The organism is Arthrobacter ginkgonis, assembly GCF_039540195.1.
Classification (GTDB): domain Bacteria; phylum Actinomycetota; class Actinomycetes; order Actinomycetales; family Micrococcaceae; genus Zafaria; species Zafaria ginkgonis.
This window is the reverse complement of sequence record NZ_BAABEO010000023.1, coordinates 1-57,671: the sequence shown is the minus strand read 5'-3', so window position 1 is coordinate 57,671 and position 57,671 is coordinate 1. Positions and strand designations below refer to the sequence as shown.

The 57,671-nt window shown below is 70.8% G+C and carries 35 protein-coding genes, 1 tRNA gene and 2 pseudogenes (1 of these 38 running past the window's edge); 11 read left to right on the top strand and 27 right to left on the bottom strand.

Annotated elements, in window-relative coordinates; all coding sequences use genetic code 11:
- The 4 genes from ABD912_RS16490 to ABD912_RS16475 form a co-directional block, all read right to left on the bottom strand.
- Positions 1–826, bottom strand: the 5' portion of a protein-coding gene (locus tag ABD912_RS16490) for a SufS family cysteine desulfurase (protein ID WP_345152484.1). Its footprint begins 497 nt before the window's first position; only the first 826 of its 1,323 coding nucleotides appear in the window; its start codon is at positions 824–826; its stop codon lies beyond the left edge, outside the window.
- Positions 827–965: 139 nt separating this feature from the next.
- Entirely contained in the window at positions 966–2,402 is a 1,437-nt protein-coding gene (locus tag ABD912_RS16485) for a glycerophosphodiester phosphodiesterase (RefSeq protein WP_345152483.1), read from the bottom strand.
- An 83-nt stretch (positions 2,403–2,485) separates the two neighbouring features.
- Positions 2,486–3,817, bottom strand: a complete 1,332-nt coding sequence (locus tag ABD912_RS16480; protein ID WP_345152480.1) for a hypothetical protein — start codon at positions 3,815–3,817, stop codon at positions 2,486–2,488.
- Positions 3,818–5,248 carry a tyrosine-protein kinase domain-containing protein gene (locus ABD912_RS16475; RefSeq protein WP_345152479.1) on the bottom strand — a complete coding sequence of 477 codons (1,431 nt, stop codon included), beginning with the start codon at positions 5,246–5,248 and terminating at the stop codon, positions 3,818–3,820.
- 205 nt (positions 5,249–5,453) lie between these two features.
- On the opposite strand from ABD912_RS16475, the gene ABD912_RS16470 reads away from it, so the two are divergent.
- From ABD912_RS16470 to ABD912_RS16455, 4 genes are all read left to right on the top strand, one after another.
- Entirely contained in the window at positions 5,454–6,677 is a 1,224-nt protein-coding gene (locus ABD912_RS16470) for a glycosyltransferase (RefSeq protein WP_345152478.1), read from the top strand.
- Positions 6,674–8,257 (top strand): lipopolysaccharide biosynthesis protein, encoded by a 1,584-nt coding sequence (locus tag ABD912_RS16465; RefSeq protein WP_345152475.1) that lies wholly within the window; start codon positions 6,674–6,676, stop codon positions 8,255–8,257. Before ABD912_RS16470 ends, ABD912_RS16465 begins: the two co-directional genes overlap by 4 nt.
- Positions 8,254–9,204: a glycosyltransferase family 2 protein gene (locus tag ABD912_RS16460; protein ID WP_345152472.1), complete on the top strand. Its 951-nt coding sequence runs from the start codon at positions 8,254–8,256 to the stop codon at positions 9,202–9,204. Before ABD912_RS16465 ends, ABD912_RS16460 begins: the two co-directional genes overlap by 4 nt.
- 125 nt (positions 9,205–9,329) lie before the next feature.
- A complete protein-coding gene (locus ABD912_RS16455) occupies positions 9,330–11,207 on the top strand; it encodes a right-handed parallel beta-helix repeat-containing protein (RefSeq protein WP_345152469.1) in 1,878 nt (625 codons plus the stop codon).
- 132 nt (positions 11,208–11,339) lie between these two features.
- Here ABD912_RS16455 and ABD912_RS16450 read toward each other — a convergent pair whose 3' ends face one another.
- From ABD912_RS16450 to ABD912_RS16420, 7 genes and pseudogenes are all read right to left on the bottom strand, one after another.
- On the bottom strand, positions 11,340–14,075 hold the full coding sequence (locus tag ABD912_RS16450) for a PKD domain-containing protein (protein WP_345152467.1): 2,736 nt from the start codon (positions 14,073–14,075) through the stop codon (positions 11,340–11,342).
- An 11-nt stretch (positions 14,076–14,086) separates the two neighbouring features.
- The gene (locus ABD912_RS16445) at positions 14,087–15,010 is read right to left on the bottom strand and encodes a hypothetical protein (RefSeq protein ID WP_345152465.1); all 924 of its coding nucleotides are present in this window, start codon (positions 15,008–15,010) and stop codon (positions 14,087–14,089) included.
- A complete protein-coding gene (locus ABD912_RS16440) occupies positions 15,007–18,528 on the bottom strand; it encodes a PKD domain-containing protein (protein WP_345152463.1) in 3,522 nt (1,173 codons plus the stop codon). The genes ABD912_RS16445 and ABD912_RS16440 overlap by 4 nt, the downstream gene beginning before the upstream one ends.
- 3 nt (positions 18,529–18,531) lie before the next feature.
- Entirely contained in the window at positions 18,532–19,296 is a 765-nt protein-coding gene (locus tag ABD912_RS16435; protein WP_345152461.1) for a DUF4352 domain-containing protein, read from the bottom strand.
- Between the two features lie 70 nt (positions 19,297–19,366).
- Complete coding sequence (locus ABD912_RS16430; protein WP_345152460.1) at positions 19,367–20,185, bottom strand: CDP-alcohol phosphatidyltransferase family protein; 819 nt, start codon at positions 20,183–20,185, stop codon at positions 19,367–19,369.
- 624 nt (positions 20,186–20,809) lie between these two features.
- Entirely contained in the window at positions 20,810–21,403 is a 594-nt protein-coding gene (gene pth / locus ABD912_RS16425) for an aminoacyl-tRNA hydrolase (RefSeq protein WP_345152457.1), read from the bottom strand.
- Positions 21,404–21,433: 30 nt separating this feature from the next.
- A pseudogene (locus tag ABD912_RS16420) lies at positions 21,434–21,706 on the bottom strand (50S ribosomal protein L25); the annotation flags it as partial.
- A 301-nt stretch (positions 21,707–22,007) separates the two neighbouring features.
- Here ABD912_RS16420 and ABD912_RS16415 point away from each other — a divergent pair.
- Positions 22,008–23,852, top strand: a complete 1,845-nt coding sequence (locus ABD912_RS16415; RefSeq protein ID WP_345152455.1) for a tyrosine-protein kinase domain-containing protein — start codon at positions 22,008–22,010, stop codon at positions 23,850–23,852.
- 89 nt (positions 23,853–23,941) lie between these two features.
- Here ABD912_RS16415 and ABD912_RS16410 read toward each other — a convergent pair whose 3' ends face one another.
- The 15 genes and pseudogenes from ABD912_RS16410 to ABD912_RS16340 form a co-directional block, all read right to left on the bottom strand.
- A complete protein-coding gene (locus ABD912_RS16410) occupies positions 23,942–24,532 on the bottom strand; it encodes an arsenate-mycothiol transferase ArsC (protein ID WP_345152453.1) in 591 nt (196 codons plus the stop codon).
- Between the two features lie 243 nt (positions 24,533–24,775).
- A complete protein-coding gene (locus tag ABD912_RS16405; protein WP_345152450.1) occupies positions 24,776–25,756 on the bottom strand; it encodes a ribose-phosphate diphosphokinase in 981 nt (326 codons plus the stop codon).
- 48 nt (positions 25,757–25,804) lie between these two features.
- Positions 25,805–27,259 (bottom strand): bifunctional UDP-N-acetylglucosamine diphosphorylase/glucosamine-1-phosphate N-acetyltransferase GlmU, encoded by a 1,455-nt coding sequence (gene glmU, locus ABD912_RS16400; protein WP_425548088.1) that lies wholly within the window; start codon positions 27,257–27,259, stop codon positions 25,805–25,807.
- Between the two features lie 105 nt (positions 27,260–27,364).
- Positions 27,365–27,436: transfer RNA gene (locus ABD912_RS16395), tRNA-Gln, on the bottom strand.
- A gap of 463 nt (positions 27,437–27,899) precedes the next feature.
- A pseudogene (locus ABD912_RS16390) lies at positions 27,900–29,015 on the bottom strand (DUF1972 domain-containing protein); the annotation flags it as partial.
- A gap of 39 nt (positions 29,016–29,054) precedes the next feature.
- Positions 29,055–30,554, bottom strand: coding sequence for a sugar transferase (locus tag ABD912_RS16385; protein WP_345152447.1), 1,500 nt, complete (start codon positions 30,552–30,554; stop codon positions 29,055–29,057).
- Positions 30,555–31,555: 1,001 nt separating this feature from the next.
- Positions 31,556–32,005: an adenylyltransferase/cytidyltransferase family protein gene (locus tag ABD912_RS16380; protein WP_345152445.1), complete on the bottom strand. Its 450-nt coding sequence runs from the start codon at positions 32,003–32,005 to the stop codon at positions 31,556–31,558.
- A 26-nt stretch (positions 32,006–32,031) separates the two neighbouring features.
- Complete coding sequence (locus ABD912_RS16375) at positions 32,032–34,692, bottom strand: helix-turn-helix transcriptional regulator (RefSeq protein ID WP_345152443.1); 2,661 nt, start codon at positions 34,690–34,692, stop codon at positions 32,032–32,034.
- On the bottom strand, positions 34,689–37,244 hold the full coding sequence (locus tag ABD912_RS16370; RefSeq protein ID WP_345152441.1) for a helix-turn-helix transcriptional regulator: 2,556 nt from the start codon (positions 37,242–37,244) through the stop codon (positions 34,689–34,691). The genes ABD912_RS16375 and ABD912_RS16370 overlap by 4 nt, the downstream gene beginning before the upstream one ends.
- 288 nt (positions 37,245–37,532) lie before the next feature.
- Complete coding sequence (locus tag ABD912_RS16365; RefSeq protein ID WP_345152439.1) at positions 37,533–40,349, bottom strand: helix-turn-helix transcriptional regulator; 2,817 nt, start codon at positions 40,347–40,349, stop codon at positions 37,533–37,535.
- Positions 40,350–40,693: 344 nt separating this feature from the next.
- Complete coding sequence (locus ABD912_RS16360) at positions 40,694–42,532, bottom strand: ABC-F family ATP-binding cassette domain-containing protein (protein WP_345152435.1); 1,839 nt, start codon at positions 42,530–42,532, stop codon at positions 40,694–40,696.
- A gap of 101 nt (positions 42,533–42,633) precedes the next feature.
- Positions 42,634–43,551 (bottom strand): 4-(cytidine 5'-diphospho)-2-C-methyl-D-erythritol kinase, encoded by a 918-nt coding sequence (locus ABD912_RS16355; RefSeq protein ID WP_345152433.1) that lies wholly within the window; start codon positions 43,549–43,551, stop codon positions 42,634–42,636.
- Positions 43,551–44,486: a 16S rRNA (adenine(1518)-N(6)/adenine(1519)-N(6))-dimethyltransferase RsmA gene (gene rsmA / locus ABD912_RS16350; protein WP_345152431.1), complete on the bottom strand. Its 936-nt coding sequence runs from the start codon at positions 44,484–44,486 to the stop codon at positions 43,551–43,553. The genes ABD912_RS16355 and rsmA overlap by 1 nt, the downstream gene beginning before the upstream one ends.
- A 138-nt stretch (positions 44,487–44,624) precedes the next feature.
- Positions 44,625–45,773: a ubiquitin-like domain-containing protein gene (locus tag ABD912_RS16345; protein ID WP_345152430.1), complete on the bottom strand. Its 1,149-nt coding sequence runs from the start codon at positions 45,771–45,773 to the stop codon at positions 44,625–44,627.
- A 381-nt stretch (positions 45,774–46,154) separates the two neighbouring features.
- A complete protein-coding gene (locus ABD912_RS16340) occupies positions 46,155–47,135 on the bottom strand; it encodes a TatD family hydrolase (RefSeq protein ID WP_345152428.1) in 981 nt (326 codons plus the stop codon).
- 200 nt (positions 47,136–47,335) lie between these two features.
- Here ABD912_RS16340 and ABD912_RS16335 point away from each other — a divergent pair, with 200 nt between their 5' ends.
- From ABD912_RS16335 to ABD912_RS16325, 3 genes are all read left to right on the top strand, one after another.
- Positions 47,336–48,373 carry an AAA family ATPase gene (locus tag ABD912_RS16335; RefSeq protein ID WP_345152425.1) on the top strand — a complete coding sequence of 346 codons (1,038 nt, stop codon included), beginning with the start codon at positions 47,336–47,338 and terminating at the stop codon, positions 48,371–48,373.
- A gap of 94 nt (positions 48,374–48,467) precedes the next feature.
- Entirely contained in the window at positions 48,468–49,982 is a 1,515-nt protein-coding gene (locus ABD912_RS16330) for a DUF58 domain-containing protein (protein ID WP_345152423.1), read from the top strand.
- Positions 49,979–52,492 (top strand): transglutaminase TgpA family protein, encoded by a 2,514-nt coding sequence (locus ABD912_RS16325; RefSeq protein ID WP_345152422.1) that lies wholly within the window; start codon positions 49,979–49,981, stop codon positions 52,490–52,492. Before ABD912_RS16330 ends, ABD912_RS16325 begins: the two co-directional genes overlap by 4 nt.
- Here the strand turns inward: ABD912_RS16325 and ABD912_RS16320 are convergent.
- Positions 52,438–53,115, bottom strand: a complete 678-nt coding sequence (locus ABD912_RS16320; RefSeq protein ID WP_345152421.1) for a TetR/AcrR family transcriptional regulator — start codon at positions 53,113–53,115, stop codon at positions 52,438–52,440. The two genes, ABD912_RS16325 and ABD912_RS16320, sit on opposite strands and share 55 nt — an antisense overlap.
- Before the next feature lie 126 nt (positions 53,116–53,241).
- On the opposite strand from ABD912_RS16320, the gene ABD912_RS16315 reads away from it, so the two are divergent.
- From ABD912_RS16315 to ABD912_RS16305, 3 genes are read left to right on the top strand one after another with little or no spacing between them, the layout of a single operon-like run.
- Positions 53,242–54,705 (top strand): purine-cytosine permease family protein, encoded by a 1,464-nt coding sequence (locus tag ABD912_RS16315; protein ID WP_345152420.1) that lies wholly within the window; start codon positions 53,242–53,244, stop codon positions 54,703–54,705.
- A complete protein-coding gene (locus ABD912_RS16310) occupies positions 54,702–55,928 on the top strand; it encodes a serine hydrolase domain-containing protein (protein ID WP_345152418.1) in 1,227 nt (408 codons plus the stop codon). Before ABD912_RS16315 ends, ABD912_RS16310 begins: the two co-directional genes overlap by 4 nt.
- Positions 55,925–57,556, top strand: coding sequence for an amidohydrolase (locus tag ABD912_RS16305; RefSeq protein WP_345152417.1), 1,632 nt, complete (start codon positions 55,925–55,927; stop codon positions 57,554–57,556). The genes ABD912_RS16310 and ABD912_RS16305 overlap by 4 nt, the downstream gene beginning before the upstream one ends.
- The last annotated feature ends 115 nt before the right edge of the window (positions 57,557–57,671 follow it).

Sequence of the window (57,671 nt, the reverse complement as noted above, 5' to 3'; positions counted from 1 at the left end):
GCATCGCGTTGAGCAGTTCGCGGCGGCCGTAGAGGGCTCCGATGCCGGTGGGTCCGAGCATCTTGTGCCCGGAGAAGGCCAGGAAGTCGACGTCGAGGGCCTTGACGTCCACGGGCAGGTGCGGGACCGACTGGCAGGCGTCGAGCACGGTCAGCGCACCGACGGCGCGGGCGAGTTCGACCAGCGCGGCGACGTCGTTCAGGGTGCCCAGGACGTTGGAGACGTGGGCGAAGGCGAGCACGCGGGTCCGCTCACCGACGATGTCCGCGGCCAGGTCCATGCGCAGGGCGCCGTCGGCGGTGACGGGGATGTACTTGAGCGTGGCACCGGTGCGGAAGGCCAGTTCCTGCCAGGGGATCAGGTTGGCGTGGTGTTCCAGTTCGGTGACGACGATTTCGTCGCCGGGACCCAGCCGGAAGCGCTCGGCCGCGGCGCCGCCGCGGCCGGCGCTGGCATTGGAGAAGGAGTAGGCGACGAGGTTCAGCGCCTCGGTGGCGTTGGAGGTCCAGACCAGTTCGTCGGCGCCGGCGTTGATGAACCGGGCAACGGTCTCGCGGGCTTCCTCGAAAACGTCGGTGGCCTCGACGGCGAGGCTGTGGGCGCCCCGGTGCACGGCCGCGTTGTAGCGCTCGTAGAAGTGCTGCTCGGCTTCCAGCACGCACTGGGGCTTCTGGGACGTCGCGCCCGAATCGAGGTAGACCAGCGGGGCGCCGTTGATCTCGCGGGACAGGATCGGGAAGTCGTTGCGGATGCGCAGGACCTCGGCGTCGTCCAACGCCGGGGCGGCGTTCCTGGTCGTGGTGGCGGCGGGTGGCACAGGCACCATGGGTCCTCCTTTGGGCCGGTCGCGTTTGCTGCCTGCGATTACGCAAGACAAGTCTGCTGTAATCATCCCATGCCGGGCGCGCGCGGTCATGTGAGCGGTACCTAAGTTGGCGCAGGCGCCCCGCGCCCGGAGTACTTCGCTAGGCGCGCACGCTGATCGAGCGGAACTCCACCGGCGGTCCGCCTGGGTAGTTGCGGCACAGCGAAAAGTAGCCGCCGCGGTAGGCCGAGTCCTGCACCGTGACGCTGGCCTCCACGGCCGCTCCGGCCGAATCCGGCCCGGCCAGCCGGGAGATGGTGATCTGCTGCGGGGTGACTTCCACGGCCAGCCGCAGCCAGGTGCCCGGCACCGGGACCGGCGTGGGCACCGTGGCCAGCGAATAGGCGGAGACGGTGTCCGTCACCCGGCCGAAGAGTTCCAGGAGCCCGTCCTCCCGGACCACCAGGTGGTAGCCGGAACCGCTGCCGGGCTCGCGCACCCGATAGGGCAGGTCCGACTCCTGGCCGAAGGCGATTCCGGCGTGTTCGCCCACCCTGGGTCCGCGGTCCGGCCAGCGCAGCTCGAAGCCCAGGGTGTAGCTGCCGGCGGTGACAGGACACAGCGAGCCCATGCAGTAGCTGGTCTTCTCCGTATGGTCCAGCAGGATCGAGGACATCTCGGGACGGATCGTTGGCTGGTGGCTCCAGGCCAGCGCCCACGGCAGGTCCCCGACGCCGCGCAGGCCGGTCACGAACTGGTCCGTGGTGGCGTTGGGGGCATCGGTGCTGACATAGGGGTAGTTCGAGGTCATCAGCCCCGCCACCCCCAGGCGCAGCAGGCGGTCGCGCAGCCAGCGGGTATGGACCTCCCAGCAGATGACCGGCTTGCCGGTGGCCACGAACCGGGAAACCACCTCGTCCGAGGCGCTGTGGTGGAGGCCGAGCAGGTCGAACCTGCCCGCGAACTCATCCAGCCGGCCGAAGTCCTCCTCGGTGAAGTATCCCCAGGTCCGGTAGCCGCGGGCCGCGGCCCGCTGGTAGCGGCCGGAGCCTGCCGGCTGCTTCCAGACGAAGTGCTGCCGGGAGTCCGGGTAGCTGTCCATCAGGTCCAGCAGGGCCTGCGTGTTGGTGCCCTGCTTGTCTTCGATGAAAATGACCCGGTTCCCGGCATGCGTGTCCAGCACGCTCTTCAGGTCCGGGATGGGCAGCTGGGCGCTGCCGGGGCCCAGCCAGGGCCGCGCGTTGTTCAGCACCCCCTCCAGCTGCCGCTGTTCAAGATCCGCGATCCGCCGATCCACCCCGGTCATCCGCAACAGGTCCGGGTCATGGTGGCAGACCAGCACTCCGTCCGCGGTGGCCTGCACGGACACCTCGATGGCCGCGGCCCCGTGCGCGGCCGACTGCCGGTAGGCCTCGGCGGTGTGCTCCGGCCAGTTGTCCTGGGATCCGCGGTGGGCGATGTGGAACGGCCGCGCCGCAAGGAGCCCGTCCAGCGTGTGGACGGCATCCCCGCCCGCCGCCGGAGGGCTGCTGCCGCCCGCACCTCCGCCGCAGCCGGACAAGCCCAGACCGGAAGCAGCCAAGCCGGACGCGGCCATCACCAGCAGTTGCCTGCGGCTGGGCCGGAGCGTCGAGGAACCGCTGGCCGGGCCGCTCGCCCGCGGACCCGGCACCGCGTCCGTCACCGGACCGCGGCGGCCCGCATCGCCGCCGCCAGTTGCGCCTCCACCGGCCGCAACGCCGGGCCGGCCCGGCCGCTGGATGCCCCGGCAGCAGCCTCGTCCGGGACGCTGGTCTGCCGGCCCGCCAGCACCAGCAAGGCGAGCATGGTCCAGATCAGGATCCCGGCCACGGAACGGGTGGCCAGCGCGCTGTAGGTCTGCACGATCACCAGCCCCATCAGCGTCCCCAGGGCCAGCCCCGGACAGGCCCGCTGGCGCCAATTGCGCGCAATCAGCACGGCCATCACCCCGAAATACAGCAGGGCGAACACCACCCCGATATCCACGGCGTACATGAGGAAGGAGCTTTCCAGGCTGGTGATCAGGCCGCCCGCGGCGGACACCCGGTAGCTGGCCGACATCCCTTCCCCGGCCACCATGAAGTCCTGCCAGCGGCTCAGGAAAAATTCCAGCGCGTCCGCGCGCGCCGCGGTGGAGCCGGTGTCGTCGGCGAACCGTTGCGCCACGCCCGCCGACACGGTGCTGCTCGCCGCAAACCAGGCCGCGGCGGCAAGCAGGGCAGTCAGCGGAACCTTGCCCTGCCAGGGGATGCGGCTGCGCAGGACCGCGAAGACCGCCACCAGCGCGTAGGCAACGATTCCCAGCCGCGACTGGCTGGCCAGCACGCCGGCGCCAAAGAGCACCAGCATCGCCAACTGCAGGACCGGGCGGCGCAGGCCTGCGGCCAGCGGTGCGATCATGCACAGCGCCAGGGACAGGGCCAAGGGCTGGTCGATGGTGCCCATCCAGCGGTTGTCCTCGGGATCGAACCAGTACTGGGTCAGGAAGCCGGATTCGTAGAAAATCACCTGGCCCATCAGTGTCTGGGCAAGCGCCACGATCGAAACGGCCGTCCCGAGTGCCACCAGCAGGTTTTTCAGCATTGCCAGTAGTCCGGAATCGGGCAGTCCCGCGGCCAGGATGAGGAGGAAGAAGATTACCGGTGCCAGCAGTTGGTCCACCAGCACCACGAAGCTGCCGCGGTGGATCACGGTCACGGTGACCGCGGCTCCGGCAACGAGTGCCAGCGCCAGGAAGACGTGCACCTTGTGGGCCACGGCCGCCGCCATGGCCCGGGGGTTGTGCAGCAGCTGCACTCCCGCGCTGGCCGCGATCAGCCAGGTCGCCGGATGGAAGGACAACGGTCCGCCCACCTCCCCGGTGACCAGGCGGCTGCCGACCACCGGGACGGCGAACCAGGCCAGCACCACGGCGGACAGATAGAGTCTGGGGCGGTTGCGGGTCAGCACCGCAACCACCACGCAGAGGACGATCCAGGCAACCAGTTGCATCTAGGACCGCCGGCCCGCCGTGTCCGCGTCCTCCTCGAGGACGTGCTTGGCGGCGGCCTCCGTGTCCTGCGCTTCCGCCTCCGACGCGGCCTCGGACCGCTGTCCTCCGGCGTACGTCCGCACCTCGGCCCGGCTGAGCGGGAGGGCGTTCAGGGTGGTGCCCACCACCGTGGCCTGCACGGCCTTCAGCGCGTTCAGGCCGACGGCGATGTCCTCCAACGGCGTGCGGCCGTACCTGGCCACCATGATGGCGCGGTCGGACAGCGCGGCGGCAACGGCCGCGTCCGCGAACGGCAGCAGGGAGGTGGTGTCCAGCACCACCACGTCGTAGTCGGCACGGGCCTGCTCCAGCAGCTCGGCCATGGCCGGGCTGCCCAGCAGCGGTGCGGAGTTGCCGATCCGGCTGCCGGCCGGCAGGACATCCAGTCGCGGCCGGTAGTTGCTCCGCACGGTGCCGGCCGGCGTCGGCAGCGACAGTGCCTCGGACAGGCCCGGCTCGGCGGGGATTCCCAGCCGGTGCGCCAGGGTGGGGTTGCGCAGGTCCGCCTCCACCAGCAGCACCCGCTCCCCCGCCTCGGCCAGGGCCAAGGCCAGGTACAGCGCCGTCGTCGTCTTGCCGTCGCCGCGCCGCGGCGAGGTCACCGCCAGCACCGAATGGCCGCTGTAGTCGGGTCCGAAGCGCAGGCTGGTGCGCAGCCGACGGGCGGATTCGGTCAGGACCAGGCTGGTTCCCGGGTCCGCGCCGGACTGCGGCCGGCGCACGGCCCGGTCCAGCGGGATGGTGGCCAGAAGCGGAAGGGCCGGCTCCAGTTCAAGCTGCCGCGGCGAGCGGACAGTTTCATCGGCCTGCCGCTTCAGGATGACGATTGCGGCGCCGAGCACCAGCCCGGCCAGGATCCCCAACAGCAGGTTCAGCTTGGGCCGCGGGGTTACCGGTTCCTTGCCCAGCTGCGGTTCCGACACCACGTTCAGGACGGTCTGCGGCTTGGCGCTGTCCGCCTCCAGGTCGTTGACCAGCTTGCCGAAGTTGGTCGCCACGGACTCGGCAATGGCCAGGGCCCGGTCCGGATCCGCGGCCCGCACGGTCACCGTGAGGCTTTGCTGGTCCGGATTTCCGCTGGCGGAGATAGCCCCGGCCAGCTGCTCCTCCTTCAGCGGCTCGTCGCTGGCGCGCACCAGCTGGGTCATGAACTGCCGGCTGGTCATCAGCGCCGTGTAGGAGTCGATCCGGCCCCTGACCAGTTCGTCCGCCTCCAGCGCCGACTGGTTCTCGCTGGACGGCGCCACCACGAAGAACCCGATCTTGCTCTCATACTGCGGCGTGGAAGCGGCAGTCGCCCCCACGGCCAGCGCGGCGCCAAACGCCGCGCAAATCAGCACTTTCCACCAGCCGTGCACAACGGCCTTTAAATACCCCATTAGCTCAGACATGCTTCCCCCCATCGAAGCGTTCCCCCCAGTGCCAGCACGCATCCTTGTATGTATGCTGTCTGCCACATCGTAGTTGCAAGGTCCGTGACCTTGGCTAGACCTGGGCAAGAAAAATCCGAGCTTTCGGTCCTTGTCCCGTTCGCCGCCCTGCGTCACGGCGTCATGTTCATCGGCTGCCGGACGGCAGCCATCTGGGGGGAATGAAATGACTTCGATCGATGCTGCAGCGCGCGCTTTGCGCGTGCTGGTGGTTCATCCCGCAGCTGACCTGTATGGTTCCGACCGGGTGCTGCTGGAAAGCGTGCAGGCGCTGCTGGACCGGGGGGACCAGGTTGCCGTCGCCCTGCCTCGACCGGGGCCACTGGTGGACCAGCTGCGCGGCCGGGGCGCGCTGGTGGAATTCTGCCCCACCCCGGTCTTGCGCAAGTCCCTGCTCTCCCCCGCCGGCCTGCTGGGCCTGGCGGTGGAGGCATCACGAGGCCTCTACCGGGGGGCCGCGCTGCTGCGCCGCTACCGCCCCGACGCGCTCTACGTGAGCACGGTGACCATTCCGCTGTGGCCCCTGCTGGGCCGGTTGGCGCGGGTTCCCACGATCACGCACGTGCACGAAGCCGAACGCCACGATGCCCGCCCGTTGCGGGTGGCGCTGGCCCTGCCCTTGCTGCTGGCGCACCGGATCATCGCAAACAGCCTCTTCACCGCCTCCACGCTGGAGGAATCACTGCCGGCGCTGCGCGGCCGCGCCCGCGTCCTCTACAACGGAGTGCAGGGGCCGGCGGCGCCGGAACCGGCACGGACATCTCTGGACGGCGGCCTGCGGGTGGTCTACGTGGGCCGGCTTTCCCACCGCAAGGGCGTGGACGTCGCGGTGGAGGCGGTGGCCCAACTGCGCCGGCGCGGCGTGCCCGCCACGCTGGACCTCGTCGGGGACGTGGTCCCGGGCAAGGAGGACTTCGGGCGGAAACTGCACGAGCGGGTGGCGGAATTGGGCCTGGCGGCCGATGTCACTTTCCACGGCTTTCACCCCAACATGTGGTCCTTCCTGGCCGCCGCCGATGTCGCGGTCGTTCCCGCCCGCCTGAACGAGTCCTTCGGCAACACGGCCGTGGAAGCCGTGCTGGCGGCACGGCCGCTGGTGGTCAGCGGCACCTCGGGACTGCGGGAGGCCGCCGCCGGCTTCGCCTCCGTCCAGTTCACCCCGCCCGGAGACGTGGCCGCGGTGGCCGACGCGCTCGAACGCGTGGCCAGGGACTGGGACACCTTCCGCGCCGCAGCGGCGCTGGACGCTGCGGCCGCCGTCGAACGCCATGCCCCGGCGACATACCGGCGGGGCATTGCCGGGTTCATCACCGCCGCAGCCCGAAGGGAAGCACGCGACCAAGTCCCTTGGCCCGCCCTGGAAGCCGCCGTACCGGGCACAGCGGAATGAGCGCCCCGGCCTTTGCCGGGCGCACCGCCGCGCGGGGCATCCGCTGGAGCCTGGGCGCGGTGCTTGCCAAACAGGGTTTCCAGATGGTCTTCGCCGTGCTGCTGGCCCGAATCCTGGGCCCTGCCAGCTACGGCGTCATCAGCGCCGCCACCGTCTACATCATGTTCATGACGCTGTTGCTGGACCAAGGCCTCTCCGCGGCGCTGATCCAGCGGGAAACGGTCACGCGGCGCACGGCCGGGGCCACCGCCACGCTGAACCTGATGATGTCCCTTGTCCTGGGCCTGGTGACCGTGGCGCTGGCACCGCACCTGGCCGCGTTCTTCCGCGAGCCCGGACTGGAACCGGTCCTGCTGCTGCTGGCCCTGGCCTTGCCGCTGAAGGCGCTGGCCATCACTCCGCGGTCGATGCTGGCCAGGAACCTGCATTTCCGCGGCATCGGCGCCGCCGACATCGCCGCCGCCGCCGCCGGGTCGGCAGCCGGCATCGCCGCGGCCCTGCTGGGGGCCGGGTACTTCGCCGTCGTCCACCAGGTGCTGCTCACCGACCTGGTGACCGCCGCCACGCTGCTGGCCGTGGCCCGCGGTCCCGCCCCGAACTTCCATCTCTCCGAGGTCCGCCCGCTGCTGGCCTTCAGCGCCAGCGTCTTCACCACCAACTGGCTGGCCTACTTTTCCCGGAACACGGACAACATCCTGATCGGGCGCGTGCTCGGCGTGACGGCGCTGTCCTACTACGGCATGGCCTACCGCATCATGGTCATCCCGATCCAGCTGATCGGCCAAACCGTCAACCGGGTCATGTTCCCGGCGATCTCCCGCGCCGCCGGAGACCGGGAAGTCGTGGCGGGGTACCTGGTCTCCGCCACCCGGCTGCTCGCGGCCCTGTCGATTCCCCTGATGGCGTTCGTGGCCTGCGCGGCGCACGACCTGGTGCTGGTGGTGCTGGGCCCGGCCTGGCTGCCGGCCGCGCCGCTCATGGCGGTGCTGGCGATCGGCGGCGCCCGGGAGACGCTCTTCTACATCACCCCGCCGCTGATGAAGGGCCTGGGACGTGCAGGGCTGAACCTGCGCTACGAACTGTGCGCCTTCGCCGTCCAGGTGGGCGGGATCGTCGTGGGCCTGCAGTTCGGGCTGCTCGGGGTGGCCGTGGGACTGGTCGGTGCCGGCTTCCTGCTGGTCCCGGTGCTGCTGGCCCTCCAGAAGCGGCTGTGCGGAGTGCGCATCCGCACCCAACTGGGGGGCATCTGGCCGCCGCTGCACGCGAGCCTGTGGGCCGCGGCGGCCTACCTGGCCCTCCCGGCCGCGCTGCAGGGCCTGCCCCGCCTGGCCGTGGGCGGCCCGGCCTTCCTGCTGGTCCTCGCGGCGGTCCTGGGCCTGGTCCACCGCCGCTGGCTGGGGGCCGTCCTGAGCACGGCAGGCGCCCTCGGAGGCGGCAAAAAGAAGGCACGCACCGGCAGGCATGTGCGAACCGGCCCGGCCGCCCCCACCACTCCCGTCCCATCAACCACCGCCGGCACATCCGTGCCCGAGGACACCAGCGACCCGGAGCCGACCCGGGCAGTAAGGAGCATTCCATGACTGAAAACGCCACCGCGGATGACGTCGTCATTGCCGTGCTGACCTACCGCAGGCCCCAGGACATCGCCCTCGCGCTGCCCCGGCTGGTGGAGCAGGCGGCCAAGGCGGAAACGGCACGGCCCGCCTCGGTCCTGGTGATCGACAACGACCCCGAGGCCAGTGCGCGCCAGACGGTGCAGCGGATCGCCGATCTGTCAGGGCCGGAGGTCCGCTACGTCCACGAGCCGCGGCCGGGGATCGCCGCGGCCCGCAACCGGGCCCTGCGCGAGGCCGGCGACGCGCGGCTGCTGGTGTTCATCGACGATGACGAGGTGCCCTCGGAGAACTGGCTGAACCATCTGCTCAGGCTCTACCGCAGCACCGGGGCGGCCGCCGTCGTCGGCCCCGTCATCTCCGAATTCGCCGCCGATCCCAGCCCATGGGTCAGCGCCGGCGACTTCTTCCGGAGGCGCCGTTTGCCCACCGGTACCGAAGTGGACGTCGCGGCCACCAACAACCTGCTGCTGGACATGCAATGGATCCGGAACCTGGAACTGGAGTTCGACGAGCGGTTCGGCATCACCGGCGGCTCGGACACGCTCTTCACCCGTTCGTTGGTCAGCCAGGGCGGCCGCATGGTCTGGTGCGACGAGGCCATGGTGGTGGACATGGTGCCGCCGGGCAGGCTGACGCGGGACTGGGTGCTGAGGCGGGCGCTGCGTACCGGAAATTGCACCAGCAGGGTCCATCTGGAACTCGCACGTGACGGAATTCACACCCTGGCCGTCCGGGCGCGCCTTTTGGGCCCCGGCTCGGTGCGGCTGGCGGGGGGTACAGTGCGCTACCTCACCGGCAAACTGACCCGCTCGCTTCCCCACGAAGCCAAGGGATTGCGTACGGCGGCGCGGGGGCTTGGAATGGTGTCGGGAGCCTTGGGCTACGTGTACGCCGAGTACCGGAGGAAATAGTCGCCACCCGGGGCGCATATCCCACGGGGGTTCCTCCGGGCGGAAGGGCGGGCTTGGACAGCGGTAACGATTGGATTACGATCGACTCCGTTGTCCGGCTTCCCCCGACTCTTAGGTTCAGATAGATGCATACCGCCCCCAAGGCACACAAGACTCCCTCACACCGCGCAACCGCTTCCCCGGCCCACCGCGCCCCGGTTTCCCCCCTGCGGAAAGCCGCGGGCCCGCTGGCCCTCTTGGCTGCCGCCGCCACGCTGGCGGCGGGCTTCACGGTGTCCGCCCCGGCAACCGCCGCCGGAACCACCGTCGCCAAGGACACCTTCGGCCGCACCGTCGCCAGCGGCTGGGGGGCCGCCGAGGCCGGCGGCACCTGGACGTCCTCTTCCGGCCTCAGCGTGGCCAGCAGCATCGGCAAGATGACCATGAACGCCGGACAGGGCCGCAGCGCGACGCTGAAGAGCGTCTCCGCGACCGGTGCCGACACCATGGTGACCGCCTCCCTGGACAAGCTGCCCTCCTCCGGCGCCACCTACCTGTCCGTGAACGGCCGCACCGTGGGCGCCGACCACTACCGCGCCAAGGCGAAGATCGGCGCCGACGGCGCCGTCCGCCTCGATGCCGCCCGCGAGACGGCCGGAGCGGAGAAGGCCCTTGCTTCGGTCACGGTGCCGGGCCTGACCTACAAGGCCGGCCAGAAGCTGAACATCAAGGTGCAGGTCACCGGCAGCAACCCCACCACGGTGGCCGCCAAGGCCTGGATCGCCGGCACCACCGAGCCTTCGAGCTGGCAGGCCAAGGGCCAGGACTCCACCGCGTCGCTGCAGAAGGCCGGCAGCGTCGGGCTGGGCGCCTACACCTCGTCCTCGGCCACGAACGCGCCGATCACCGCCACCTTCGACAACCTCACCTCCGCGACGGTGGGCACCTCGACCGGCACCACGACGCCCTCCACGGGCACCACCACTCCCTCCACCGGGACCAGCACGGCACCGTCCACCGGCACCTCCACCGGGACCACCACGGCACCGTCCACCGGGACTTCCACCACCACCGCGAGCAGCCGCAGCTCGCTGGTGGCGGGGACCTACAAGCCGACGTCCGCCACCACCGGCGTGCCCTCCGGCACCAAGCTGACCCCATACAACACCAGCGGGGCGGACCTGGTCATCACCAAGGACGGCACCGTCCTTGACGGCCTGGAAATCTGGGGCGACATCAAGGTCCGCGCCAAGAACGTGACGATCAAGAACAGCAAGCTGCACGGCGGCAAGGCCCACCCGGCCAATGCGACCGGCATCATCGACGCGAACAACGCCAACGTCACCAACCTGGTGGTGCAGGACAGCACCCTGGATCCGCAGCGTCCGTCCTACAACCGGGACGGGATCGTGGGCCACGACTACACGTCCCTGCGCAACCACATCTCGCACACCAATGACGGCCTGGGCATCTTCAACCGCCCCGGCGGCCCGGTGACCGCCAACGTCACCGCCTCGGGCAACTACATCCACACGCTGACGTTCTTCGACAAGGACGCGGTGCACACGGACGGCACGCACAACGACGGCATCCAGGTCCAGGGCGGCGAGAACATCAAGATCGTCGGCAACACGGTCGACGCGTTCGTCCAGACCGGCGCCGGCAGCACCGCGAGCCCCCGCGCGCCCTACGCCGGCATCGGCATCATGCTGCAGCAGAACGTGGCCAAGCTGAAGAACGTGGTGGTGGAGAAGAACTACGTCAACGGTGGCCAGACCGGCATCAACATCGACCACACCGCCTCCAAGCAGAGCAACATCACGGTGACGGTGCGGGAGAACAACATGGGCCGGGACCAGTGGGACTTCGGCAAGGGCTCCATCGTCCCGATCCGCATCATCAGCAAGGCCAACAGCACGGTGACCGGCCTGTCCACCAACCGCTGGGCGGATACCAAGGCGCTGCTGACCGTGGGCAAGACCAGCAACAGCACCACCACCGGTGGGATCTTCTACAACTCCTAATCCGCGCACGCCGCATCGGGGCCACGGTCCGGAGCACCGGGGCGGGCAGGACCTCCCAGGGTCCTGCCCGCCCCGGCCCATTTCGTGCAAGGCACGTTTCCGGGGCCCGGCCTGCGGCGTTGGATGGCGCCGTTAGATGGCGATACCCACGTCCGCCCGGCCTGCCGGCGTGGCTGCCCGAGCCTGGGCGTCCGGCTCGTCCGGGACCACCGGATCGACCGGGTCCGCCGGAGCCTCCGGATCGACCGGGTCCGCCGGGGCCTCCGGATCGACCGGGTCCGCAGGAGGCTCAGGAGCCGCGGGGGCATTCGGATCGACCACCCGCAGGTCGTCGAACCCCACCACCACTGGCGTGTTGGTGGTGGAACCCGAAATGTAGGCACCCAGCCCCACCGCGCCCGGCACCTGCAGCGCGGCGGTGCCGTCCGTGGCCTGGGCCTGCCAGTTGGCCGGTTCCGCCGCCCCCACATGCCAGGCCTTGGCCCGGATAAGCGTGGGATTGGTCCCGGTCACCTGCACGCGGACATTCACCTGGTTCCCTGCGGCCAGCGCCCCGGCGATGTTCGCCTGGCCCAGCGTGGTCTGGGTGCCCGCCTGGCGTGCCACAGCCAGGGTCAAGGTGCCGTTGGAGGTCGCCTTCAGCTGGGCCCAGTACCGGTTGGTGCTGTTGATGTGGCGCCCCGTGACGGAGATATAGGTCCCCGACCCGTTGCCGATGGGTGTGGTCGAAACCTTGACCGTGGTGTCGGTGGATGTCTCGGCCAGGTCCGCCAGGTACAGGCTGGGTCCCTGCCCGGCGGCGGACATCCGGATCCTCCCCTGCCCGCCGGACACCGAGAAGTAGGACGAAGACCCCAACTGCGTCCACGCCCCGCCCGTGTCCGCGCTCCCCCAGCCGGCGGCCAGGTTCCGCCCGAAGGCATCCTCGGCCAGCGCCCCGGCCGGCGGGACCTGGGAGACGGTGACGGTGCTGGAGGTCGAGTTCGTGGCGCCGTCGTCGTCGGTCACCGTCAGCCCCACCGTGTAGGTGCCGGCCGCCGCGTAGGTGTGCGACGCCGTAGCGCCGGTGGCCGTGCCGCCGTCGCCGAAGGTCCAGGCGTAGGAGGCGATGGTGCCGTCCGTATCCGTGGAGCCGGATCCGTCCACCGAGACCGCCAGCCCGTTGGCCGAGGAGGTGAAGCTGGCGGTGGGCGGGGTGTTGGCCGTTCCGCCGCCGACGGGGACGTTGACCGTCACCGTGTCCCCGCGGGTCTCGTTGCCCAGCGGGTCGACCGCGAAGATGCGGTACGAGTGGGTGCCGGCGGCCAGTCCGGAATCAATGAACTCCAGCGTGGGCCGCTGCCAGAAGGTCGATTCCCGGGTCACCTGCCCGGCCGGTGAGGCCGTGTTGCCGTCGCGGATGATCCGGTAGGTCAGGTTGGTGTTGTCCCGGTCCCAGTTCGCCTGCCAGCGCACCCGCACCGTGCCCGGGGACAGGTAGGTCAGGGTCGGAATGAAGTTGGCGCCGCTGACCCGCGGCCCGTCCAGGTTCGGAGCCAGGGACCGGACGGCGAAGCGCACCAGTCCCTGCTGGGGACGGCCGTTGACGTTGCGGAACTCCCCGGACATCACCACGTACTGCTCGTTCCCGCCCACGGCCCAAGGGCCTTGGCTCTGCCCGGAGGCGGTGCCGGTGTCCATGTCGGGGAACCAGTTGAGCATGGACGGCGCCGCCACCCCGGTGAAGCTGGGGTAGCCGTAGATGTCCCGCGTCATCACCCCGGTGGCCGCCTTGCTGAAGGCGACGGCGCGGTGCCAGGTGCGCGGGGTGGTTTCCGGGAAGCCCCCGAAGTTCCCGCAGTAGTGGGGGTGGCCGGCGACGTAGACCGCGGTGGAGGAGGCCCAGACCCCGTAGGAGTCCCCGTGGCAGTCCTCCACCCAGCGGATGTTGCCATCCGACCAGTTGGCGGAGAAGGCGCCCTCGAGGTTGCCGCCGGTGCCGAAGATGTATCCGGTGCCGTAGACGTTGGTGCCGTCGGAGGACAGCGAGAGGATCGCCGAATCGTTGCCGCCGTTGCGCACCGTGTTGTTGGCGTTGAACGGCACGGACGCCCCCGTGGTGGCGTCGACCCGGCCGAGCCCGTAACCGGGGCGGTTGGAGCCGTTCAGGGTGGTGAATGCGCCACCAACGACCACTTGGCTCTGGTCCGGAGAGGCGACCAGGGCGTTCACCCGCAGGTTGGCGGAGGGGTTCCAGCCCAGCAGCGCACCGTCGGCCGGGCGTGCCGCGGCCAACCGCGTGCGCGAGGCGGAGCCGACGTTGCCGAAGTTCCCGCCGATGTAGACTGCCGAGTCCGTCACGGTGAGGGCGCGCACCTGTCCGCCCACGGCCGGGCGGAAGCTGGTGATCAGCGCCCCGGTGGTGGGGTTCAGTGCCGCCACCCGCCAGACCTGTGTTCCGTTCACCGAGGTGAAGTCCCCGCCCACGTAGATCCGCGAGCCGTCCGGGGACGCCGCGATGGTCAGGGCCTGGGCATTCAGGGACGGTGCGAAGGTCGTGATCAGCGCCCCGGTGGTGAGGTTGTAGGCCATGATGTTGTTGCGCACCACCGTCTGGGATCCCGGCGCGGCGCCCGCCGGCCGCGCCCTGGTGAAGCGGCCGGCCACGTAGACGGTGTTACCCACCACCACCTGTTGCCAGGCGACCCCGTCGTGCTGCGCCGTGGGCAGCGGATCCGAGGACACCGTCACCGGGGTCCGCGGATCGTCGGGGTTGACGGGGGCGGTGTCCGCCATCGTCGGGGCGGCCCCGAGTATCCCCAAGGACGCGGCCAGCACAAGGCCAACCGCTGCCGCAATCCACCTTCGTATCGTTGCTGCGGGTTTCATGGTCATCCTCCCTAGTGCGAGATGGGTTCCCCCCTGGCAAGGCCGAGCAGGGCAATGTCCTGCTCCGTGTAGAGCCGCGAGAAGACCGTGTCGTTACCGCTGCCGATAACGTTGCCGGCGAGCAGGGTCTGTTCCTGCGTGCCGGGAAGGAGGGGGAAGTGCCTGGCCCGCGGCGCGACCTGGCGGACCTTGGTACCCGTGCGCAGGGCCACCCAGTGCAGCCAGATGTCGTCCGCGGACGGGCACACCGGCTTGAAAGCCCTGCCCAGCGCCGCCAGTTCCGCCAGCAGGGCCGGCGGGTAGAGCACCCCGGAAACCCCCGTGGCGAAATGCGCGGTGGAGGCCGAGGTGTCCCGGCAGCGCGCCCACCCGGTGTAGGGGGCGATCCGCCCCTCCGCCACGCCGACCACGCTGGCCCAGTGGCAGTTCACCGCGTCCGGATGCTGCCGGTGGCCCCGGTAGAGGTCCAACAGCCAGGTGCGCGGGTAGAGGATGTCATCGTCCGCGGTCGCCAGCGGCAGCCGTCCGTCCGCCGCCGTGGCCTCCAGGTACGGGTAGTACTTGGTGTGCGGGCCGAGATTGTCGCAGAGCCTGATGCTCAGCCCCCGCCGCTGCAGCCGCAGCAGGGAGGGCGGCAGCTGCGCGTAGGCGGCCTCGTCGTCCAGCCAGAGGATGAACTCCTGAGGCCGCACCCGGCCGCGGGCGATGGACTCGATGGCCAGCGCCACCGTGGCGATCCGCTGGCCGTAGCTGGTCAGGGACACGGCCACCGGGGTGTCGCCCAGCACGGAGGTGGTGGCGAAGCGGTTGCGGAGCCGCAGCCGGGCCGCCAGCGCGTGGGCGTGGATCCGCTTGGCCTGTTTCTTCAGCCGCCGCAGCGCGGCCCGGGGAGCCCCGGGCCGCGCGTGCGTCGCGCCTGTTAGGGCACCGGTCACGGCTTCTCCACTTCGATGGCGGTGAGGTCATCGAAGCTGGCAACCACCGGTGCGTTGGTGGCGGTACCGGCCAGGTAGGTTGCCAGCAGGATTCCGCCGGCCTCCTGCAGCCCCGCCGTGGTGTCGGTGGCGGTTTCCTGCCAGTTGGCCGGCTCGGCCGAGCCGTCCCGCCAGACCTTCGCGTTCACCGTCGTCGGGCTGGTCCCGTCGACCTGGATCCGCACCCGCAGCTTGTCCCCGGCCGCGTAGGTCAGCCCCGAGACGACTCCGGAGTCCAGCACCGTCTCTACGTTGCCCACGATCTTGACCGTGTACAGGGTCACCGCGCCGTTGGCGGCCACCTTCACCTTCGCCCGGTACTGTCCCGCGGCCGTGCTGCGCCCGGCCACCGAGACGAACGTCCCGCCACCGGTGGGCTGCTTGTCCAGGGACACGGTGACCGCCACGTCGCTGCTGGTCGAGGACACCCCGGCCAGGTAGGCCGACGGGCCCGCGCCCGCGGCGTTCATCCGGATCGTGCCGGCTCCGTTGCCCACCGCGAACAGGGACGCTGCGCCGTTGCGGCTCCAGGCTCCGCCGGTCTCGGCGCTGCCCCAGCCGCCGGTTACGGTCCGCCCGAACGCATCCGCGGCCAGCGGGCCCGCCTCGACGGTTGCCTCGCGGGTGGTGCTGTGCGTGGCGCCGTCGTCGTCGGTCACGGTCAGCCGCACGGTGTAGGTGCCGGCCGCCGCGTAGGTGTGCGACGCCGTCGCACCGGTCGCCGTGCCGCCGTCACCGAACTCCCATGCGTAGGAGGCGATGGTGCCGTCCGCGTCCGAGGAGCCGGACCCGTCCACCGACACCGCCAGGCCGTCGGCCGAGGAGGTGAACGACGCCGCGGGCTCCTGGTTGGGCGGTGCCGCGGTGACCGTGACGTCGCGGGTGACGCTGCGCGCCTCGCCGTCGTCGTCGGTCACGGTCAGCCGCACGGTGTAGGTGCCGGCCTCCGCGTAGGTGTGCGACGCCGTCGCACCGGTCGCCGTGCCGCCGTCACCGAACTCCCAGGCGTAGGAGGCGATGGTGCCGTCCGCATCCGTGGAACCGGACCCGTCCACCGAAACCTGCAGGTCGGAGGCCGTGTCGGTGAAGGAGGCGGTCGGCGCCACGTTCATCGGCGCGCCGGTGGTCCCGGCAACGTAGTGGTTCTGCACCTGGGCGGCACTGAGCACGCTCGGGTAGATGGCCACTTCATCGATGTCGCCGGCGAAGTAGGAACTGGTCGGACGCCCGCCCCAGCTGCTCATGCTGTCGCCGCCGATCTTCCAGTAACCCAGGACGTCCAGGCCCTTGGTCACGTCGGCGCGCGAGGCCACCAGCTGCCCGTCGACGAACAGCTGCATGCCGTTGGAGCCGAGCGTGGTCACCGCGTGGTGCCACTGGCCGTCGTTGTAGCGGGTGGTGGTGTTGACGGTGGAGCGGACGCCGCTCTGCCGGACTCCGAAGTACAGTGTGCCGGTGTTGCTCATGTACAGGTGGCGGTCCATCAGGTCGGCGGTGCCGTTGATCCAGTTGCCGTAGCCGATGATCTTGCCGCCGCGCGTGGTGGTGGTCCGGAACCAGGCCTCGGTGCTGAAGGTGTCCGCCGGCTGGACCCGCGAGGTGATGTTGGCGGTGCCGGTGGAGGATCCCGAGAAGGTGGCCGCCGTGTCGCCGTCGCCGGCCACCGCGCCGGCGGCGCCCAGCGTGACCCCGGTGTTCAGGGTCAGGTCGTCGTTGCCGGCCCGGTCGAGGCCGATCGTCCCGCTGCCGTCGCCGAAGCGCCAGTAGTTGGAGGGCTGGTCGGCGGTGACAGTGCCGGCGTATGTGCTGGCCGGCTGGCTCTCCGTTGCGACGGTGATGGTGGCGAAGTCGCTGACCGCCTGATTGCCCAGGGGATCGGTGACGTAGATCCGGTACCGGTATTCCTGCCCGGGGACCAGGCCGGTGTCCGTGAAGCTCATGCCCGGACGCCACCAGAAGGAGGATTCCGCGGTGGTGGTGTAGACGGGATTGGCCGTGTTGCTGTTCCGGACCACCCGGTAGGTGAGGTTCTCGTTGTCCCGGTCCCAGTTGGCCTGCCAGCGCACCCGTACGGTGCCGGGCTCCGGCGAGGAGAGCGTCGGGACGATCCGGGATCCGCTGAACCGCGGGCCCTCACTGTTGGGGGCGTTCTCCCGCGTCGTGTAGCGCACCAGGCCCTGCTGCGCCCGGCCGTTGACGATCGTGAACTCGCCGGCCATCGCGATGTAGTCTCCGCTGCCGGTCACGGACCAGGGCCCCTGGTCCTGGCCGGTAATGGTGCCGGCGTTCATGTCCGGGTACCAGTGCTGCAGTTCCGGACGGGGCATGCCCTCGAAGTTGGTGTAGTCGTACAGCTCCCGTGTGATGGTGCCCCCCACCTTCTTGCTGAAGGCCAGGCCGCGGCGGAACTCCCACGTCCGTTCCTGCGGGAAGGCGCCGATGTTGGCGCAGTGGTGCGGGTGCCCGGCGATGTAGACCAGGTCGGCGTTGCCGGCGTACACGGAGTAGGAGTCGCCGTGGCAGTCCTCCAGCCACTCGGTGTTCAGGTCCGACCACTTGATCGAGACCGTTCCTTCCAGCGTGCTGAACCGGCCGAAGGTGTAGCCGGTGGCGTAGAAGTTGGTCCCGTCAGAGGTGAGCGAAGTGATGGACCCGTTGCTGCTGCCGTTGCGCACGTACTCGTTGGCCGGCAGCGGGAATTGGGTGCCCGTGGCCGTGTCCAGCACGCCCAGGCCGTAGCCGGGCCGGTTCGAGCCGTTGAGGGTGGTGAAGGCGCCGCCGACGGCGATCTTGGTCCGGTCCGGGGACAACGTCAGCGCGTTCACCCGGCCGCCCTCGGCCTTCGGGGCCCAGTCCAGCAACGCCCCGTCGGAGACGCGTGCGGCGGCCAGCCCCAGGCGCTCCACCGACCCCACGGCTCCGAACACGCCGCCGTAGTAGACGGTGTCATTGGTGGCGGCGATGGCCCGCACCGAGGCGGAGGGCTTGGGCAGGAAGTTCCTGTCCAGCGCCCCCGTGGTGGGGTTCAGGGCCACCAGGCGCCAGACCGTGGCCCCGTTCAGCGACGTGAACTGCCCACCCACGTACAGCTTGGAGCCGTCCGGGGACGCAGCCAGCGCGGTGACCTGCGCGTTGAAGCTCGGCGCGAAGGAATTGATCAGTTGGCCGGTGCGCAGGTCGTAGGCCAGGATGTTCCCGCGCGCCACCTCGTTGACTCCCGCGGGAGAACCCGCCGGCCGGGCGCTGGTGAAATCGCCGCCGACATACACGGTGTTTCCGATGATCACCTGGGTCCACGCCACGCCATTGATCTGGGCCGTGGGCAACTCGTCGGCGGTGACGGTGGTCGGGGTCAGCGGGTCCGCCGGATTGACGGGTGCCGTGTCCGCGACCGCCGGCGACCCGGCAGCGAACACCAGGGAACCGGAGAGGATGGCGGAAGCTGCAATGGCGGTGAAACGGTTGCGTATCGGATGCATGTCTCATCCCTTCCCGGTGGGAGCCGCGCCCTCAAAGGCGGCGACTTTCTCGCTTGCTGATTGGTTGACGAGGATGCGGACGCTGCCGCGCTCCTTCGTCGGAACTTGGAACACGAAGGTCCCGGAGGCGTCCTTGCCTGCCGCGACGGTGGCGGGGAAGCCCTTCGCTCCGGACTGGCTCAGCTCGGTGGCCGGGACGGCGTCCTTGCCGTACTCGGCGGTGACCACCGCGGCGTCCAGGCTCAGCTCGGTGTCCGAGGTGTTCCGTACGGTCACCACGAACCGGATCGCCGGTCCTGCCACTTCGCCGATGCCCTCGGCCTTGCCTTCGATCGCCTCCAGCTTCGAGACCGAAACCTCGAACGATCCCGCGGTGGCCTTCTTACCGAACGCGACCGGGTCGGCGACCGGCTGCTCGGTTTCGGCCAAGCGGGCGTCGGGAGCGACGCCGGGTGCGTCCGGGGATCCGGTGGGTTGGCTGGCGTCGGCCTCCTTCGCCGCGTCCTTTTCGGCGTCCTCCTTGGCGCCTGCGTCGGCGTCGTCCTCGGTGGGCTCCGCGGTGGCTTCGGCGGGGGAATCGGACGGCGTCTCGACCGCCGACGGGCTTTCCTCGCCGCCTCCCGGGGTTTCGGCCGCCCCTTGGGCCGCGGCCCGGGCCGCATCGTCCGCGCCGCGCGGCGGGGTGGACAGCGCGTAGCCAGCCAGCCCGACGGCGAGGGCAGCGACCGCCGCCAGCGCCGTCGCGGTGGCGGCGCGCCTCCGGACCACGGGCGAAGTGGAACCGGACTCGGTGGAACTGGACCGGGCCGTTCGCTTCCCCCGCTTGGGGGTTGTGGTGTCATCCGACATGGTTACCTCCGGAAAGTGCGTTGGCCGCCGGCCGTCCCGGAGCGGGCGGGGCCAGCCGGCCCAGCTCCCGGAACCACTTGCCCAGGGCCAGCGCAAGGTGCAACAGGTTGGCCGCGAAGAACAGGGTGTAGAGCGGCATGAACAGCGCCGGAGCGCCCAGGAACAGGAACAGGAAACAGAAGATCCCGTAGTCGGTGGGCAGCAGAAGCAGGGACTTCAGGCGCGTGCCGGGAGTCCTGGGCTGGCTGCCGCCGGTCCGCAGCGCATGCGTGGTGCGCAACTGTTCGGTCAGGATCATGGTGAAGAAGGCCACCGCGGCAACCAGGCAGTACCCGATCGGAACCAGCAGCCAGGCGGGGTCCTCCAGTCCGAAGCTGCGGTGCGCGCAGATGAGCACCGCCAGGTGCAGCGACGTGATCTTGGCGCTGTCGAAGACGTGGTCCAGCCACTCCCCCGCGGGCGAGCCGCCGCCGCGCAGGCGGGCCACCTGCCCGTCCGCCGAGTCGAAGGCGTAACCAACCGCCAGCACCAGCCAGATGACCGCCCCCAGCCACGGCGACGCCGGCGCGAAGGCCAGCAGGGCGATGCCGGAAAACGTGAAGCAGGCGCTGACCACGCTGACTGCGTTGGGGCTCAGCCCCGCACGGAACGCCCCAGCCGCCAGGTAGCGGCCGGCACGGCGGTTGACCAGAACGGAGTAGGCCGGAGCGCCGGGCGCGACGCCCTTTTGCGCCTGGGCCAGGATGCGGACCGTCTCCCGGTAACCGAGACCCGTGGCCGGTCCCCCGGTCCCCACGTCCGCGCTCACGGTGAGCCCCGCAGGACCCGTGTGTGGGCCCGTGGGCCCACGCGTCGTTGCAGGAATCCTGCCGACGCCATCGATGACGTGCCATCCACGATGGATGGGCACGTCCGGATATGGCTTGCCATGATGTCCCCCCTCATCAAGCTGCGCCCGCACCCGCCGACGGGCGGTTTTTCGTTGCTGCGGGCCGATCCGCCGGAACCGTCCGGGGTCCCGACTCGGGCATCCTACGGACCGCTTAACGGGCGGTAAACGCGTGGGTGCAACGGTTATCACCGGGCTTTGACACGTGCCGGGGCGGCTGCCCTACCCGCATGTGGAGGGAAAACACGTGGGGCGCGGGGCGGGACCCACTCGATGCGCACGGGTGGTGCGGGGAACGGGGCCTTAAATGGAAAAGGGAGCCGGCAGCGGGATGGGGGATGGCCCAGTCTCAGGGGCCTCCCGCTGCCGGCCCCCCGGTTCAAGGGGCCTGTCAGGGCGTGGCACGATCCTACGTCAAACGCTTGTAAAGGTTCGCATTGCTAAGGGCCATCCGCGCAGGGCCGTCCGTGGAGGGCCACATGGGCGGTGCGCCTGCGCGGTGTCCGGTCGGCCCGCCGACCCGGCCGGGGGTTTCGGCGCGGGCTACGCCGGAGAAGCCCCGTGGAACTTTTGCTGGGCCACCAGCAGCCCTTCCCGGATCAACAGTTCCGCCGCATCCGCGGCATCGCCGATCAGGAACGGCAGGTCCTTTTTCTCCGTGGTGCCGAAGTCGCGCAGGACATAGTCCGCCGTGTCCATCCGGCCCGGCGGCCGGCCCACGCCCACGCGCACCCGGTAGTAGTCCTTCGTGGCGAGGGCCTTCGAAATGTCCCGCAGCCCGTTGTGGCCGCCTTCGCCGCCGCCGATCTTCAGCTTGATCGTGTTGAACGGGATGTCGATCTCGTCGTGGATCGCCACGACATGGTCGGGTTCGATCCCGAAGAACTTGGCGAGCGAAGACACCGGGCCACCGGAGAGGTTCATGTACGTCATGGGCTTGGCCAGGACCACCCGCGGTCCGCCGATGCCCAGCCGTCCCTCCAGCACTTGGGCACGGGACTTGTGCGCCTTGAACGAACCGCCGCCGATGCGTACGGCCATCTCGTCGAGGACCATCTGGCCCACATTGTGCCTATTGTGCGCGTAGCCGGGCCCGGGGTTTCCGAGCCCGGCCACGAGCCAGGTATCACTTGCCATGCGAGCGGTCTGTCGACCTTACGCGGCGAGCAGCAGGTCGAGGTGCTCGATGATCTGCTTCAGCGGGTCGCGCTGGATGTCCTTGACGACGACCTTGCGCTCGGTGCCCTCGATGTCCAGGACCAGCTCGGCGGCAGCCTTGCCACGAAGGATGAGGGTGGTCTCGCGGGCCGGCAGCAGGACGTGGACCGGCTCGGAGCCCTGGCCGTAGATGACGGCGGGGATCTTCTCGTCGCGGCGGGCCTGGCGGGCAGCGCCCTTGCCGAAGTCGGAGCGAAGTTCGGCGGCGATCTTGGTCGACATGGTGTCTCCTTGGGAAGCGTGGTTTGCGGTCTGCCCGGGCCAGGAATTCCGGGCCTAGATGCCGCACGCGTTCCGGAAGGAATGGGCGCTTTGTTGGGCGTCTAGCCTCGTCGATCACGGAGTCGCATTCGCTCCCTCGCCTGGGCACTGCGGACAACTATACCAGCCGCGCCGCGGGGCCGGGCCCACGGCACCCCTGCCGGCCGACGGCTCCGCGCGCTCGAGGACTTGCCGCGCCGGTTTCTTTACACGATCAGTAACACCTTGCTCCTAAGCTAAAATGAGTCAGTCTAAGCACGCGATGAATCAGGCCGAAGAGCCCATGGGGGACAGCATCTTGGAATCAAGCGACGTAAACGGGAGCCACGACGGTCCCGATCTCCGGCAATACCTGTCCGTAGTCCGGCACTACTGGCGCGGCATTGTCGCCATCCTGCTGAGCACGGTGCTGCTGGCTTTCGCCTGGACACTCCTGCAGCCGCGCATCTACCAGGCCTCGTCTTCCGGGCTCGTCGTGGCAGCCGGCGGTGAAAACATCACCATGGCCCTGGCCGGCGACAACCTGGCCAAGTCCAAGGCCACCAGCTACAAGAGCATCGCCCTCACCGTTCCGGTGGCCAAGCGCGTGATCGAGGAATTGGACCTTTCCACGGACGCAAATGCCCTGCTGGACAACGTCAGCGTCGCGGTCCCCACCAACACCGCGGAAATCCGCATCGATGCGACCTCCACCGACCCCGAAACGGCCCAGGACCTGGCCAACGCATGGGTGGCGGCCCTGGCGGAGCAGGCGGCCGAAATCGAATCGGTTGCCCCTTCCGGCTCCAAGGCCTCCTCGGCCGAGCCCGCCGTCCAGATCGCTCCCCTCGGCAGGGCCGTGCTTCCGACGGCGCCCGTCTCTCCGAACACCAAGCTGGCGCTGGCCCTGGGCGGCGTGGTCGGCCTGGCCTTGGGCCTGGGCTATGCCCTGCTGCGCAACCATCTGGACCGTCGCATCCGGTCGGTGGAAGCGATCGAACGGCTCGGTGCCACCGTCGTGGGAACCATTCCGCTAGATTCGCGCCTGACGGCCGGCCGCAGCGTTGTCGAAACCGGCGGCACCGACCATGCGGACCGGGAATCGCACGCCTTCACCGAGGCCCTGCGCGAACTGCGCACCAACCTCTCCTACACGGACGTGGACAATCCGCCGCGGGTGATCGCCGTGACGTCCTCCGTCCCGGGCGAGGGCAAGTCCTCCGTGACGTCCAACCTGGCCGTCGCGATCGCCGCCACCGGTCGCCGCACCGTCCTGATCGACGGGGACCTTCGCCGCCCGGTCCTCACCGAACTCTTCGGGCTGCCCTCTGGCGCGGGCCTGACCGATGTCCTCAGCGGCGGAGCCGACATCGACGATGTCCTCCAGCCGTACGGACCCGTCCCGGACCTGTTCCTGCTCGGCGCCGGCCGCATCCCCCCGAACCCCAGCGAACTGCTCGGCTCCAAGGCCATGCGCTCCCTGCTGGCGGACCTCTCCCGCGATGCCGTGGTGCTGATCGACGCTCCTCCGCTGCTGCCCGTCACCGACGCCGCCATCCTGGCCAAGATCGGCGACGGCGCCCTGGTGGCGATCAAGGCCGGCTCCACCACGGTCGACGAACTGGGCCGGGCGTTGGACAACCTCCGCCGCGTCGAGGGCCGGATCCTCGGCACGATCCTGAACCAGGTCCCCACCCGGGGCGCGGGTGCTTCCCAGTACGGCTACTACGGCCAGTACTACTACACCTCCGAGGAGGCCCCCAAGCCGGCCAAGGCCTCCAAGGCCGGCAGGGCCGCCAAGCTCTCCAGGGCTGCCCAGCTCCCCCAGTCCGAAGAGCCCGCCGCACAGAAGGCTCCGAGCCGACGGACCGACGGGAAGGTGCCGGTCCAGGCCCCGGACCTGGATCCGCGACCCAGCGTCGCCGCGCCCGTCGCCGCTGCGGTGCCGGCCGGCGGCTCCTACGGGGCAGCCACGTCACAGATCCCGGTCGTGGAGGACGGGGCATACGGCTACGAGGGACAGTTCGCCCCCACGGACGGGCCGGCGCCGGAGGTCCGCGGCGAGGATACCTTCGGCGACCTGCTGACCCCCCGTTCGCAGATGCGCCACCTGCGCCGCGGCCAGTAGTCCCTCCGGACGCCAGGCCCTCCGCGCGCAAACAAAACCGCCCCCGCCCGGCTTTCACCGGGCGGGGGCGGTTTCGTTTGGCGGTGCGGCTAGGAGCGCGAGGCCGCTTCGAACTCCAGGATGCCGCGCAGGGCCGGCAGGAGCTCAACGACCATGCGGTCGTAGACGATGTCCTCCCGCTTGAAGGGGTCGACCACGTCGTCCTCCCCCGGGTCGGCCGGACGCACGCCGTGGCGCTTGAGCGCGGCCAGGTTCGGCAGCGCCTTCCAGCGTTCCTCGATCTTTTCCTCGCCGCGCGGAAGCCTTCCCCCGCCGTCGTCGGCCGCGACCGCGGCCAGCACGCGGGAAAATTCGCGCACGGTGAAGGCCCGCTTGAGCATGCGCGGGCTCAGCTCAACGACCCGCGCGCGGTGCGCGGCGGTGAGCGCCAGGACGAAGTCCGCCTGCCCCAGCAGGGCCTCGGTCAGCTGGCGCGAAACGAACCCCTCCGGGTCCCCTCCCGCGTCCGCCAGCCGTTGCGCGGAACGCTCGTCCATGGCGCGGCCCACCAGGGCTCCGGTGCCGGCGCTGGAGATGGTGAAGGCCCCCGGAGCGATTTCGTCGAAACCTCGCTGGAGGTACCGTTCGGCAAAAGGTGAACGGCAGATGTTTCCGGTGCAGATTGTCAGGATGTTGACCACCCCCCAAGGTTACCGGGAGGCCTGCGCAATCCCGGGAAAGCCAGTCCGAATGCCCGAAAAGCCAGTCTGGATGCCAAAAAGGAGGGCCCGGACGCGTACCGCGTCCGGGCCCTCCGCAAGCGCGGGGCAGCCGGGTCCCTACGTGGCGACGAAGTCGACACGAAAGGGCCATCACCGCAAAGCGCGGGGCAGCCGGGTCCCTACGTGGCGACGAAGTCGACACGAAAGGGCCTGCCCCGCACGCTAGACGTTGCCGTCGAAGAGGCTCGTCACGGAGCCGTCCTCGAAGACCTCCTTGATCGCGCGGGCGATCAGCGGGGCGATTGAGAGCACCGTCAGGGAGTCGAAGCGCTTGCTCTCCGGGATCGGCAGGGTGTTGGTGACGACGACCTCGCGGGCACCGGACTCGGCCAGGCGCTGCGAGGCCGGCTCGGAGAACACCGCGTGGGTGGCCGCGATGATGACGTCCTTGGCTCCGGCGTCCTTGAGCACCCGCACCGCACCGGAGATGGTGCCGCCGGTGTCGATCATGTCGTCGATGAGCACGCAGGTGCGGCCTTCGATCTGGCCCACGACGGTCTTGGAGACCGCCTGGTTGGGAACCGTGAGGTCGCGGGACTTGTGCACGAAGGCCAGCGGGACGCCGCCCAGGCGGTCGGCCCACTGCTCGGCCACGCGGACGCGCCCGGTGTCCGGGGACACGACCGTGACGTTGTCGGAGCCGACGCGGCCGCGGATGTAGTCGGCCAGCAGCGGGATGGCCATGAGGTGGTCGACGGGGCCGTCGAAGAAGCCCTGGATCTGCGCGGTGTGCAGGTCGACGCTGATCAGGCGATCGGCGCCGGCGGTCTTGTACAGGTCGGCAACCAGGCGGGCGGAGATCGGCTCGCGGCCGCGGCCCTTCTTGTCCTGGCGGGCGTACGGGTAGAACGGGGCGACGACGGTGATGCGCCGGGCCGAGGCGCGCTTCATCGAGTCGATCATGATCAGCTGCTCCATGAGCCAGTTGTTCAGCGGCGCCGGGAACGACTGGATGATGAAGACGTCCTTGCCGCGCACGCTCTCGCCGGAGCGGACGTAGATCTCGCCGTTGGCGAAGTCGTAGGCGGACATCGGCAGGAGTTCGGTCTCCAGCGTCTTGGCGATCTCCTCGGCCAGCTCGGGGTGCGCACGGCCGGACGCCAACACCAGTTTCTTGTCGACGTTGTAGCTGAGTTCGCTCATGGAATCACTTTCTCGGGGGAGGAGGGTTGCTCAGGGGCCAGGAAGGGGTCAGGGGGTGTCGGTGCCGCGGTGCGCGCGCGAGGCGGCCAGGGCGGAGGGGGTGCCGGGGCGCTTGGCCTCGGTCCAGCCCTCGGTGTTGCGCTGCGGGGCCACGGACAAGGCCAGCGCGCCGGCCGGAACGTTCTTGCGCACGACGGCGCCGGCGGCGGTGTACGCCCCGTCCCCGATCGTCACCGGCGCGATGAAGACCGTGTTGGAGCTGGTGCGCACGTGGGATCCGATCACCGTGCGGTGCTTGTTCACGCCGTCGTAGTTGGCGGTGATGTTGCCGCAGCCGATGTTCGTGTATTCGCCGATCTCGGCGTCGCCGGCGTAGCCAAGGTGGGAGAGCTTGGAACCCTTGCCGACGGTGACGTTCTTGGTCTCGTAGAAGGCGCCGATCTTCCCGTCCTCGCCGAGGTCCGTCTTCGGGCGCAGGTAGGCGAACGGGCCGACGCTCGCGCCGGCGCCGATGCGCGAATCGGTAACGTCCGAACGCACCACCTTCGCGCCGCGGCCGACCGTGGCGTTGGTCAGCGTCGTGTCGGGGCCGATGACCGCGTCGGTGCCCACCGCCGTCGTGCCGTGCAGCTGGGTGCCGGGCTTGAGGGTGACGTCGGAACTGAGCGCGACCTCGACGTCGACCCAGGTGGTGTCCGGGTCCACGACGGTGACCCCGGCCCGCATCCAGCCCTCCAAGGTACGGCGGTTCAGTTCCTTGCCAAGTGCGGCCAACTGGACCCGGTCGTTGGCTCCCTCCACCTGCCACCGGTCCTCGGTGGTGACGGCGGCGACACGTCCGCCGGCGGCGCGGGCGATGGCCAGCACGTCCGTCAGGTACATCTCACCCTGCGCGTTGTCGGTGGTGACCTGCGCGAGCGCCGCGCGCAGGACGGCGGCGTCGAAGGCGTAGATCCCGGAGTTGACCTCGGCGATGGCGCGCTGCTCGGCCGTGGCGTCCTTGTGCTCCACGATGCCGGCGACGGTCCCGTCCGGGGCGCGCAGGATGCGCCCGTAGCCGGTCGGGTCCTCCAGGACGGCGGTGAGCACGGTGGCCGCGTTCTGGTCGCGGTCGTGCTCGGCGACCAGTTCCTGGAGCAGCGCGGTGGTCAGCAGCGGCACGTCGCCGTAGGTGACCACGACGGTGCCCTCCAACTGCGGGGGCAGCGCCTCGAGCGCAACCTGGACGGCGCGACCGGTGCCGGGGACCTCGTCCTGGTCGGCAATGGTCAGGCCGGGTTCGATGCGCAGCAGGTGCTCGGCGACCGCGTCGCGCTCGTGCCGGACGACCGCGACAAGCTGGCGGGGTTCCAGGCCTCGGGCGGCGGCCAGCGCGTGTCCTACCATGGATCGGCCACCGATCTCGTGGAGGATCTTGGGTTTGGCGGACTTCATGCGGGTTCCGGCACCGGCCGCAAGGACGATGACGGCGGCGGCTTCCACGCTCAAGATGTGTACTCCCATGCGATCGTTTGGCACTGCGTCCGGGGCTCGAATCGGACCGCCCCAGTCTACCGCCTGCCAGGACCCCGTTTCCCCGCCCGCGTAGGTGGCACGGAACACCTTCCGTTCCGCCCCTAGGATTCGAACCTAGACTGCACGGCTCCAAAGGCCGGCGTGCTGCCATTACACCAGGGCGGAAAGTGACCGCAGGGCGGGCACAGGAAAACATTCTGCCACAGCGCACCGGATTCCCGCCCGCGTGGGGCGCATGCGCGCCGTGGCGCGCCGCAAGGGGTGCGGCGCGCCACGGCTCGGTGCTTGCCTCGGGATGCTGCTTGCCTCGGGATGCTCACTGCGGGGAGGCCGGCCCCCGCCGCGGGAGGAGCAGTCCCAGTCCCAGCCGGGCCGCCTGGCGCACCCGCAAGGCGCGGGCGGGCCGGGGCCGGCGGGCGGGGCCGGGCTGGAGTGCGGGGGCCTCCGCGGTCCGTGCGGCGATGGGCCCCACCGCGACCGGCTGCCCCGGCGTGAGGATGCCCCCCTGCGGGAGAAGGCCACCGGGCGAGACAAGGCCACCCGGCGAGACAATGCCACCTGCCCAAACGCTGTTGCCGGCGGCCACCAGGTCCCGGGCCGGGTACAGGCGGCGCCCGCCGGACTGGCGGACGGTGCCTGCCACCAGGTCCCGGCTCAGTTGTTCGTACCCGTCCGTCACGACGTCCCAGTCGTAGGCTCCCGCCGCGTCGCGCGTCCGCCGTCCGCGCTCCCGCGCGGCCTCCGGATCGGCGTCCGCCAGCGCCACCAGCGAGGCGACGTCCTGCGGGTCGGTGAAGTATTGCCCCGTCCCGCCCAGCACTTCCCGGTTGAATCCGACGTCGAAGGCGTTGACGGCGGCGCCGGCGCCCATCGCGCGCAGCAGGGACGGGTTGGTTCCGCCCACCGAGTGCCCATGCCAGTAGATCCGCGCATTGCCGTACAACTGATCCAGCAGTTCTTGGTCCCACACACCACCCAGGAACCTCACCTTCCCCTGGGCCGCGGCCTCCACGCGCTGCTGGTAGGCACTGTTGTACGGGGCGCTGCCGACCGCCACCAGCGGAACCCGGGACCCGCTGCGCACGTGGCCTTCGACGATCAGGTCCACGTGGTTTTCGGGCTCGAAGCGGGCCACCAGCAGGTGATACCCGTTGGGTTCCAGCCCCAGCTCGGCGAGCCGCTCGAAGCGCCCGTCCGGAAGGATCGGCGCCCCATAGGTCAGCAGGCGGGTATCGGCGTCGAACTCGTGCCGGTAGTAGTCGGCGATCCCGCTCGCATCCGCGATCAGCGCGTCGGACCACCTTACGGCCAGGGATTCGCACACCCGGTAGTAGCGCTTGCCCACCGGCCCCCACTTGGCCCGTTTCCATTCGAGGCCATCCATGTGGGTGGCGACGGGGATCCGGGCCGCGCGCAGCAGGGGCAGCCACGGAGCGTTCGCCGCATTGAACACGATCGCCGCGTCGGCGGCGTGGAACACCTGGTGGGCCGCGGACAGGGCGGTGTGGCTGAGCGTCTCCAGGCTTCGGGTGCGCAGCGCCGGCAATTCCACCCGCCGCATGCCCCGGTGCATCGGCATCCCGCCTCCCCCGCGGCAGTAGACAACCACTTCGTGGCCGCGATCGACCAGGCGCCGCCCGATCTCCTCCACTGCGGTCTCGAATCCCCCGTACTTGGCCGGCACCCCGCGGGTGCCCACCATGGCGATGCTCAGCGGGCCCTGAGGCCCGGTCGTCTTGCTCATGTTCCCCTCCAACGTTTTGGTGTCGCATGGTGTGCGGGTTCAGTAGGCCCCGACTGGCTTGAGGACGACCTTGACGGTGCGCCAGAGAATCTGCAGGTCGCCGGTGAGCGACCAGTTTTCGACGTAGTACAGGTCCAGCCGGATGCTCTCCTCCCAGTTCAGGTCGGAGCGTCCGCTGACCTGCCAGAGCCCGGTGACGCCCGGCTTGGTCAGCAGCCGGCGGTGTTCGTGGCCGTCGTAGCTTTCGACCTCCTGCGGCAGCGGCGGACGGGGTCCCACGAGCGACATGTCGCCGCGGAGCACGTTCAGCAGCTGGGGGAATTCGTCGAGGGAGAACTTGCGCAGCCAGGTGCCGACCCGGGTGACCCGCGGGTCGTTTTTGAGCTTGAACAGCGGTCCGCTGCCCTCGTTCAGGTGGGAGATGCGTTCCAGCTCGCGTTCGGCGTCGGTGCACATCGTGCGGAACTTATACATCGTGAACGTGCGGCCGTCCCGGCCGACCCGCTGCTGCCGGAAAATGGGACCTCCGGGGCTGTCGAGCGTGATCAGCAGGGCCACGACGGCCAGGATCGGCGCAAGGACCAGCAGCCCCAGCCCGGAGGCCACGACGTCGACCGCCCGCTTCACGGCGAACTTGCCACCGTCGAAGGTCGGGGTTTCAACGTGCATCAATGGCAGGCCCTCGACCGGACGCACGTGGATCCGCGGACCCGCGACGTTGGTCAGCGAGGAGGCCAGGATCAGTTCGGTACCGGTCTTCTCCAGGCGCCAGCCGAGTTGGGTGATGAAGCGGTTGCCCGCCTCCAGTTGGCCGGCAACGACGACGGCGTCGGCGCTGTAGCGCTGGATGGCCGCTTCCAGCGTGGAGAGTCCGTGCAGGACCGGAAGCCGGCGTCCCGGACGGGAAGGCTCGGGGCCCTCCTCATGCTCGAGCACGATGCCAACGACCCGATAGGCCGGACCGGACTTCTTCTCCATCTGGTTGACCACGTAGGCGATGTCCGCCGGCTGGCCGACGACCAGTGCGTTGAACAGCGCCTGTCCGTGGGCGTGTGTGGCGAGCAGGCGATGCCGCCAGATCCAGCGGGTGGCCAGCAGCAGCGCCGCTCCCAGCGGCAGGGACAACACCAGGAAATCCCGCAGCGTCTGGAAGCCGAAAGCGATGTCGATGACCGCCAGCCAACCCGCCGTTGCCCCGGTCGCATCGATGATGCGCTTGTATTCGCTCGCGCCCACCCCGGCGTACCGCGGGGAATGCGCGTGGAAGAGCGAAAGTAGGAGGATCCAGCTCAAAGCGACGGCCAGGGCCGCCGGCCAGGTGCCCGCGCTGCCCATGAACAGGACCAGCGCGACGCTGGCCAGGATGACCGTGCTGTCCGAGGCCAGCAGCTTGAGCTGGTAGCGCCGGCGCCACTCGCCGCTGGTGCGGACCTTGCCGGCTGTTCCGCGCCGGATGCTGGCGTCACGGAATCCGGTCAGGGTCCAGCGCTCGAAACCGACGTCGGGGTGGGTCTTGAAGTGTTCACGGGCCTGGGTCATGGGATCCGATCCCCCCCGGGCGGTGCGGGGCACCTCAGGGTGCCCCCGTGGTCGTGCAATGGATCAGCCATGCTCCTGCCCCCCAAGTGGTTTCCGCGCCAGTGTTTGCTCAGCGACATCCGGTGTTTGCCGACCGGACATCGCGTCTTTGTGCAACGTCCACCGCCGAGGGTAAGAAGCGGAGCGGTTCCCGGCACGGGTGGGCGGGTACTCGAATGTGCCCGGGTGCCTGCGCAATCCATGCGCAGCCCGCACCCGGGACCACCTAGGCGGACGGACCAACGGCCAAGCGGCCGCTGCATCGGGGGCGGGGCCGGCAACCGGCGCCGGCACGGAAAACGGCCGGCCACGCTCCGGTTCCGGACAGCCGTCTGGCCGGGCACCGGTACCAGGGGTACGGTGCCCGGCCAGACTGCTGTCCACCAGAGGGTTGTGCTCTGCCAGAAGGTTGTTGAAGGGCCGGCGGCAGCTGGGGGTTGAGCCTTGTCTCAGAAGGCCCGCGTACCGCCGGCCCGATCGGGGGGCAGCGCAGGCCCGGATGCTGCGCATGGGGGGGAATCTCAGGGGGAATCTCACTTGGGTCCGCGGGTGTCCCCCGCTTAGGTTTCCTGTGGCAGGTTTCCTGTGGCGGGAAGGACTCCAGAGGGCCGGCGGCCGCTGGGGGGCTGAGTCTAGGCTTCGCCTAGCTCACGAACCGCCGGCACCGTCTGGAGCGGCAACTTGCACTTGCGAGTGCCTCCAAGGCCGAGGCATTCCAGTTGCCGGTTCGGGCGATCGGACAACGCCCGTAGCCCTGAGATTACGGAGCCCCAAACACCTCGGCACGAGTGGCGGATACTCGTTGTGGCCATGTCACCACGCGTACGTGGATGCGTGTCTACGCAGGCGCGAATGCCGCCGGTTTCCGCGGTTGGCGCCGGGGACCGTCCAGGATCCCGGACGCGCGGCAGTTCCCGGGGAGCACCTGCCGTGCGGCGGGCGCTCCCCGGGAACCGGGCGGGTCAACCGTTCTTCTGGGTGGCTTGGTGCGGCGCCGCGAGGATGGAAAGTGCCTGGCGCAGGGCCGTCGAGGAGGTCTGCATGGTGTACGGGAAATACTCGACGGTCACCCCGACTTCGGCGAACCGCCGTTCAAGCTCGATTCCCTTCGGCGTTCCCCGCCAGTCATCGCCCTTGAAGAACACGTTGAAGCCCACCTCGCGCCAAGTGTCGAGCCTGTCCGCGTGGGTTTCGGCCACGGCGGCATCCACGCATCCCAGTCCGCGGACGATCTCCAGCCGCTCGGGTAGGGGCACCACCGCGCGCCTGCCCTTCGTTGCCTCGATCAGGTCGTCGGAGACGACGCCGGCGATGAGGTAGTCGCAGCGGCTCTTCGCGTTCCGCAGGAGATTCAGGTGGCCTATGTGGAACAGGTCGTAGGCTCCTGCGGCGTATCCGATCCGAATGGTCATGAGGTATCTCCCTACCAGTTGGGGAATCAGCGGAAGTCGGCGAGTTCGGAGCGCTCGCCGATCCCGAGCTTCAGATAGATGCGGTACAGGTGTCCTTCAACGGTGCGCTGGGACAGCGTCAGCACCTTGGCGATCTGCCGGTTGCTGTGGCCTTCCGCCGCGAGCCGGACGATGTCCCGCTCGCGGGAGGTCAGTTCGCCGTGGGACCTGGCCCGGAGCACGGTCCGCGACCCCAACGTCCCCAGCCCGCGGGTGAGCAGGTGCAGCCGGCGCAAGGTGTGCCCTCCGAGCTTGTCCTCCCCCCGTTCGGCGTGCAGAAGGACGGCATGGGCCAGCAGTTCCGCCGCCAGTGCCACTTCCCCGGCTTCCTCCGCGTACCCGGCCGCGGTCTCCAGCCGGTCCGGGTCGGTGGCGTCGCCGATCAGGGCGAGCCGGCCGAGCGTTCGGCTGCGTGGTCCTTCCAGGCCTTCCGCCGCCTCCCCCAGCAACTGGGAGGCACCGTTGCCCGGCTTGCCGGCTTCACGGAGGCAGGCCAGCACGCGGATCTCCCGGTGCACCAGCGCCAGCCCCTTGGCCTTGGCTTCCCCCGCGAGCGAGGCCAGGTTTCCGGACGGTTCCGGCACCCCGCCGCGGTCGCCCACGAACGCCGTGCCGGCCGCGGCTGCGAACGCCCGGGCCAGGAGCCAGAGATCGTAGGGGCCGCGGTAGGCCAGCACCGGCGGATGTGCCCCGGTGCCTTCCTTGGCTGCGGTTCCGGCTTCGGCGCGCAGCAGGCCCAGCAGGCCCGTTGCGAGCGGCAGAAGCTGCAACGGGTCCGTCAGCGAAAGCGCCGCCGTGCCTTCACGCAGTTCCTCGACCGCCTCGGCCAGCCGCCCTTGGCGCATGTGCAGCAGGCCGCGCAGGAACTGCACCGTCCCCTGCCGGCGGACGGCCTCGCGGGGATCGGAGGAAACGTGGGTGTCCAGGAACGCGGAGGCCTGCGCATACCGGCCGGACTCAATGAGGCAGAGGACGTGGCGACCGATGACCTGGACGCAGTACCGGCTGCAGAGCGCGGGTTCGGCTTCCAGAATCGCCCAGGCCCCGGCGACCGCTGCGGCCGCGGTGTCGGTGCGGCCCGCCATCCAGTGGACGTCCGAAACCAGGAGGGTGGACAGCAGCCGGATCTCGGCAGTGGCCCCTGGCATCCGCTGCAGTTCCTGGAGCCGTTCGCCGGCGTCGTGGGGCAGCGCACCGTCGAGCCGCCGGGCCCAAAAACGAAGGATTTCGAGGCCCGACAGGGGAACGAGGCTGCCGAAGCCGGTCCCCTCCGGCGGGGCTGCGGCCCTGATGCGGCGTTCCCAGGTGCCGGCCAGTTCCTCCAGGGCCGCCGCGGACGCCCCGGTTCTCCACACGGCCGAGGTGGCCACGGCCAAGGCGGCCTGCAGCGTGGAATCGTCATGGGGCCGGTCGAACACCCGCTCGGCCGCCGACAGGGCGGACAGCGGCCGTCCCAGTCCCAGCATCGCCCGGGCGGTTTCCAGGGCGACGGCGTCGTCGTCCCCCACGGCCTGGCACAGGTGCAGGGCGGTGAGGGGTTCCAGCGCGTCGTTGGCCGCGGCCGCGGCGCGCTCGAGGTCCTCGCGCGGCACCCTTTCACCGCATTCGACCGCCCACAGCACTTGGCGATGGTTCGGTGCCGTTGCCGTTCCCGCAGCCCCGCGCCAACGCTGCAGCAGCCGGGCGCTTCGGCCCGGCGGCACCAGGGCGCGCAGCACATCCGCATACAGGTTGCTGGCGATTCGGATCTGGCCTCCCCGGTCCACTGCGGCTGCGCCGGACTCCAGCAGTTCCTCCACGCCGCCGGCCGTGGCGGCGGCGAGCGTCGTGCGCGGCAGGGGTCCGGCGAGCGCCAGCAGTTCCATGGTTTCCTGCTGGGGCCCGCCCAAACGGGCGTGCAGGCTGCGGACCAGGTCCCGCATTTCCGCGTTGGGTTCGGGGTCCGGGCGGGCAACGATCCATACCCCGCTGTTCTTGACCACCGCCCCCTGGTCCGCCGCGCACCGCAGCCAGGCGCGGACCAGCAGCGGATTGCCGGCCGTGAGGGAGGCCACCGTTTCCGCGGTGCCGGCGGGAACGTCGCCGCCGAGGACCTCGGTGCACAGCGTGCGGACCTCCTCCACGTCCAGCGGTTCCAGCGCCAGCACGGGCAGCTGTCCCACCCCCAGCGCCGAGTCGGCAGCGCCTTCGACGGAGTCGGTGCCCGCCCCCAAGGCCAGCAGCCGCACCGTGGAGGTCTGCACCAGCTGGGACAGCACGAAGCGGCTGGCCGGGTCCAGGAAGTGGGCGTCGTCGACAACAAGCAGCGGCTTGCCGCGTCCCGCTCCCTCGCCTCCCGCCGCCTTGCGGGGCAGGACGTCGACGAGTTCGCGCAGGACTCCCATGACGTCGGCGGTGTCCTGGATGGATCCGAGGTAGGGTGCCAGCGCTCCGAAGCGGACAGTGGAGAGCGTGGCGCTCGGGTGGATGCGCACCGTGTCCGGGGCGGGGTCCAGGGAGGAGAGGGCGAGCGAGGCCAGTGCCGTCTTCCCCATTCCGGCCGCCCCCACCACGATGGCTCCGGGGGCGGATTCGTCCCCGAGGATCCCCTTCAGCCGTGTCAGGACCTCGTGCCGGCCCACCAGCAGGCCTTCGCGCGGGGCGCTCATGCCACGACGCCGTCGGTGGCCGGCTGGCTGAGCAGCTGGGCGAGTTCGGTCCGGCTGCGCACGTTCAGTTTCGAGTACACCTGGTACAGGTGTCCCTCCACCGTGCGGACGGAGACCCCTCCGCGTTTGGCGATTTCGGCGTTGCTCAGGCCTTCGACGACGTTGGAGGCGACTTGCCGCTCCCGGCGCGTCAGGACCGCCAGGTGCGCGGACAGCTCGTCCGGGCCGGGGTCGGCTCCGGTGGCGTCGCCGGGCAGGCGGCCCGACGCCGACCGGTCGTGTTCGGTCCGTGCCAGGTGGCGGGTGAGGTTCCGGATTTCCCCGGCGGAGAGGAAGGAATACAGCCGGTTCCCGGTTTCCTCGGCGAACATGCGGTAGCCCATGGAAGCGATCCGCTCCAGGGCGGTTTCCACGGCCTGCCCGTCCTCGGCGACGACGGCGTCAGCGAGCTGGCGCAGTTCCCCGGCCAGCGGACCCTGGACGCGGCCCAGCACCCCGGAGAGCCTGCCCGCGGCCGCGAACTCGCCGAGGCGGAGCGCCGCGGCCAGCGTGTGCGCCTCCAGGAGCGTCCGCCCGGACTCCGCCATGGAGTCGGCCAGCGCCATCAGCCGGTTGCAGGCGGCGTGGGCCGAATGCAGGTTGGCCACCGTCAGCGCGCTGAAGAATTCCACCGCCCAAGCCAGGACGGGGTGTCCGACGGCGAGCCCGTCGCGCAGCCCGACCAGCAGTTCGGCCGCTTCCTGCGGCCGGTCCTGGTCGGCCAGGCAGTGCGCCGTGAGTGCGGCCAGGGCGGCGCGCTGGTCGGGCGGCCCCCAGGCCTCCAACTGGCGCAGCGCGGGCGTGGCCTGCAGCAGGGCGGACCCGGTGTCCGCGCCCAGTGCCGAGAGGGAGCCCAGCACCAGCGCGGCCGCCGCCGCCCCATCGGGGCTGGCATCGGCCTCATCCTGCAGGGCCCGGGCCAGTTGGGCAGTGGTGTCCCATTCCCCGAGCGCGAGGAACACCGTCATCAGCGCGTCGACCACGATGCCCATCCGGTCCGGGGGCAGGACTTCGTCGAGGACCCCTGCCGCCCGGTGGGAGAGGATGTCCCGCACCAGCAGCCGCACCGCTTCCGCGGCCTCCTGCTGGCGTTCCCCCAGGGCCCATTCCCTGGCCCGGCAGGCCTGTTCGGCGATCCGCAGGCCGTCGTCGGGCCAGCGGTGGGCGGGAAACGGCGGTCCGGCGGCGGGCCCGCTGTCACCGGCAGACTGCCCGGGGCCGGCGCCGTCCTCCAGCGGACCCGCCTTGAAGGCAAGGTCGGCGGCCAACAGGCGTACTTCCTCGAGCGTTGCGGCTGGCGCATCCGCGGTGTCCGCTCCGGTTTCAAGCCTCGCCAGCAGGGTGTGCACCATCAGCACGGCCTGGCGGCTGCGTCCGGCGGTGCGCAACGCCTGCACCTCGGTGCGCAGCAGATCGGCGCAGACCTGCGGCGCCTCGTGCCACAGGGACTCCGGGAGTTCTCCGGCTTCCCTGCGCTCCTGCAGGAACGCGGCGGCCGCGGACGCGTTGCCCCCGTCCAGCATCTCCCGCGCCGTGGCCGCAACGAGCCTTGCTGCGGCAAACGGTTCAGGATCTTCCTGGACCATCGCCGCCAGCAGGCGGTGCTGCTCGCCGTCCAGGACCGCGCACAGCACCTGGCGCACCATGGCGTTCGACGGCTCCACCCGTCCCGGATCGCGCTGGCTTCTCACCACGTGGCCGGCCGCATGGAGGCCATCGAGCGCGGGCCCGAAACCGGCTGCGTTCAACGCCGCCACCGAGGTTTCCCCGCGCACCGCCAGCACGTCCAGCAGCAGCCGCTCGCGTTCGCCGAGCCCTGCCAGCCGGACGCGGATCCGTGCCGCGAAGTGCCCGTCCAGCGGCATGGTGCCCGGTGCCAGGATCCAGTGCCCCTCCGCGAGCCGGAGCTTGCCGCTGGCCACGCAGTCGCGGGCCAGCAGCCGCAGGCCTTCGAGGTTGCCCTCGCCGTCCCGCCAGAGCCGCGCGGAGGCGGGGCGGGACAGCGGCGATCCGAGGTCGGCCGCCAAGACCTCCCCCGCCTCGGCGGGGGTCAGCGGGCTGACCTCCACCCGGGCCATGTCGCCGCTGCGCACCAGGCCGGCAATGTCCGTCGGCACTTCCTCCATGCGTTCGCAGATCGGCACCAGGGAGATCGACCCCTGGGCAGCCAGCTGGGCCAAGGCGTTGCAGGATGCCGCGTCAATCAGGGCGGTGTTCTCCAGCACCACCACGGGACGTGCCCCCGAGGCGGCAAACACCTCCCCCATGCCGCGCAGCACCCCTTGGGCCGAGGCCAGCAGGGTCGGGTCGACGCCGGACACCAGGAACATCAACGCCCCATACGGGATGCTGCTGGCGAATTCGGTACCCGATACGCTGAACCGCCGGGTTGTCGGCGGCAGGGTGGCCAGCGCCTCCTGGAGAGCTGTCCGTCGCCCGCTGCCAAGCAGGCCCAGCAGAAGTGCGCCGGCAGAGGCGTCATCGCGCAGGGCTGCGGAAAGCTGCTCCGCCACGCCGGCACGGTTCACCCGCGCAGAAATCGTCCGAGTCCGGGGGTCCGGTCCGTCGTCCCCCAAGGCTGCCAGAAAACCCGATGGAGCCGTGCTGCTCCCATGGTGCGGCAAAGTCATGTTCTTCCCCCAAGTCCATGCCCGCGACACTCCGGGTACCCCAATAGCCCCGGAGATTGCGGGAATTTTTCATATGCTAAGCGCGGAAATTGCCGATGGCATCAGTAGTGCTCAGCCTGGCCCACTCGTCTTCCCCCCTTTACTACTTAAGTGCTCCAAGACCGGGCGCCGTCAGCGTCCGGTCGGCCCGGGTGTCGCCAATTCCCCCCGGCGCGACACCCCCAGCCGTGCATAGATCTGGTACAGGTGGCTTTCCACCGTCCGAACCGACAGCCCCAGCGCATCGGCGATCTCCCGATTGCTGCTCCCCGCGGCAACCAGCTGCGCGATGTCCTTTTGCCGGCCGGTCAGCCCGGCAAAGGGATCCACGGACCGTCCGCCGGAGCGTGGCCGGCCTCCCGCACCGGCCACGGGTCCCGGTCTCAAGGCGGCCGGGTGCACCGCGGAGGGACCCCGCCCGGCGCCTCCGGCAGGCAGCCGTTCCGGGGCCAGGGCGCTGTGCCCCCGGTCCTCGGTTTCGGAGCGCGGAATGCCGGCTGCCGCGGCTTGGCGATACGCATAGGCGGCCAACGCTTCATGCCCCATGGCCTGCAGTGTCCGGGCCGCCACCAGTAGTCCGGGACCGTCCAGGCTGGCCCGCTGCCCGCCGGGATGCACCAGTGCCGCCGTAAGGTCGCGGCAGGCCGCCGCGAACCGGCCGTCGGCCCGGCGGGCCGCGTCGGCCAGCAAGGGCACCGCCTCGACACGTCCCATCTGCACCACCGCGGCCAGGACCAGCAGCTCCAGCGAGGTGCGTCCGGCGCGCCGGTCCTCGGCGGCGCGGTCCAGCAGCCGCCGGGCGGCTTGCTCCGTGGCACCGAGCAGGGCCTCGGCGCACGCGGCCAGCAGCTCGGTGCCGCGGCGGACCAGCCACGCGGCGGGCTGCTCCGCCAGGTCCGCCAGCTCCCGCAGGCGTTTCCGGGCCCCGGCCTGGTGCCCCTGCGCCGCCAGCGCCTGGGCCGAACCGGCCAAGACCAGCGGAAGCATGCCGCAGGGATCGTCGACCCGCAACTGGTGGATCTCCCGTTCCAGTCCGTCGTTCCGGCCCGCGATGCAGGCCCGGAGGATGTCTGCCGGGCCCGCTGCCCGGCCGCCCGGAGCCCCTCCGGCGGGCGGCACCATCCCTGCCCAGCGGAGCGGCGCCGCAGGATCGGCCCCTTCCGCCCAGTCGCCGGAGACGGCGCAGGCGTGGACCAGGTGCCGTCGCGCGCTGTCGCGGGAAACGCTGCGGCCGAACGTGAACCGGGGCTGGAGCATGAGTTCGCGGCCGAGTTCGAGCCCATCGTGCACCCTGCCGCACATGACCTCCGCTTCCACCGCGAGGGCCTGCCAGAGCAGCCGGGCCTCCGGCGGAAAATCGGGGCGGTCGTGGGACAGTGCGCCCACGTCGGCATGCTGCCCGGTTCCCACGGCCAGTTCCAGCTGCAGCAGCTCCGCCTCGGCCGCGAGTTCCCTGAGTCGGCGGCGCTCCGCCGTACTCCGTTCCCCCAGGCCCAGCTCCCCCGCACCCGGCTTCGCGTCCACGGCTTTCCCCAGCCTGTCCCGCACCCGGGCCAGCAGCACGGCGGCGGGCTCCCCCGTTTCCGGGCCCTCCCCGTGGATCCCCCGAAGGGCCTGCGTCCTCGCCCCCGCCAACCCCAGCTCGGCCCATTCGGCCAGGCCGCCGGCCGGCCCTCCCGGGCCCTGCGGTGGCGCGGGTCCCCAGGCGGCCGCCGCGATCTCCCATGCCTCCCCGGCCCGGCCGCAGGCGGTGAGCACCAGCGCCTCGACGGTGGCGAAGGCCGGGGTGCCGGACAGGTCCCTGGCCAGCTCCAGGTAGGCCAGCGCGGTCCGCGGCTGTCCGTCCTCAAGCAGTTCCCGCGCCGCGGCCAGCGCCTCCACCGGCTCCGGGACGGTGCCGGCCGCGTGCTTCCAGTCGACGAGTTCGCGCGGCGGAATCCCGGCGTCCGGGCCCAGCTGCTCCTGCAGCAGGCCCAAGAGTTCGCGGGAGCGCCCCGGCGGGATGAGCGAGGCAACGGTCCGGGCCGACAGCGTTCCGCGCAGGCGCGCGGTACGGACAGGGGCCGGCCCGGGATCGAGCAGGCCCGATTCGTGGGCGCGGTCCACATCGGCCGGATCCGCCAGCCGCAGCAGCGCGTGGAGCGGTATGCTGCCGGCCAGCGCCACCAGGGAGATCACCGTGCGCGGCCCGGGCCGGAGCGAATCCAGGATGTCGCGCCATTCGCGGCGGGCACGGTCGCCAACAGGCCCCGGCCCCGGCGACAGGACCCACGTCCCGGAACTGTCCACCAGGTGGCCCAGTTCCAGCCAGTCCTCGGTGATCGCCGCCAGCCACCGGCGGTTTCCGGCGCTGGCTTCCCAGAGGGCTGCCACCGCTTCGGGGCTGGCGTCGGCGCCGCAGCGGGCGGCAACCTCGGCGGCCACGCCCTCCGGGGTCAGCGGATGCGGACGGAAGCGCTCCAAATGGGCGACCCGGCACAGCCGGTTCGGGGCGTCGGCCTCGTGCCCGCGGCAAACGGCGAGCAGCGACAGGACGCCGGCGAGGGCCAGGTTGGCCAGCAGCGAGACCGCGTCCGGCCCGAGCCGGCCGCAGTCGGGCACGTAGGCCACCACGGGCAGGCCGCCGGATTGGCGCGCCAGCAGGTGACGCACCGCGTTCACGGCCGCGGGCCCGTCGCCCAGGTCCTCCGGCGCGACGGCACCCACCAGATGGGTTAGGTCAGCGAAACTGCCCAGCGGCGCTGCTGCCGGGACACGGTCCTCGCCGGCCGCGTCAATGAGCACCACGTGCGCCGTTCCGCGCAGTCCCTGGAGCGCATGGTGGGCCAAGTCGTCCTGGCCGGTGCCGAGGTCCCCCTCGACCACCGCCCCGGTGCCTTCGCGCACCGCGCGCAGGATCCGCTCCGCGGCATCGCCGGCCGGCGCGGGACCCCCTTTTGCGCCCCTCAAGCCAGCGGCAGCCGTGCCGATGGCACGGTCCTGCCCTGAATCGCCTTTCCCACGTCCCACGGTTTCACCTATCCCCCACAGTAGGTTTACCCGAGGAGATCCCCCCAAAGGATCCGTCCCCAGAACGCCGAGTCTAGGGGCGGATCGCAACCGGCACCAGAGTTGGGGCACCGGAGTTGGGCGACAGAGCCGGGCGGCAACCCGGGAACCGGGGAACTGGGGCGGGGCCCTCGGGCACTACCGACTATTGCCCTCCCCGTTCGCGGCCTGCCCCACGCGCTTCGCCCGCGGGGACCCCTGGCCGCTCTCTTACCTCGCTTCGCTCGGGGCGGGGCCCTCGGGCACTAGTCTTGGGCGACCTCCGCGGCTTCCATCCAGGCGTCCTCGAGTCCTGCCTGCTCCGCCTCGACCGCCTGCAGCTTCGAGTTCAGGTCCCCGAGGTCATCAAACTTCATCGCTTCGGACGCGGCGGCCATCTGCGCGTGCAGCTTCTCGGCCTGCTGGGCCAGTTTGGCCAGCTGGCGGTCGATCCGGTTGATTTCCTTGCGCGCCTCGCGCTTCTGGGCCTCCGAATATCCGGACCCGGCGGCTTCCCCGGCCGCCCCTCCCGATTTGGCGGCGGGCCCGGACTTTGCCGCGGGTCCGGACTTCGCAGCCTGCCCCGGGGCCCCGGCCACGCCCTCGCGCAGCTCAAGGTACTGGTCCACGCCGCCGGGCAGGCCGCGCAGCTTCCCGTCGCCGAGCAGCGCCAGCTGGTGGTCGGTCACGCGCTCCAGCAGGTAGCGGTCGTGGGAGACCACCACCAGCGTGCCCGGCCAGCCGTCGAGCAGGTCCTCCACGGCGGCGAGCGTGTCCGTGTCCAGGTCGTTGGTGGGCTCGTCGAGCATCAGCACGTTCGGCTCGCCGACCAGCAGGCGCAGCAGCTGCAGGCGGCGGCGCTCGCCGCCGGAGAGTTCCCCGACGGTGGTCCACTGCTTCTCGTTGGTGAAGCCGAGCTGCTCCACCAGCTGGCTGGCGGAGACTTCCTTGCCGCCGACTTGGAAGACGTTGCGTTCGTCCTTGATGACCTCGATCACGCGGCGGTCCGCGACCTCGTCGAGTTCGCGCACCTCCTGGGTCAGCACGGCGGTCTTGACCGTCTTGCCGCGCTTGATCTTCCCCGACGTGGGGGCGATCTCGCCGTTGAGCAGCCGCAGCAGCGTCGACTTGCCGGCACCGTTGACCCCGACGAGGCCGAGCCGTTCGCCCGGGGCCAGGCGAAGGGTGATGTTGTCGAACAGCGGGGTCCCGCCGTCGAACGCCAGGCTCACGTGCTCCAGGTCCAGCACGTCCTTGCCGAGCCGGGCCGTGGCCAGCTTGGACAGGGCCACGGAGTCGCGCGGGTCGGGCACGTCGGAGATCAGCTGGTTGGCGGCCTCGATGCGGAACTTGGGCTTGGACGTGCGGGCCGGGGCGCCGCGGCGCAGCCAGGCGAGCTCCTTCTTGACCAGTTGCTGGCGCTTGCCCTCGGCCACGGCGGCGGAGCGGTCGCGTTCGGCGCGGGCCAGCACGTAGGCGGCGTACCCGCCGTCGAACGGGTCCACGACGCCGTCGTGGACCTCCCAGGTGCGCGTGCAGATCTCGTCGAGGAACCAGCGGTCGTGGGTGACCACCAGCAGGCCGGCCTCGTTGGCCCGCCAGCGCTGCTTCAGGTGCCGGGCAAGCCAGGCGACGCCCTCCACGTCCAGGTGGTTGGTGGGCTCGTCGAGCATGATCACGTCGGCGTCGCCGATCAGCAGCTTGGCCAGGGCCACGCGGCGGCGCTGGCCGCCGGAGAGGCTGCTGACGCGAGCGTGCCAGTCGACCTCGCCGACCAGGCCGCCCATGACGTCGCGGACCTTGGGGTTCGCCGCCCATTCGTGGTCCGCGGCGTCGCCGACGATCGCCTGGCCGACCTCGAGGTCGCCGTCGAGCACGTCCTGCTGGTCGAGGTAGCCAACCACGACGTCGCCGCGCTTGGTCACGCGGCCGGAGTCCGGCTCCTGCCGCTGGGCCAGCAGGCGCATGAGCGTGGACTTGCCGTCACCGTTGCGGCCGACCATTCCGATGCGGTCGCCGTCCTCCAGGCCCAGGCTGACGCCGTCGAGCACGGTTCGGGTTCCAAAGGCGACGGAGACGTTCTCCGCGCCGAGCAGGTGGGCCATGGTGTGGTTCCAATCGATGGGGGGCAGGACGCGCGCCTGCGCGGGGTGGCGGGGGGTGCGGCGCAGGGCCGCGCCGGATGTACTCGGCTAGATGTCCTCGGCTACAGGATGCGTGCCCCGTGGACGGGGCCGTGGACGGGGAAGGCGTCGACGCCCGCCTCGTCCTGGAGTTGGGTGACGAGCTGTTCGGCGTGCTCGCCGTCGCGGACCAGCATCGCCACGGTGGGTCCGGAGCCGGAGACGAGTTCGGCCAGGGCGCCGGCACGGTCGCCCATCTCCAGCACGGGTCCCAGCTCGGGGGCCAGCGCCAGCGCGGCCGGGGTCAGGTCGTTGGCGACCAGGTCGGCCAGCCGGTCCAGGTCCCCGACCAGCAGCGCCTGCACCAGGTCCGGATCGACCTGCTCCGGGGTGGGCACGTCCAGTCCCTCGCGCAGGGTGTCCAGCATGGCGTAGACCTTCGGGGTGGAGAGCCCGTAACTGGCGGGCACCAGGACCCAGTCGCTGCGGCCGCGCAGCAGCAGCGGGGACAGCTCGTCGCCCACGCCCAGCCCGACGGCGGCGCCGCCGGACAGCGCGAACGGCACGTCCGCGCCGAGCCGGGCCCCGAGGCGTCCGAGTTCCTCGCGGGTCAGGCCGGTGCCCCAGAGCGCGTTGCAGGCCACCAGCGCGGCCGCCGCGTCCGCCGAGCCGCCGCCCATGCCGCCGGCGACGGGCACGCGCTTGGTGATGTCCAGGTGCACGCCGGCAAGGTGGCCGGTATGGTCCGCGAGGAGGCGCGCCGCGCGGACCACCAGGTTGTCCTCCCCCAGCGGGAAGTCCTCGGGGTCCACCACGGAGGTGGAGTTCGGGTTCAGCGACACGGTGATCTCCGTGTCGGGGCGGGCGCTGGCGGCGACGTCCTCGTAGAGGGAGACGGCCAGGTAGAGGCTGGCGACCGAGTGGTAGCCGTCCTCGCGCGGGGGGCCGACGCGGAAGGAGACGTTGATCTTGCCCGGGGCGCGGGCCACGACCGAACGCATCAGGCGCCCCCGGCGCCGATGTCCGGCGTCGTGCCCGGGCCGTCGGTGGCCGGGGCCTGCGCGGTGTGGGCCTGCGCCGCGTGGGCGGCGGCGATGCGGGCGAATTCCTCGATGCCGAGCCGTTCGCCGCGCGCCTGCGGGTCGACGCCGGCGGCCACGAGGGCGGCCTCGGCCTGCGCGGCACTTCCCGCCCAGCCGGCCAGGGCGGCGCGCAGCGTCTTGCGGCGCTGGGCGAATGCGGCGTCGATGACGGCGAACACCTGCTCGCGGGTCGCCGTGGTGGCGGGGGGCTCATGGCGCTCGAACCCGACCAGGCCGGAATGGATCTTGGGGGCGGGCCAGAAGACGTTCATGCCGATCACGCCCGCCTTGCGCATGGTGGAGTACCAGGCGGCCTTCACCGAGGGCACGCCGTAGGTCTTGCTGCCCGGCCCGGCGGCCAGCCGGTCGGCGACCTCGTCCTGGACCATGACCAGGCCGTGGCGCAGGGTCGGGAAGTGCTCCAGCAGGTGCAGGACCACCGGGACGGCGACGTTGTAGGGCAGGTTGGCCACCAGCGCGGTGGGAGCGTGCGGCAGTTCCGTCACCTTCATGGCATCGGAGAGCACCACGTCCAGCCGGTCCGCCCGCTCCGGGCGGAACTCGCGCACGGTCCGCGGCAGCCGCCCGGCGAGCTTGGGGTCGATCTCGACAGCCACGACGCGCTCGGCCGCATCCAGCAGGCCCAGCGTCAGCGACCCCAGCCCCGGCCCGACCTCCAGCACCGTCTCCTCCGGGCCGAGGTGCGCGGCCGCGACGATGCGGCGGATCGTGTTGCCGTCGATCACGAAGTTCTGCCCGAGCATCTTGGTGGGCCGAACGTCCAGTTCCCCTGCGAGGCGTCGGATGTCGGCGGCGCCCAGCAGCGGGGCGGGAGTGTTCGGGGCTTCAGTCACGAACCAATTCTAGTTGAGCGGGCCCGCCGGCTTGGCCGGTGCACGACGGCGGCGGCCGCGCCGAACGCGCAAACGCCGGAAGCGGCCGGAAAAATCCGGCCGCTTCCGGCGTTTGCGAGTGCGGGCGTGCGCTTCGCGCTAGCGCAGGCCCAGCTTCGCGGAGCAGGCGGGCCAGTGGCCCCAGCCTCCGCTGGCGCGCAGCTTCTCGGCGGCGGCAACCTGCTCGGCCGGGGTGGCCTGGTGCGGGTAGGCGGCGTACTTGGTGCCGCCCACGGCCTGCCAGCTGCTCAGGCTGAACTGGAGTCCGCCGTAGTAGCCGTTGCCGGAGTTGATGGCCCAGTTGCCGCCGGACTCGCACTTGGCCAGCGCGGCCCAGGAGCTGGAGACGCCGCCCGCGCCGGCGGTGGTCCCGCCGGAGCTGGAGGAACCGGAGGAGGCGGCCTTTTTGACCTTGGTGCCCACGGCGACCTTGGCGTCCTTGGCCTCGGTGACGACCTCGGTCTTCACCAGTTCGGTGGAGACGGTCTTGCCGTCCTTGATGACGACCTTGTAGGTGAGCTTGCGCTCGCCGTCCTTGCCCTCGGAGAGGACCTTGGTGGTGCCCTTGGCCAGCTCTGCGTCCTTGACCTCGGTGGTGCCGGCGGCGATGGCCTCGGTCTCGGTCTTGGTCTTGGTCTCGACCCGCACGACCTTCAGCTTCAGGCCGTCGATCACCTCGTCGCCGGTCTTGGCGGAGAGCTCGTCCTCCTTGCCGACGGTGATCTTCGCCTCGGCGAGCAGGTCGGCCACGGTGGCGGCGGTGGTGGAGAGCTTGCGGTCCTTCCCGTCGACGGCGATGCGCACGTCCTTGGGAGTGGTGATCTCGATCGGGGTCTTCAGCGAGACCAGCTGCAGCTGGCCGGCCTCCGAGACCTCGGAGCCGCCGGCAACCTTCAGCTGCGCCAGGACGTCCGCCACGGTCAGGCCGGTGGTGTTCACGACGCGGTCGACGCCGTCGATGGAGACGGAAACCTGCTTGGAACGGTTCACCTCGATGGCGGAGCCGTTCGAAACTCCGGCTTCAAGCGCCGGGGTGACTTCATCCTCGGGGGCGACCGTGATGTCGGAGGCGGCGAGGACGTCGGCGACCGTGGAGCCGAAGGTCTGGACGCTTCGCGTCTGCCCATCGACGGTCACTGCGATGGTCTTGTTGGCTCCGACGAAGGAGACGAGGCCGAGGACCAGGGCGGTCAGGACGGTGGCTTGGGCGCCGATTTTCACCCAGCGGTTCTTGAAGACATGCAGCACGGGAATCCAAACTTTGCGTTGACCCGGGCACGGGGATGCGGCATGGGAGGCGAACCCCGACGGGTCTCACGCGGGATCCTCCCGTGCTGGCGTCTTTGCTGGCACAGGCCGGGGCAACGGGACCGCGCTGGGCCGTACGAACGGAACTTCCCAACGCGAGGCGGGCCTCGGCTTGATACCCGGAAACCTTCCCCGATCCCGGCTACTAGCCCCCAACCGTAATCGTTCTGTAATAAATGCACAAGCCGTGGGACCAAAAACCGCTCAGTTCCGGGCATCGAGCGAGACGTTTCCGTGATCTTTCCGTGGCCCAACCGTGGCCACCCTGGGGGCCGCTCCGGGGGTTCCCGCGAAGGGCTGCGCGCACCGCATGACGGGGCGTCAGGAAGGCTGGAACTCCCCGTAGACCCGGCGGGTGGTCGCCCCGATCCGGGCGCACAGCGTGTCCAGGTCCTCCTCCAGGAACTCCGCCATCGCCCGCACCGTGTAGGGGATCAGGTAGGAGGCGTTGGGCCGTCCGCGGTACGGGTGCGGCGTGAGGAACGGCGCATCCGTTTCCACCAGGACCAGGTCCGGATCGGCCACGGCGAGCGCCTCGCGCAGGTCCTGGGAGTTCTTGAAGGTCACGGTCCCGGAAAAGGACATGTGCCAGCCGTTGCGGTTGCAGATCCGGGCCAGTTCGGCGTCGCCGGAAAAGCAGTGGAAGACCACGTGCTCCGGCAGCTGCTCGGATTCCAGGATTCGGACTATGTCCGCGTGCGCATCGCGGTCGTGGATCTGCAGGGCCTTGCCGCGGGTGCGGGCGATCTCGATGTGTCGGCGGAAGGACAGCTCCTGCGTGCCGGCCCCCTCGGGCCCGGTGCGGAAGTAGTCCAAACCGGTTTCGCCCACGGCACGCACCCGCGGGTGGGCCGCCAGCCGGTCGATCTCCTCCAGCGCCTCCTCCAGCCCGCCCCGGGCCGCATAGCGCGGCGCGTCGTTGGGGTGGATCGCCACGGCGGCGAGCACGCGCGGATCGGACGCGGCGGCCTCGACCGCGAAGCGCGAGGATTCGACGTCGCACCCGACCTGCACGACGCCGGAGACCCCCACCGCGTTGGCCGCGTCCAGCGCGTCGGAGACGTCCACGGAAACCAGTCCGTCGCGGAAGTCCATGTGCGTGTGGTTGTCCGGGACGGGAACGGCGAGCGGCTCCGGGGCGGGAGGGTAGTCGAGGTTGCGCTTGCGGCCGCCGTCGCTGGCGTCGCGGGCCGCGGACGGCGCCTCGCCATTCCCCTCGTGGGGCCGCACGTAGGCGGGGGGCGTCAGTCCGGGGACGGCCGCAGGCGCTTGCGCGGAAATCCCGCCCGATCCGTGGCACATGCGAGAGGTCCTTTCGTGGTGTTCGGGAACCCATCAAGGGTACCGCCGCGCCCGGCCACCCGGGCCGGAGGGGCAAATCGCGTGGCCCCCGCCGCACCGATGGCGGGTAGTCTGGAACAACCTGACACGGGCGCAGCACCACCCCGCTTTTCCCCACCCCGCACGTCCGCAAGAACTTCCGCAAGAAAACGGGAGGACGCATGGAATCCACCGCCGCAACGGGCACGGCACCCTCGGCCGCCCGGGAAACCGCGGGACAGCGCCCCGACGGACAGCGCGCCGGGCTGGAGGCTGTCGATTTCGCGCGCGCCTGCCGCGGGATCCTCGATGCGGTGGCCACGGTGATCGACGGCAAGGAAGCGGTTGCCAGGACCGCGCTGACGGTGCTGTTGGCCCAGGGCCACCTGCTGCTCGAGGACGTGCCGGGGGTGGGCAAGACCATGCTGGCCAAGACGCTGGCCCGCACGGTGGACTGCACCGTCAGCCGCATCCAGTTCACCCCCGACCTGTTGCCCTCCGATGTCACCGGGGTCTCCGTCTACAACCAGGACACGCACTCCTTCGAGTTTCGGCCGGGGCCGGTGTTCGCGAACATCGTGATCGGGGATGAGATCAACCGGGCCTCGGCGAAAACGCAGTCGGCCCTGCTGGAGTGCATGGAGGAGCACCAGGTGTCCGTGGACGGAACCACGTGGCGGTTGAAGGAGCCGTTCATGGTGGTCGCCACGCAGAACCCGATCGAGCTGGAGGGGACCTTCCCGCTGCCGGAGGCCCAGCGGGACCGCTTCATGGCGCGGGTTTCCATGGGCTACCCGGACACCCGGGCCGAGCTGGCGATGCTGGAGACGCACCAGTCGGGGTCGCCGCTGGACGACGTGCGTCCGGTGGTGGGTGCCGCCGGGCTCCTGGAGCTGGCCGCGACCGTGCGCTCGGTGTTCGCCGCGGACCCGGTGAAGGAGTATGTGGTGGCGCTGGGGCAGGCCACCCGCACGCACCCGGACATCCGGTTGGGAGCCAGTCCCCGGGCGCTGCTTCAGCTGCTGCGCGCCGCCAAGGCGGAAGCGGCCCTGAGCGGTCGGGACTTCGTGCTGCCGGACGACGTCGCGGCGGTGGCGCAGGCCGTCCTGGCGCACCGGCTGGTCCTGCACCGGCGGGCGGAGGCCGCGGGGACCACGGGCGAGGACCTGGTGGCGGCCCTGCTGGCCAGGATCCCGGTGCGCACCGGGGCGCACGGCTGACGGGGCGCCAGTGCCGGCCTCGCTCCCCGGTGGCCCGGGGGTTCGCGGATCGCGCTTTCCGCCGCTGCGCCTCCTGACCCTGCACCTCTTAACAATGCGGGGCTGGTCGCTGCTGGCGTGCGGGACGGGCACTCTGGTGTTGGCCTGGCTGCTGGGCCGGCGCGAGCTGCTGAACGTCGCGGTGTTTCTGGTGGCCGCGCCCCTGGTGGCCGCCGCGGCGCTGCGCGTGGGCCTCCCCCGGTTGCAGGTGCGCCGCTCCTTCACGGCGCATCACGCCACAGCCAATCGGGCCACAGCCGGCCGGGAGTGCACGGTGGTCGTGGAGATCGCCCCTCCCGCCGCCGGCATTGGACAGGGTCCGGCACCGGGTGCGGCGCAGCAGAGCTCCCGGGGTCCGCTCCGGCTGACGGAGACGCTGCCTGCGGGAGCCGGGCCGTCCCCCTCCGCCATCGTCTCGGTGCCGGGAACCTTCAGGTACGGGCTGCGGCCCCCGCGCCGCGGCCTGTACGCGGTCGGGCCGCTGACGGTCGAATCGACCGACCCGTTCGGGCTGGCGCGGCGGACCGTGGCGCTCGGGGGCCCGTCCCCCCTGACCGTCCTGGGCCCGCTTCCCCGGGTGGAGACAGGCCCGCTGCCAGGACTGCGCGGCGGGACGGACGCCACCGCGTTCCGCGGAGCGGCCTCCGCGGACAGCGACGACGCCGCCACCCGCGAATACCGGGACGGCGACCCGATGCGCCGCGTCCACTGGGGCACCACCGCCCGCCGGGGCCGGCTGATGGTCCGGCAGGAGCAGCCACGGACCCCGCGCCGGGCCACCGTGGTGGTGGACCGCAGCGCCGCCGCATTCGTCCGGGGTTCCGCCGCTTCCGGCCACGCCCCGTCTGACCGGCCGGAACCGGTCGGCCATTTCCCAAGCGTTCCCGGGACCACCACCGCGTGCTTCGACTGGGCGGTGGCCGCCGCGGCTGGGATCGGCGCCAGCCTGGCCAGACTCGGGTACGCGGTGGAACTGCTGGACCGGCACGGCGACCCGCTGGCGGCGTCCTCTCCCACCGCCTCCGACCCGGCCCGGGCCGTGTTCGAGGGTGCGGGGGCCGTGGACGAACTGCGATGCGTCCTGGCCGCCCTCGGCCTCGAAGCGGAGGCGGAGCAGCCGGCCGGATCCGGACGCGGAGCGGGCGGGAGCGGGCCGGATTGGAGCGGGTCAGACAGGATCGCGTCAGGCAGATACGGGTCGGCCAGGTACGGGATGGGTAGCCCCGTGGTGCTGCTCACCGGACGCCTCGATGAGGCCGGGGCCCGTGCGTGGGTGGACTCCCTCGGGCCCGACCGGGCCGTGAGCGTGCTGCTGGCCTCTGGCCTGCCTGAGGAATCGGCGTCCGCGGTGCGGGTGTTCCGGGAAAACGGCTGGAGGGCGGCGGCGGCCGCGCCGAATGTTCCGCTGGAGCAGGCCTGGCTGGCCCTGGACACGTGGTCTCCCCTGCCGCCCTCGCCCCGCCCCACAGCTCCATCCCACGTACCCACCCCGCGCCACCCAACACCCCCGCCGCGCCCCACAACCCCGCCCCGCCCAAGGGACGGCGCGCACCCGGGGCAGGCACCGTGAGCCGCCCCGCGGTCACGGCCGGTTCCCGTCCGCCCGGACAGGGTCGACCCCCAAACGACCAAAACGGGCTGAACGGACAGGGCGGGCCGACCGGCGCCGTCCCGGAACCGCCGGCGTCGGGCTCCGGGGGCGGGGCGCGGCTGTGGTCCCGGCTGGGGGCGGAGGCCGGGCGCGGCGCGGCGGCGATGCTGGCGGTGCTCTGCGCCGCCACCAGCCTGTCCGGAGTGCTGGTGGGATGGGCGTGGTTGGGCCCCGTGGTGGTGTGCGTGGGTGCCACGCTCGGCGCTGCCGCGGCCGCGCGCGCGGCCGGGGCGTCGACGCCGGTGCCCACCATCGCGGGGGCGCTTGGCCTGTGCCTGGCCGCGACGCCGCTCTTCTTCCCCGGCACGGGGTGGTGGGGCCTGGTGCCCGACGGGACGACGCTGCGCCTGGCCGTTGACCTGGTCGCGGAGGCGAACCACACCGCCGCCGCGGAGACCGCTCCGGTGGCGTCCGAGCGTCCGGTGGTTTTTATGACCTGCCTGCTGCTGGGACTGACAGCCCTGATGGTGGACCTGGTCGCGTTCGGGCTCCTGATGCCCGCCCTAACGGCCCTCCCCTTGGCGGCGGTGCTGGCCGCCGCTTCGGTGGTCAAGACCTCCGGCGCCGGCCTGGTTCCCCTCGCCGCGACGGCGGCCGCCTTCCTGCTGCTGCTGGGGGCTGCCCGCCTGCCGGAGGCCACCCGCCTGCCGTCCCGTCCACCGCCGGGCGGAACGGTGAGGGCCGGAACGGTGAGGGGCGCCGGAATCATCGCCGCGTCGATCGCCGCCATGCTGTTGGTTCCCCCGCTGCTGCCGGGGTTCGGCACCGGATTGTTCCCGGAAGGGACCCGGCTGAACGCCATCGGCAGGCCCACAGGGGTCAGCACCCTGCTGGACCTGGGCAACAACCTGCGCAGCGCCCGCGGTCCGGCCCCGGTTTCCTACTACACGAACTCCGAGGCACCGCTGTACCTGCGCACCGCCGTCATCGGCGACCTGGACGCCGCCCGCTGGATGCCCGACGACGAACTGGCCGACCGCTCCGTGGTCTCCGTCGTCTCCGGGCGCCTGCCGCGCGCCGGCGGCGAACCGCTCGCCGGCGGCGGCACCGTCACCCGGGTGGTCACCGAGGAGTACCAGAGCCCGTGGCTCCCCCTGCCGGCCGGGGCACGCTCGGTGGCCGGGCTGGAGGGACGGTGGGGTTGGTCCCGGGACACCTCGACCCTGCGGGCCATGGCGGGCACCTCCAGCGCCGGACAGGCCTACACGGTGGTCTCCGGGTCCCCCACGGTCACCGCCGAACGCCTGGAACGCAGCTCCGGGTCCCGCTCCGGCGGGACCGCCCTCCAGTACTCCACCGTCCCCGACGGATTGCCGGGGATCGTGACGGAAACCGCGTCCCGGGTCGTGGCCGAGGCCGGCGCCACCACCGCGTACGAGCAGGCCGTCGCCCTGCAGAACCACCTCCGCGGACCCGGATACACCTACTCGGAGCAGACCCCGCTGGAGCAGGGCTACGACGGCGGCGGGCTGGACGTCGTTGGGGCCTTCCTGGAACAGCGCAGCGGCTACTGCGTGCACTACGCCTCCGCGATGGCACTGATGGCGAGGACCTTGGGCATTCCCAGCAGGATCGCCATCGGCTACTCCCCGGGCCGGGAAACCTCGCAGACCCGCCAGGGACCCAACGGCACCGTGCTGACCGGGTACGTGCTCAGCGCCCGGAACGCGCACGCCTGGCCCGAGCTGCATTTCCCGGGCATCGGGTGGGTCCCGTTCGAACCCACGCCGGGGCGCGGCGCGGTTCCGGAGTACGCCCCGGCACCCACCGCGGCTCCCGCCGACCCCGCCATGGAGGACTTCCCGGTGTCCCTGCCGACGATGGAAGCGACCGCCGAGGCCACCGAACCCTCCCCCGAGGTGTCCGGGCCCCAAGCCACGGCCGCGGAGGAACCGCGCACCACCGGGGCCCTGCCGTGGATCGCCGCAGGCCTGGCCGGCGCCGCCCTCCTCTTCCTGCCCTGGCTGCTCCGCCGGGAACAGCGCCGGCGCCGGCTGCGCCTGATCGACGGCGGCCGGTCACCGCAGGATCCGGACCACCCGACCGACGCCGCCGGGCAGTCCGATTCCTGGCAGCCCGCTCCCTGGCAGTTCGGCGCGGAGGCCGCGTGGCAGGAACTGGTGGCGCTCGCACGGGACTACGGGTACGGACCGCGTCCCACCGAGAGCCCGGCCGCCTTCACCCGACGGCTGGCGTCCGGCACCCCGGAGGCCGCCGACGCGCTGGACTTGCTGCGCCGGGCCTATGAGGCCGGCACCTACGGCCGTCCCACGGCCGCCGCACCCGCCACCGGGGGCAGCCTGGCTCGTGCGCTGGCGGAGGTGGAGGGGGCCCTGAGCTCGGCCGCACCGCCGGCGGTGCGGGCGCGCGCCCGCTACCTGCCGGCGTCGTCCTTTGCCTTGGCCCGGACGTCCCCGCCGGAGACCTGATCGACCGCCGTGCGCAGCTCGCCTGCGCGCATGCCGAGGGACCACTCCGCGACGTCCGAGACGAAGTGCGTAAAGGCTTCATGCGTAAAGGCTTGGGTGTTGTTGACGTAGGCGCCGACTCCGTCGATCGCGACGAAGATCCTGACGCATGCGGCGAGGGGGTCGCCAACGGTGAAATCCCCCGTGGCCATTCCGTCCTCGATGAGTGATGTCAGGCGCTGGCGGTCCAGGTGCTCCTGGTGCTCCAGCGCCTCGGCGAGTGCCGGGCTGAAGCGGCAGAGATGCCGGGCATTCAGCCACAGCCGGGTGAGCTCAAATGCGCCGTCCCCTTCCATGCGTGAAACCAAGTGCGCCAAGCGCGCGACTGGGTCGCCGTCGGCCGGGAACAGTTCCTCGCGCTCTTCCGACACCGCAAGGACAAAGGCCGCGATGACCAGGTCCTCCGCGGCCGGATAGTAGTGGCTGATCAAGCCGGGCCGAACCCCCAAGCGGTCAGCGACGGCGCGGAGCGTGATGCGCTCCAAGCCCTCGGCCAAGGCGATGTTCGCGGCCTCGGACAGGATCTCGGCGCGACGTTCTTCCGGGAGTTTTCGGATTCGCTGGGAAGTGGGGCTTGACATCATGCCGCCCAGTCTATTGGATTAGTGACCAATATCGCATTGGTCGTCCGACCAACAGCGTTCGCGGTTCGGTTTCCGGCGTTGTGCGCCCACCCTTGTCCGAGAGGAACACCGTTGTCCCAGCCCCCCATGACTGACGCAGTCAGCCCCCCAGGGCCGCTGGCCCACCCCGAGACTCGCGGCATCGAACTCATCGATGCCTCCGAACGGCGTGGGCGAGCCCGCGACCTCTTCCCGGTCTGGGCGGCGCCCAACGTCAGCGTCCTTAGTTTCACCATCGGCGCGTCCCTGGTTTTGCTCGGCCTTGAGCTCTGGCAGGCCTTCCTCGTCATCATCGCCAGCAGCCTTCCCTGGATCCTGACAGGCATCATTGCCATTAGCGGCCCCGCAGCGGGAACCTCCGGTTCCGTCATCACCCGAGCCATCTACGGAATCCGCGGCAATAGGGTTGTTGTCGCCTTCTTCGGCTGGTTCATCTCGGCAGTGTTCCTGGCACTCAACTGGCTTGCTTCCTCATTCATGGGAGCCGAACTCCTGGCTCAGGTGGGAGTGACGGATCCCGTCATCGGGCCGGTGTTGGTGACGCTCGCCGTCGCTGCAATCACCGTGGTGGTAGCGGTCTACGGCCACGGCCTGATCCTGCGATGCTATCCAGCGGTTGCGCTGGTGCTGCTGGTCATCTTCCTTCTGGTCACGGCCTTCATCCTGCCCCACGTCGACTGGAGCTATGCGCCGGCGGAACCCCTGCAGGGTGTGCCGCTGTGGTCCGCCATGTCCATCGGCTTCGCCATCCTTGCCTCCACTCCGCTGTCCTACTCGAACAGCCCGGACCTCGCCCGCTACCTCCCGCGCTCCACCAAGCCCCCGCACATCATCGCCGCCACGTCCCTGGGCGGTGCCCTGCCAAGCATCTTCTTCACGGCCGTGGGTGCGCTTTTGGCCACGGGCATTGACGCGGCGGCCATGGACCTTGGCATCGAATCCGCGCTCCTGGGGCTTCTCCCGGCCTGGCTCGGCCCCCTCTTCGTGGCCGGCGTCATCATCAACACCATCTCGCTCAACGGCATGACCACCTACACCGCGAGCATGGCCTTCCAGTCGATCGGCGTACCGATCCGGCGCATCCCGTCGGCCGTTGTCGTCGGAGCGATCGGCACCGCGCTCACCATCTACCTCGTGATGTCCACGAGCCTGCTGGAAGCCGTCAACCTCATGCTGCAGCTGCTGGTGTTGATCTCCGGGCCCACCATGGCGGTGTTCGCCACGGACGTCATCCTCCGCCGGGGCCGCTACGACGGCGACGACCTTTTCGACGAAAGGCCCGGCAGCCCCTTCTGGTACAGCGGCGGATGGCACGTTCCCGGACTCCTCGCCGTGCTCCTCGGAGCCGGCCTCGCGGCACTGTTCCTCACCAGCGGCGTGTGGACCGGACCACTCGCCGCGGCCCTGGGCTCGATCGACCTTTCGGTCCCGGTCTCCCTGATCGTCACGCCAGCGGTCTACATCGCCCTGCAGCGGCTGTCCGTGAAGCGTCGGTCCACGAAGAACCCCGCCGCCAACCCATACCCCGTCAAGGAAGGATCCGCAGCATGACCGACGTCGTCATTGCCTCCACCGGCACGCACCCCTCCCGCTATCCCGGCGCTCCGGCCGGGGCGCCAACGCTCGACACCTGGCAGGAGGGGCCCCACAACAGATGGGCATTCGCGCACCTGGGCGAACTGCTGCCGACGGCCACAGTGGCCCGCCGCCTCCCGGTTGCCCCGCCGTCCGCCACGGTCCGCCTCGACGTCCTGGAGCCGGGGATCCCGGACCTGACGCAGCGGCTCGAAGCGACGTACACGGATGCGTTCCTGGTGCTGCAGCGCAACCGAGTGGTTGCGGAGTACTACCGGCCCGGGTTTGCCCCGGACGATCGGCATCTGGTGATGAGCGTTTCCAAGTCCCTGTGCGGCCTGGTCGTCGGAGCCCTGATCGATTCACGCAAGATCGTTCCGTCCGCCCCCGTCGTCGACTACGTGCCCGAACTGGCAGGGTCCGTGTACGACGGACCCACCGTCCAGCACGTGCTCGATATGACGATCCACATCGACTACAACGAGGACTACGCGGACCCCTCCTCGACAGTGCAGACCCACGACCGCTCAGCCGGCTGGCGCACCCGCCACGATGGCGACCCCGCGGACACCTACGCCTTCCTTGCCACGCTCACCGGAAACGGCGAACTGGGTGAATTCCAGTACTGCTCCGCGAACACGGACGTCCTCGCCTGGATCGTCGAGCGCGTAACCGGACTTCGGTACTGCGAGGCCCTCTCGAAATACCTGTGGTCCAAACTCGACGCCGACCGCGACGCGACCATCACCGTCGATTCAACGGGGTTCGGCTTCGCGAACGGAGGAGTTTCGTGCACCGCACGCGACCTCGCCCGCGTCGGGCAGTTGATGCTCGACGGCGGCCTGGCGCCGGGCGGTCGGGTGGTTTCCGAGGAATGGGTCCGCAGCATTCTCGCCGGGGGCGACCCGCACGCCATGACCGATCCGTCGTTTACGACGATCCACCCTCGCGGTTCATACACCAGGCAGTGGTGGTGCACCGGGAACGAGCACGGCAATGTGAGTGGCGTCGGAATCCATGGCCAGTACCTGTGGCTCGCCCCGAGCGCCGATGCCGTCATCGTGAAGCTCTCCACGTGGCCCGTCCCCGGCTCCGACCAGCTCCATGGGCTCGACGACAGGCTGATGCTGGACGTGGGCAGCGCCCTGGAGCGCCTCGCCCCAGAAACCGCACCAAACCTGAAGGAAGATATCGCGTGACCACCCAGCTCTACACCAACGCCCGAATTTTCACGGCCGACACCCGGCGCTGGGCCGAGGCCATGCTCGTCCAGGACGAACGGATCCTCTACGTCGGCGACTCCGGCACGGCCCGCCGCCTGTGCCCGGAAGCGGAGGCGATCGACCTTGCCGGGCGCCTGGTTGTGCCCGGATTCGTCGACGGCCATGCCCACGTGATCGGCACCGGCGAAGCCCTCGGCCAGGTCGACCTGTGGGGTGCCGGCTCGGTCGAACAGATCCAGCAGCGGATCAAGGAGCGGGACACCGAGCGCCCGGACTCCCCGCGGGTCCTCGCCACCGGCTGGCTTCACGGCGCGATCCCGGATGGCGTTCCGCACGCGGACATGCTCGACGCCGTGGTGCCCGACAAACCTGTCTACGCCTTCGCCTATGACTTCCACTCGGTCTGGGTGAACACGGCCGCCCTGGCGGAACTCGGGATCACCGATGACACCCCAAACCCGCACGGCGGCACCATCAAGCGCGATTCCGGCGGCCACGCCACCGGTTACATCGACGAGAACGCCTTCTACGACATCGTGCTCCCGTTCCTCGACTCACGAGTGGGCGAGAACGAACACGAGGCAAGCCTGGCTGCCGTCCAGCGTGCCTATCGGGAGGCCGGAGTCACCACGGCCTGCGACATGGGATTCAACGAGACCGACCTGGAGACCTTCAAGCGCGCGGAAAAGGAGGGCACGCTCACCAGCCGGCTCATCGCTTACTGGCGCGTGAACAACACCGCATCGGCAGGGGACAACCTGGCCCAGGTCCAGCGGGCGGCCGAACTCGCCCTCGAGCACTCTTCGCCTTTCCTGCGCGTCGTCGGAATCAAGGTGATCATTGATGGCACCATCGACGGCTGCACCGCCGTCCTGGGAGCGCCCTACGCCGACGGGACGAATGCCGACCCGATCTGGGGCCTTGAAGAGCTTGCACCGGTGGTCGCCGCCGCGGACGCGGCAGGATTGAAGGTGGCCATGCACGCCATCGGCGACGAGGCGGTGCGGATCGCCATCAACGCCGTCGAGCATGCGGTGGTGGCGAACGGCCCGCGCGAACGCCGGCACCGCATCGAGCACCTCGAACTCGTCGACCGGGCCGACGTCGATCGGCTTGCCTCGCTCGGGATCACCGCGAGCATGCAGCCGGTCCACGCCGATCCGGCGATCGGCGGGAACTGGCGGGAGAAGCTGGACGACGACCGGGTGGAGCGCGGCTTTCCCTGGCCGTGGATGACCGATGCCGGAGCGCGGCTTGCCTTCGGCACCGACTCCCCCACCTCGCCGCACGCCCCGCTGCCCAACATGTACGTGGCCACCACCCGGTCCTCGGCGCTGGATGCGAACGCCGGGACCAACCTCCCGGACTTCGCCCTGCCGCTGGCCCAGTCGCTTGAACACGCCACCCGCGATTCCGCCTGGGCCTGCGGGGCGGAACACGAGATCGGCCGCCTGGCCGCCGGTCTTTATGCCGACTTCCTGGTCCTGGACACGGATGTGCTCGCCGCGGAGGCGAATGGGGCGGACCCGGCCGTGCTGCTGGACACGCAGGTCCTGCGCACGGTCGTCGGCGGTCGCGCCGTCTACGAAAAGGACCGCACGTAGGCGCCATGGCCCGATGCGGGCAGGGCCCGGTTCCACGGAGGTGGAGCCGGGCCCTGCTGCAGGTCCGTTGCGGTGGGGTCCGCTACTTCTTGGCCGCGTAGGGGTCGGCGATGCC

Bases quoted from the DNA above. Each gene is read 5' to 3' on its own strand.
- ABD912_RS16375 (WP_345152443.1), bottom strand. From the start codon at position 34,692: ATGAGCGCCCCGCGCGAAGGCCTGCTGGTGGGCCGGCACGAGGTCCTG.
- ABD912_RS16335 (WP_345152425.1), top strand. From the start codon at position 47,336: ATGGAATCCACCGCCGCAACGGGCACGGCACCCTCGGCCGCCCGGGAA.
- ABD912_RS16460 (WP_345152472.1), top strand. From the start codon at position 8,254: ATGACTGAAAACGCCACCGCGGATGACGTCGTCATTGCCGTGCTGACC.
- ABD912_RS16465 (WP_345152475.1), top strand. From the start codon at position 6,674: ATGAGCGCCCCGGCCTTTGCCGGGCGCACCGCCGCGCGGGGCATCCGC.
- ABD912_RS16385 (WP_345152447.1), bottom strand. From the start codon at position 30,554: ATGACCCAGGCCCGTGAACACTTCAAGACCCACCCCGACGTCGGTTTC.
- pth (WP_345152457.1), bottom strand. From the start codon at position 21,403: ATGGCAAGTGATACCTGGCTCGTGGCCGGGCTCGGAAACCCCGGGCCC.
- ABD912_RS16485 (WP_345152483.1), bottom strand. From the start codon at position 2,402: ATGGCCGCGTCCGGCTTGGCTGCTTCCGGTCTGGGCTTGTCCGGCTGC.
- ABD912_RS16340 (WP_345152428.1), bottom strand. From the start codon at position 47,135: ATGTGCCACGGATCGGGCGGGATTTCCGCGCAAGCGCCTGCGGCCGTC.
- ABD912_RS16380 (WP_345152445.1), bottom strand. From the start codon at position 32,005: ATGACCATTCGGATCGGATACGCCGCAGGAGCCTACGACCTGTTCCAC.
- ABD912_RS16480 (WP_345152480.1), bottom strand. From the start codon at position 3,817: ATGCAACTGGTTGCCTGGATCGTCCTCTGCGTGGTGGTTGCGGTGCTG.
- ABD912_RS16330 (WP_345152423.1), top strand. From the start codon at position 48,468: ATGCGGGGCTGGTCGCTGCTGGCGTGCGGGACGGGCACTCTGGTGTTG.
- ABD912_RS16360 (WP_345152435.1), bottom strand. From the start codon at position 42,532: ATGGCCCACCTGCTCGGCGCGGAGAACGTCTCCGTCGCCTTTGGAACC.
- ABD912_RS16310 (WP_345152418.1), top strand. From the start codon at position 54,702: ATGACCGACGTCGTCATTGCCTCCACCGGCACGCACCCCTCCCGCTAT.
- ABD912_RS16470 (WP_345152478.1), top strand. From the start codon at position 5,454: ATGACTTCGATCGATGCTGCAGCGCGCGCTTTGCGCGTGCTGGTGGTT.
- glmU (WP_425548088.1), bottom strand. From the start codon at position 27,259: ATGGGAGTACACATCTTGAGCGTGGAAGCCGCCGCCGTCATCGTCCTT.
- ABD912_RS16320 (WP_345152421.1), bottom strand. From the start codon at position 53,115: ATGATGTCAAGCCCCACTTCCCAGCGAATCCGAAAACTCCCGGAAGAA.
- ABD912_RS16440 (WP_345152463.1), bottom strand. From the start codon at position 18,528: ATGCATCCGATACGCAACCGTTTCACCGCCATTGCAGCTTCCGCCATC.
- ABD912_RS16415 (WP_345152455.1), top strand. From the start codon at position 22,008: ATGAATCAGGCCGAAGAGCCCATGGGGGACAGCATCTTGGAATCAAGC.
- ABD912_RS16475 (WP_345152479.1), bottom strand. From the start codon at position 5,248: ATGTCTGAGCTAATGGGGTATTTAAAGGCCGTTGTGCACGGCTGGTGG.
- ABD912_RS16405 (WP_345152450.1), bottom strand. From the start codon at position 25,756: ATGAGCGAACTCAGCTACAACGTCGACAAGAAACTGGTGTTGGCGTCC.
- ABD912_RS16455 (WP_345152469.1), top strand. From the start codon at position 9,330: ATGCATACCGCCCCCAAGGCACACAAGACTCCCTCACACCGCGCAACC.
- ABD912_RS16315 (WP_345152420.1), top strand. From the start codon at position 53,242: ATGACTGACGCAGTCAGCCCCCCAGGGCCGCTGGCCCACCCCGAGACT.
- ABD912_RS16355 (WP_345152433.1), bottom strand. From the start codon at position 43,551: ATGCGTTCGGTCGTGGCCCGCGCCCCGGGCAAGATCAACGTCTCCTTC.
- ABD912_RS16450 (WP_345152467.1), bottom strand. From the start codon at position 14,075: ATGAAACCCGCAGCAACGATACGAAGGTGGATTGCGGCAGCGGTTGGC.